The following is a 57,671-nucleotide window of genomic DNA, read 5'->3' on the forward strand; positions in this document are numbered from 1 at the left end:
AAGATTCTTCCGAGCATTATGGGATCTGGAAACGGACAGAGGATGGCTGCGCTTGGATCAAGGCAGCAGAAGGCCGCCGGGCAGGTGGGCTTGGTTATGTTGGGGCAGAGGGCGGAGGGCTAGCAATCGGGATGAAGAATTTCTGGCGTAAGCATCCGGCAGGAATGGAGATTGGTTCCATTGCCACTGACGCGGCAGCGCTTACTGTCTGGTTCTGGTCACCTGATGCGGCAGCTATGGACTTGCGGCATTATGATACGAAAACACATGTGGAATCCTCGTATGAAGGTGCAGAAGAATTACGGGCCACTCCATTTGGTATCGCTAATACTAGCGAGCTAACATTCTGGTGTACGGCGCAGACTCCCGGGCCTGAATTGTTGCAGCGGATGCAGGCAGAAGCTGAAGAACCTTCATTGCTGGTTTGCGAACCAACTTATTATCATGAAGCGGGTGCTTTTGGTTTCTGGAGTTTGCCTGATCGGAGCACGCCAGCCAAGGCATATCTGGAAGAGCGACTGGACGGGATCATCTCCTTTTACCAGGAAGAGATCGAGCAGCGCAAATGGTATGGATTCTGGGACTATGGAGATTTCATGCACAGCTACGATCCGGTCAGACATGTATGGAACTATGATCTTGGCGGCTGCGCCTGGCAGAATTCCGAGCTGGTGCCAAATATGTGGTTGTGGGTAACGTTTCTCCGGTCCGGGAGAGCGGATGTGTTCCGTATGGCCGAAGCTATGACCAGGCATACGAGTGAGGTAGATGTATATCATTTTGGCGAATACGCCGGACTAGGCTCGCGGCATAATGTCATCCACTGGGGCTGCGGCTGCAAAGAGGCTCGTATCGCCATGGCGGGTCTGCATCGCTACTATTATTATCTGACCGGAGACGAGCGGGTCGGCGATATTATGGACAGTGTAAAGGATGCTGATTATTCAACAGTTACTCTGGACCCGATGCGGGCGTATTTTCCGAAGGATGAATTCCCCACTCATGTTAGGGTCGGTCCGGACTGGGCGGCCTTTAGCTCTAATTGGATGACCCGCTGGGAGCGGTTCGAGGATACCGCTTATCGTGACAAGATTATATCAGGCATGGATTGTATCAAAAGGGCAAATTTACGGCTATTATCTGGTCCCACATATGGTTATGATCCGGCAACTGGCCTATTGTCGGGAATGGGCGACGATAACTGGGGGCGTCATCTAGCGATTAGCATGGGAGGTCCGCAGGTGTGGTTCGAGCTGGCGGCAATGCTGGAGGACCCGGACTGGGAAGATATGCTGGCTGAGTTCGGCGTATTTTATAATTTGCCACAAGAAGAGAAGGACGCATTTACAGGAGGGTTGATTTCAGGAAAACTCCGTTTTGAGCATCCTGTACTCAGTGTAGCCATTGCTGCATATGGAGCATATTACCGCAAGGATCCAGCGACGGCAGAGCGGTGCTGGTCGATTTTGCTGGAGAATCCGTTTGGTTGTGTGAATCTACAGGAGGAAGCTGATCAGGTCACTTATATGACTGAGTTAAATGAGATCGATTGGATGAATACAAATGAAGCCTCGCAGTGGTCTTTAAATACGATCATTGCCTTGGAATTAATCGGTAGTGCTTTACCGGAACGCGCGAATTAAAGGCTTCATTGTGGGGAGGAATGTTTTATGGCTAGGCCGATGCAGGACACGGGTATAGGTGGTTTGATCCCTGAAGCATGGAAACCAATCTACCATAATCCCCTCGCTTCAACTAGTGATATCGCTGGATTCCAGATGGAGGGAGCGGGAGCGGTTTCCTTCCCTTTGCAGCGAATGAGACTGGAGAGTACTATCCATGCAAGGGCCGGACAACAAGCAAATGTCGTTCTCTGGTGTCCAGAAGAGTTCCCGGCAGACCTCGCCGTATCTTGGAATTTCCGCCCATTGCGTGAGCCGGGGTTGGCGATTTTGTTTATCGCGGCCAAAGGAGAGGGTGGGAAGGATTTATTTGATTCCACGCTTGCTCGCCGTACGGGTGAATATGATCAATACCATCACGGGCAGATAGATACGTATCATATCTCGTATTTTCGCAGGCGTTGGGTGGAAGAACGTGAATTTCATACCTGTAATTTGCGTAAAAGCTATGGTTTTCATCTGGTTGCGCAGGCAGCTGATCCGCTTCCGGACGTAAGCGACATGACTGAGCCCTACCGGATGTTAGTGGTAAAGCGTGGTCCTATGCTGTCTTTTGCAATCAATGAACTGCCGATTTTTACATGGATAGATGATGGTGAAACCTATGGGCCGCTACTGACAGGCGGGAAAATTGGGTTTCGACAGATGGCACCCCTGATGGCTGAATACTCAAATCTGACGGTTTTTGGACAGTAATGCGAAGGAGGCTTCAGATTGATGTCTATTATTTATTATTGTTACCCTGAGGGCAGACATAAGGCGCTTACAATGAGCTATGATGACGGCAGACGGGCTGACGAAAGATTGGTAGGACTATTTAACCGCCATGGGATTAGAGGAACATTTCATCTCAATTCTGGCCTGCTGGGTGAAGGTGATCGTATTACGGCAGATGAAATAACTGAGCTGTACCAGGGACATGAGGTATCTGTTCATACGCAACACCATCCGACGATGGCCCGTTGTCCGCAGGAGCAAATCATCCATGAGATTATGGAGGATCGAAAGTGTTTTGAGACGCTGCTCCAGGTGCCGATACGGGGAATGTCTTATCCTAACGGTTCCTTTAACAAGGAGATAAAGAAGCTTTTGCCTCATTTAGGCATGGAATATGCCCGTGTGGTACAGACCACTGGCGGCGGCTTTGGGCTGCCGGAGGATTGGCTGGAATGGCGGGGGACTTGCCATCATAATGATCATTTGCTGGAGCATGCGGAGCAGTTCGTGAAGCTGCATAAACGGCAGTATTTATATCTGATGTATGTGTGGGGCCATAGTTATGAATTTGATAACGATAATAACTGGGAGCTGATGGAAAGCTTCTGTGAAGCAGTGGGAGGACTAGAGGAAATCTGGTACGCGACAAATATTGAACTCGTTCATTATATGAAGGCTTGTGAAGCCCTTATTTTCTCCGCTGCTCGGGATTTTGTATATAATCCGGGAGCGCTATCTGTCTGGCTGGAAATCGACGGTTTGATTATAGAAGTAGCAGGCGGACAAACCGTCCGTTTCCCGGAGATCTAATCGAAGAGAGAAGACAGGAGGATTCTAATGAAAACGAAGGACACACAATTAGTCTATCAGCTGGCAAAAGTAGATATTTCCGCTGCCGGTCCACGCTGCAAAATGCTTATTGGCGATCTGAATGGGGATGGACGTGCGGAAATGCTGCTGGTTCAGCCGGATAATCGCCAGGATGTACGTTATATTCCCCATCAGGTGCAATGCCTGACTGCTTTTGATATGGATGGCAAGCTGCTGTGGCAGGTGGGCACACCCGATCCTGACGCTGGCAGCCAAGGCTCGGACTATCCAGCGCAAATTTATGATTTAGATGGTGATGGGGCGCTGGAAGTATTATGTGTAATGGATGGACGGTTTCATATTCTTGAAGGTTCAACAGGAATGGTTAAATCCATATACGACTTACCGGCAGAACATGCACATGATTGCATTATCATTGCCAATCTAACAGGGCAAGAACACGCTTCCGACATTATTCTGAAGGACCGTTATCATCAACTGTGGGCCATGGATCAGGATTTCAATTTATTATGGACGCATAAAGGCAATGTAGGACATTATCCGTGGGTTCACGATCTTCATGGAAATGGACAGGATCAAGTGATGGCAGGTTATGATCTGCTTGATTCTAAAGGTGATTTATTATGGAGCTGCCATGATCTTGACGACCATGCGGACTGTATTTGGGTTGGCGATGTGAATGGAGATGGCTATCCTGAACTGGTTGTCGGCGGAAGCGTAACGGTGATGTATGACCGGGACGGACAAGAGCTTTGGCGTTATGACGGCTCCATCGAGTCACAGCATCTGGCGTTAGGCCGATTCCGGCCTGAACTGCCTGGTCTTCAGGTTGCCGGGCTGGACCGAATGATCCGCGAAGATGACGGCAAAGGGCTGAAGGGCAAGGATGCGTTGTTTCTTCTAGACTGTAATGGCAAGGAACTGTGGAAAGAAGAACGTACAAGCGACGGTTGGCTGACTATAGTTGAAGCCGTGAGTAACTGGCAATTTGGTTCTCCGGATTATATTCTCGCGTACCGCCGGGGAGGCGGAGTATATCCTGCTTTGTACGATGGACATATGCGGGTTGTAGCTGAATTCAAGGAGGAAGGTTATGCCGTTCACGGCGATCTTCTGGGATGTGGCAGGGAACAGGTTGTAATTTATAATGATGAGTCCGCAACGGTATATTCAAGCGAGTGGATAGATATTAGTACCTGTGCCTCTGAGAAATCGTTACCTCACCCTAAAAGATTGTACAACTCGACGCTGTATCCCGGTGGAGAAATAACGGTGTGAAGGAGGATACGCTTAGTGAGTACTTATATTCCAGAATACTTTCCTGATCCTGATTGTATTGCCAAATATAATGGGGGCAAAATCGAAAATGTACTGGCCGCAGTGGCCAGCCGTTTTATCGGTGCCTATCCCCCGCAGCCTCCGGTGTACCGGGTACATTCGCAGAGTGGTTTCAACCGGCTCCGCGACTGCCGTTACGATATGAATCTGGAAGAACGACTGCCGGAGCTAGCGGCAGGACAATTCGTATATGTGTGGGGAAAGCTGTGGAGTGACAATGAGGTAGATGCCCCTTTCTCAGTTAGTTGCTACAGTCCAGTTAAGGTTTACATAAATGGACGGCTGGTGTTTAGCTCCAATCTAAATGATGATGTGTTTCCGGACAGAAGGACGTTTTTTCGGGCGGGCATGGATAAAGGCTGGAACCATCTGGTACTGGAGTATGTTGCAACAGGTACAGGTTGCGGAGGGGTTTTTGGAACGGGCAGTGTCAAAGGTGCACCAGTACACTTTCTTACTCCGACGGCGCAGTTAAGCGGTTGTGAAGGTTGGATTTATAGTGGACCCCAGCAGACATCTTGGGCAGCTTGGCTGGAAGCTGAATTCACTGAAGAGCAAATGACAGCTCGCTGCGTTTGGTTTCCGACACAGCAATGGTCGCCACAGGAACAGGCAACTGGCAACTGTTCACGCATATTTGGGGAAATGCTGGGAGCCAAGGCGTATGCTTGGTGTAAGCTGGAAGTTAACAGCCTACAGAAAGACGACATTCGTCTGCAAGGTAGCTATCGTGGAATGGCTGAAATCTCTATCTATGTGAATGGGAAACTTGTAGCTGAGTATCAGAACGTGAAAGGTATGCTTGATATCCAACTGGAGCTTGGTTATGGACTACATGATCTGGTCGTGGAGTCCATCTGTGGAGAGGGGAATTGGGGATTTGAACTGGACGTACGGTCTGGTGGTGTTCAGAGTAGTCTCGTGCAACCATATCCCGTTGAAGGATTAACTGATCCATGGTTGTACCTTGGATTGTTCACCAAGGAGGCAGCGCCGAAAGTCTTAGAACTGACCTCTATGGATACTTTATTTGGGGAAGCGGATGAAGTAACCTTTTGGCGTGTAGACCAACCGAATAGCTGGGTTAGGCCTTATTTGGAGAGTGTTATGTTTGGGCGCTGGAATTACCCTCTAGGCGTAACCCTGTACGGATTGCTGAGAACAGGAGTAGAGCTTAAGGCCCCCCATTATGCCGAATATGCACAACACCATATTGAGCAATGTACAGGGCTGCATAAATATGCCTTATGGGACCTTGGACGTTATGGCGCTCCGGGCATCAATCATCAGCTGGCGCTGATGGATTCGCTGGACGACTGCGGATCCTTCGGGGCAACGATGCTGGAAGCACATAAGCTTCGTCCACTACAGGGCGCACCGGAAGCTGCTGCTGAAATTGCCAATTACATTACTAAAGTGCAGAGCAGGCTGCCTGACGGAGCTTTGTATCGGACCAGTGGCACAGTTGATTTTATGCAGCAGACGATGTGGTGTGATGATCTGTATATGAGCACGCCATTTCTAAGCAAATATTATGAAATGACCGGAAATGCGGCTTATCTTGATGATGCGGCGGTGCAGTTTTTACATTACAAGGAGCGGCTGTTCCAGCCGGAGCTTGGCATTATGCATCATGTGTATGATTATAAGTTTAATAAACCCAATGGCGTGCCTTGGGGCAGAGGTAATGGTTGGGTGATTTTCTCGCTGACTGAGCTGCTTGAAGTTATGCCTGAGCAACATCCGTTGCGAGCTGATTTGCTTGATTATTTCCGCGAGCTTAGTAAAGGCTATCTTAAGCTGCAAGATGAGCGGGGCCTATGGCATCAAGTGTTGACGGATCCTGAGTCCTACGCGGAGGCTTCTTGTACCTCTATGTTTATTTACGCTTTTGCTAGAGGCGTACGCTGCGGCTGGCTGCTGGAACCAGAGTCATACGTAACCTCTGCAATCAACGGCTGGAGTGGCTTAACCCGTTATTGTATTGACAAACAAGGCAATGTTTACGGTGTCTGCCGCGGTTCGGGTTATTCGTTTAACAAACTGTATTATAAAGATGAATTGACCTGGCAATTAAACGATACACATGGGATTGGCATCGTGCTGCTGGCCGGAATTGAGGTTCACAGGCTCGTACGAGATTTGGAAATGAAATCACATGACGAAGCAAAATGAATGGCATGATGAGGAATGAGACGACCGTATTAATCACAAAATTACAGCGGAGCAGCGATACTCCATTAGTGGGGATCGCTGCTCTTTGTTATGCGTTACAGTGCTGCTTAAACCCCCGAAACCCCGAAACCCCCCCCGGTCCCCCCGGCCCCCCGAAACCGCCGATTACTCCTGCTAGACAAAGTTATGCGGACTCAGATGACGTTATTTGCAGATTTATCGCCTTTTGGGGCCATTTTCGGACTCCAGTGACGTTATTGCTTCGAAAACGGCTAATATAGGTAGCTTTTTATGCCAATAGCGACTATGGGGTCCGATAAAATCCCAAAATAGCGATTATGCTGCGAATAAGGTCCACTGGGTCCGATAGCCTCATGAGCTTTGTTCGCGCGAAAAGGTAATCTAGTGACGAGATATTGTTGTTGCTCAGATGCCCCAGATGCCCCAGATGCTCCAGATGCCCGATGCCAGATGCCAGATGCTCCCGATGCTCCCGATGCTCCCGTCCCAGATGCCCCCATGCCCATGGCAGTTCACATAAGGTACTTTTGATCGACGGAGCGGCTACAAAGAGAACTGGTTGTGATTTCTAGCTGTGGATCAGCGGTTTTGCTTGCGATATTGCAAAGGCGAACGTTTAACGATTTGTTTAAACACACGCCCGAAGTGGGCGATGCTGTCAAAGCCGGTATCCTCGGCGATGTTCGTAACTTTAGCGTTGGTGCTCTGCAAGAGACGTTGGGCTTCCTTGATCCGAATGTAGTTTAGATATTCTACGATGGTGAAGCCAGTTGTCTGCTTGAACACTCGGCAGAGATAGGTGCTGCTGATGAAAAAAGTCTCAGATAGCCGCTCCAATGTAAGCTTTTCAGCATAATGTGTTTGTAAAAAATCAATAATTTCGTAGACTTTTAGCTGCTTCTCACTGCTCTCAGGGGCAATGGGCTCGCGGCTTATTTCCTGTATTCTGTTCATTTCAATAAATAGTTGGATGAGCAGCGTCTGCAGATAGGGGAATTGCTGTGTCCGTGGTTCTGTTTGTTCTTTTAGCATGCTGAAAAGAAGATATTCAATGGCCCCCTGTTCATGTACTCCGGGCCGCAAAAGCAAGCTTTGTGTAGCCATAAATGGAAAATGCAGCTCGAAGTGCGCCAATGTCTTTTGCAGAAAGCTTTCCTCAAAGTTAATTAAGATCCGTTCATGGCTTGCAGAGCCTTTAGACGTGGTACGATGGAGCTCGTTCTTGTTAATAAAAATCAGATCACCTTTACGCAAGGTGTAGATCAGATTGTTAATGTAATAACTGCGTTCCCCGGCGAGTAAATAATAGATTTCATAAGTATCGTGATAATGGTCGGAATCCATGCTGAATGGACCGGCTCTTTTTATTTGCTCAATTATAAAAGGAGGCTGAGGCTCCTGTTCCATGCTAAATCTGCTCCTTTCTGATAATGAGGATAATATATGCAAAGTTTTTGTTATTTCTGCTAAGAATCGCTTAGATTAAGATATATTTTATACTATACACTATAAGAAGAAAACGCTTTTAAATCAATAAGTGATGGAGTGATCCTGATGTCCAACAAGAAATATGCTTTCGTAGGAACCGGCGGCCGAGCGGAGTTTTTTTATGGTGAGATCACCACGAATTATCGTGAAACCTCTGAGATTGTAGGCTTTTGTGATGTGAATGGAGCAAGAATGGATTATGCGAACCGTTTGCTGGAGGAAAAATATAAATATCAAGCGGTTCCTACCTATAAAGCTCATGAGTTTGACCGTATGATTGAGGAAACCAAACCTGACACGGTTATTGTCACGAGTATTGACCGCACGCATCATCGTTACATTATCCGGGCGATGGAGCTTGGCTGCGATGTTATTTCGGAGAAACCGATGACAGTGGATGAAGAGAAATGTCAGGAAATTCTTGAAGCGATTGAGCGGACTGGGAAAAAGCTGCGTGTGACCTTCAATTACCGCTATGCCCCACACAACACCAAAATCCGTGAACTCATTATGGACGGCGCGATTGGAGAAGTGCTTTCCGTCAACTTCGAGTGGCTGCTAAATACGCAGCATGGGGCGGATTACTTCCGCAGATGGCATCGTGATAAACGGAACAGCGGAGGTCTGTTGGTTCATAAATCCACACATCATTTCGATTTGATGAATTTCTGGCTGGGTTCGCGCCCAGATACGGTTTATGCGATGGGTGATCTAAGATTTTATGGCAGAGAAAACGCGGAGAAGCGCGGGGTGACTGAGTTTTATCAGCGTGCTCATGGTAGCAGTGCGGCGGAAAATGATCCGTTTGCCCTGCATCTTAAAGATAATGAGCAGTTAAAGCAGATGTATCTGGATACGGAGCATGAGGATGGCTACCTGCGTGACCAAAGTGTGTTTGGTGATAATATCAGCATTGAGGATACGATGGCGGTTATGGTCAAATACAAAAATAAGACGATTATGAATTATTCACTTAATGCTTATCTGCCTTGGGAGGGTTTCATTGTAGTATTTAATGGGACCAAGGGGCGGATGGAAGTAAAGGTCGTCGAACAGTCTTATGTAAATGCCGGAGGAAACAAGGAAGATGAAGGGGCGTTAAAAGACAAGCGGATCACGGTCTTCCCTCATTTCGCAGCACCTTACGAAGTGGAGATTGAAGAAGGAGTTGGGGGGCACGGAGGCGGGGATCCTGTGATGCTGCGTGATATTTTTGAACGTCCGCTGGAGGATCGCTTTAATCGTGCGGCATCTCATGTGGACGGAGCGTTGTCTATTATGACCGGGATTGCGGCAAATCGTTCAATAGCTACTGGACTTCCAGTTAAGGTAGATCAGTTAATAAAATTGTAGTAGCCCGTTTATGAACAAGCGGCTTTGGGTTCGTAGGGAGCGTTTCTCCAGAATCCCGGAGGGCCCTCCGCTCTGTCCACACGTTAAGCCAACTTCTACTTTTAGATTGAGCTAAAAAAGTGAAAATAAAAGGCTGTCTCCAAAATCATCGTAGATGACTAAGAGACAGCCTTGTTTATTTTAGCTAAAACTCAATTATTGTTTGACGACGTTAAAGCCATCTTTTTGCAATTGGGTCACGATACCATCGTCACCGAGCATATGCAGCGCGCCAACGACGACAAGGTAAGTCGCTTTTTTATCACTATTCAAATATTCTTTTACATGCTTCACCATGTTGACGTTACGATCCGAAACCAGGCCTTTATAATACTCTGGCTCTTGCGCGACCGCTTTTGTCATCGCTACGAGCGACTGCTCATCACCTTGCATCCACATTTGGGATAGTGCATCCAGCGAAGCTGCTGCGGAAGTATTGTCCGTTTGATTGAGGCTGCCGAGTGTGTCGACAAGAAGCTTTTCTTGCAATCCATCTGAGAACTGGTCGAACATATTCAGCTGCAATTGTGTGTTTTCCAGTTCAATAATAGGTTTGTTCAGCTTGCCTGCTTTTTGTAAAAAATATAAATCAATGCCGGTATCCGCCGTATAACTTGTAACTTGCATCTGTAGACTTGAGACACCTTGGGTAACGACCCACGGTTTGAAGGAATCGAATGCATTTTCCGCCAGACCATTTGCTTTTAGCAGCTGAGTTACTTTGTTATAGGTATCTGCAGATACATGATCCTTGAGCTTGGTTCCATCTGTATAGGAGCCTTTTTCCAAAATAAACTTTTGGATCTCAGCTTGATCAATCTTAGAGATATCTACTTCGACACCTAAATATTGCGAGGCTTCAAAAGCAGCTTCAATCTCCGGACGCAGCGGGTACATTTTGTCGTTAGCCACATGGATAGAACCAAGCAGATAGACGGTGTTGCCGTTGTTCTCCACTTTCCATAAGAATCCGGTGCTTCCGGCAGCTTGAGTATCGGCCACAAAAGTGATGGTGCGCAGCGCTGGACTCCACTCCACCTTATAGCCGATCGTTTCTCCTATAAAGCGGACAGGAACATAGGTGACATTGTTGATGGTTTTAGGAGCCACCTCTAGTTTTTTCTTCTCCCCGTTTACCGTTGCGGTTGTGCTACCGATGGTCAGTGAGAGGGCCAGTCCATTTTTGGTCCCTGTTACGGTTTGGGTTTTTTTATTCCAATTAATATTTACATTAAGCTTTTCTAGCAGGGGACGCATAGGAACTAGGGTCGTTCCTTTTTCTACAACAGGGTTAGAATTGCCTAACTTTATTTCGGTTCCATCAATCCATACACCGACAGGCTTTTCAGCAGCATGCGCAGTGGTAAAGACAGACATAACCATGAAAATGGATAAAAATAATGCACCTAGCTTTTTCATTAATAGGACACTCCGTTTCTAAAAAAGAATGAAAGATGTAAGTCACTCTCTGATTTTAACGTATTTTCCCATAAACAGTTATACCTTTTGTTACTATATTGATTTGATGCCTATGATTGGAAAGTAAACTTACAGTACTTCACGTCATTCAAAAGTCAAAATAATGCACATCAAAGCAAAAATCGCCCCTATTAGATCCTGTTCACTCTCCTTATCATGAAACGTAAGAAACGAAGAGCCTGAAGGGAGCAAGGGACTTATGTGGAGCAGTGCGATTGAAGATGCGATAGAGAAGGTACGTAAGAACATAGACCGGTTCGGGGGCAGTTTCCCTCATGTCAGCAGGAATGGAACTTATCAGCTCAATAACAACGACGACTGGACTAACGGATTTTGGAGCGGCATGTTGTGGTTGTGTTATGAATATACGCGGGATGACAGCTTCCGTATTGCGGCATCCCATACCGTAGAAGATTTCCGCCGCCGTTTCGCGGCAAAGACCGTGCTTGATCATCACGACATTGGCTTCCTGTATTCGTTATCCTCTAAAGCCCAGTGGATTATAGATAAAGACGAATCAGCGCGTCAACTGACATTGCAGGCGGCAGACCTGCTGCTGAAGCGCTGGCGTACAGCTGGCGGTTATATTCAGGCTTGGGGACCGGAGGGGGATACTCAGGAAGGCGGGCGGATCATTATTGATTGTCTGTTAAATCTTCCCCTTTTGTATTGGGCAGAAGAACAGACCGGTGATTCCGAATACAGGGAGGTGGCGGTCATGCAGGCGGAGAAAACGAGACGGTATCTGGTACGGGGAGATGACAGCTCTTACCATACGTTTTTCTTCGACCCGAAGAACGGAGAGCCGATTGGCGGCGCCACTCATCAGGGCTTTACTAACGGATCGACCTGGACGCGCGGGCAGGCTTGGGGTGTTTACGGTTTTGCATTATCCTACCGCTATACCAAAAATCCGTTGTATTTGGAAACGTCCAAGCGGATGGCCCGCTATTTTCTGGAGCATTTGCCGCAGGATCATGTCGCTTACTGGGATTTTAATGCTCCGGTATCTCCGGATACTTACCGGGATAGCTCGGCCTCAGCAATAGTAGCAGCCGGACTACAGGAACTGCTGGAGCTAATGGATGGGGAGGATTCTGAGCGGGCTTATTTTCAGCAGGGATTAGTGCAGTCGATGACTTCGCTTGTGCAGAACTATTCCACGCTCGGTGAAGAGGCGGAGGGGCTGCTGAAGCATGGTTCTTACCATGTGCGCGGCGATCTGTCTCCAGATGACTTCATGATCTGGGGAGATTATTTCTATCTCGAAGCATTGATGCGGCTGCAAAAAGGCAACAAGGGGTACTGGTATGAACGCTGATGTCAGACAAATTTCCCCCTATGCCGTCTTTGCGCTGCTCGACCTTGAGTTGCCTGCTTTAGCTCTAGTGAAGAATGCACTCAGCCAAGCGCGTCAGGACGATGCGCTGATTGAATTGCATCGGTATTTGACCCGCCGGAGCACGCCGGGCTGGCGGATAGAGGATAACCGGAAGCAGCAGCTTATTGACTATGTACGGCTTTATTGTGCAGACGAACTGGAAGCAGTAATGAAGACAGCGGATGAAGTTGTGGAGCAGACGTTTCTCTTTCGTTTTCCCTGGGATATGGAGCGCAGCCGCATTCCGGTTACCTTTGAGGAAGAAATTGACTGGCGTCATGTTCCGGACAAGGATGTAGAATGGGCTTATATGCTGAATCGCCACCGCTACTGGGTGGCATTAGGACAAGCGTATGCGATAACAGGTAAAGAGGTTTATGCGAGAGCATTTTGCTGCCAGCTTGAAGATTGGATAGACCGTAACCCCGTTCCAGACAAGCCTACGAATGATACGCTGACATGGCGTACAATTGAAGCGGGCCTTCGTTGTGCTAACTGGATTAAAGCACTGTCTTATATACAGGATAGTCCGCTGCTCACACCGACGCTGCTGGCCAAAGTGATGATATCTCTCCATGAACACGGCCAATATTTAGCTTTATCGTTTACGGGCTGGAAGAAGATCAGCAACTGGGGGGTGCTGGAGACTTGTGGTTTGTTCCAAACTGCGCTCTACTTCCCTGAGTTCACTAGTGCCAATAACTGGCGACAGCTCAGTGAGGAGAGATTGGGAGAGACGGCGCGAATTCAGATTATGGCGGACGGCATCCACTGGGAGCAATCGCCCACCTATCACCATGAGGTTTTGGTATGTTTTCTCGACTTCATCCGCTTAGCCCGATTGAACGGACTGGAGCTTCAGGAAGAATTTCAGCAAAAGGTTCAGCAAATGGCTGTCGCTTCATTGTATTGGGCCAAGCCGAATCACCGGCAGCCGATGCTTGGCGATAGCGATGACAGCGATATCCGTTCGCTTTTGACTTATGCGGGCTGGTTATTTCAGGATGCTGTACTCCGCTTTGGCGGATACGATCAAATGGATTATGACAATGCCTGGTTGTTTGGGATAAATGGAGTTGAGAGCTACGAGCGGCTGACTGCGGAGCTACCGCCAAACTTGTCACACGCCTATGCACATTCCGGCCATTATGTGATGCGAACGGGCTGGGACGAGCAGGATTTGTACCTATATTTTCACTGCGGACCGCTTGGGGGTGGACATGGGCACGCGGATCTGCTACATTTCGATCTGTATGCCTATGGGCGGGATCTGCTTACCGATCTTGGCAGATACAACTATAGTGATCATACACCACTTAGAAAAGCGCTAAAAGAAAGCGCTGCCCATAATACGACCACTGTCGACGGAATTGGATTTACCGAAATCACGGATACATGGTCCTTCTCTCAGATTGCGAAGCCAACGGGCTGCCAATGGATCAGCCATCCGGACTTTGATTATGTAGAGGGCAGCCACGACGGCTACCGTCATTGGGATGATCCGGTCTACCCGTTAAGGAGGATCCTATTTATTAAGCCTTTTTACTGGCTTCTGGTGGACAGCTTCAGTTCCCGGCAGGAGCATACATTTTCCCAGCATTTTCATTTTGCACCCGGAACGGTTCAGATGGAAGATGGAACGCTAATATGCCGTACCAAAAATGAGCGGGAAGCCAATCTTTGTATCCTTCCTGTTCATGTTGATGGTCTTCAGGGCAGGGTTGATGCTGGGGTAATCTCCCGCGAATATAATCTGCTGGAACCCAATCAGTATGCTGTGTACTCCCGAAAGGGGAAAGGAACGGTCTCGATCATGCAGGTGCTGTACCCGCAGTCTGCGGGTGAGTTGTTCTGTCCGCTGGTCGAACAAGTGCCGATTTACCGCCATACGGGTGAACCGGTGGCTGCTGCACAGGCGGAGGCCTGCCGCATCATCCTCCCCGAAAGGAATGAGGAGCATATTATCGTGATCAGCCACGAGATTCCATCCAGTCATTTAGATTCCTATGTAGTGGAAGGCGTACAAATTTTTGGAGAAGTAGTGCTTATGGTTTCTGCAGACGGTCAAAAGAAAGTCACGGTAATCAGATAATGTATGATACTGGACAACGGGCTGATAGAATAAAAGAAAAGAGCATGAGAGAGGCGCGGAGAAAACATGTTCAAATTCACTTACTATAGACGTATCCAGGTTTCATTTCTTTTGCTGATTTTTATCCCGCTGATTGCAGTATCGATCATCTCCTTCGTGCTCATCCGGGATACGATGGTAGAGAAGCTGCAGCTCAGCAACGATAACTTCCTGAACGTTATGATTGACGAACTAAATAAAACTATTGATGATGTGACGTTCGCTTCCCATTTTATTGTAAACGATACCAATTTCCGCGCTAATCTGAAGTCATTTGCGGATACTGAGCGGCTAAATAGCTATCAGGATTACGTACATTTTACGCAAATTCAAGATGTGTTTTCGCTCATCAACTCTAAGCCGTTGAATAATAATATCCGCATGTATTTGGTCAACCGGAAACACTTTGTGATCTCCTCTGGGACGGAGAATTTATCTGTAATCAATGCTAACCTGGACAAGCTGATGAGCCGTGTCAATATCCACGAACCGGAGACCTTGCAATGGCTTGGGATGGCTGACAGCGGTTCCGGTAAAAGCAGCAGCTATTATATTGCCAGAGTAATCTATGACAGCCGGGAGAAACGGCAGGTGTCCGTGCTGCTTATCTCAATTCCTGAATCCTATTTCAATAAATTGCTCGGACCCGTCGAATTTGGCAAGGTTGCGTTATTTGATTCTGGAGGAGGCTTGATCGCTGGGAACTCAGAATTGGCTCCAGAAGGCAAGGAAGCGAGAGGAAGCGTTCGTACAGCCAGAGCTATCGACAAATCCAATTGGCAGCTGATCTATGAAGCTTCGGAGAAAGAATGGTCGGGCCAGATCTCGCGGACGTTTTATAGTGGCATTGGCTTGGTACTCCTCTTATTTATTGTCTTTTCGGCTACCTCCATGCTGATTGCCAAAAGATTGCATAGTCCGATCATGAAGCTGCAGCGCGTTGTGCGCCAGTTCGGGATGGGGAATCTTGATGTCAGGCTGGAGGTCAAGGGCAAGGATGAAATCGCTGAGCTGGGGCAGACGTTGAATACTATGCTGGACCAGCTGCAAGGACTGATTCACGACATCGAGCTGGAGCAGGAACAGAAGCGGGTGATGGAGCTGGAGGCGCTGTTTATGCAGATTCGCCCCCACTTTTTGATCAACACGTTGAATTCGATTAAATGTAGCCTTATTTTGGCCAAAGATAAGCTGCATAGCGGGATCATCGATTCATTAATGAGTCTGCTCCGGGCCTATTTGAAGGTCAATGAACCGGCTACCTTGCGGGAAGAATGCAAACTGCTTGGCCATTATATCGATATTATGAAGATCCGCAACGAAATCCCTCTTGAACTGGAGGTCGATCTGGAAAAGGATACAGAGAAGCTTATCGTCCCTAAGCTAATTTTGCAGCCCCTTGTAGAAAATGCAATCGTTCACGGATTGGTTGACCACCCGGCACCGCGTATTGTCGTTCGCTCGCGAACGGTCCCTGATGGGATCATGATTGAAGTTGAAGATAATGGCTGCGGTGCAGGGGCTGAAGTTCTGGCGGGCCTGAACCGCAGGTTACTGTATAAGGACGATGAACAGGATGAAGCTTATCAAAGGGTCGGGTTAATGAACGTGGTTCAAAGGCTGAGGCTGACCTATGGTCAGGATACCCGCTTGTCGCTGCATAATCTGCCGCAGGGTGGGGTGTCCGTTTCTCTGTATTTGCCGCAAGGCAATCATCAGGTTAATCTGTCAGAGAGAGAGGGATATTGATGTATAAAGTGATGCTCATAGACGATGATGTTCCTATGCTCAAAGTGCTTCAGCAGATGATTGACTGGGAGGCACATAGCTTGCAGATTGTCGGCAGCACCTATTCCAGTGCCAAGGCGTTATTAATGTTTGAGGAAGTGCAGCCTGACATTGTGATCACGGATATTGGTTTGCCGCAAAAGAACGGGATTGAGCTAGCCGATTGCTTCACCCGCATGAAGCCGGAGGTCAGAATTATTTTCCTGACCTGTCATGAGGATTTCCATTATGCTCAGCAAGCGGTAAAGCTGAAAGTGGATGATTATTTAATCAAGGACCAGCTTACAGAAGAGCAACTGGAGAAAAGCCTTGCCAAGTCCGTACACTTGCTTAAGTCGAAGATTGGGTTGATCAGCCATGGGGAGACAGGCTACAACAGCCAGCTCTTCCGGCAGAACCTGCTGCAAAGGGTGATTGGCGGTGCTCCGCCTGAAACCACACTGGCCTATGCGGCGCAAATCGGCATATCCTGGACGTATCCGTGGTTTATGCTGGGCACGGTCAATATTCATTTTTCCAGCTTCGACAAGCGATACAAGCAGAGTGAGTATCCACTTATTCTATATGCTATTTACAATATAGCCTTGGAACTGTCCGAAACATGTGAAGGGATTACGCCTTTCTTGGAGCAAAAGAATATTGTGATTTTATATAATTACCGTGTGAATCTGGCGCAGAATGCCAGTCTTCATTTTCACGATTATTTACAGCGGCTGTGTTCTGAATGCTCCCATCTTCTTAAGATTCAACCGGGCATTATTGCCGTCACAGAGAAAATGGAGCTACAGGCGATTGGCCAGATCCATCGGCAGATTGTTCAGGACAAATGCGAGTTCTATGCAAGTGCGGATTACACGGTTCTGGATACTCTGCAAATCGCTTCTCCACGTTTCCAGCCTGCACCCCAAGGATTTCTGGACAGCTATATCCCGCAGATGGAACGGGCCGTGATTAAAAAAGACCTTGAAGCCATCCGTGGCACTCTACAGGAAATCGCTAGGACTGCAAAAGTTATGTCTATTCATCCTGGCGATTTCGCCCGGGATTTATCCTTTATGCTCCGCGGCATCGAGTTAATGTTTACGAGCCTGATGTTCGATGAGGATCTGTTCGTCTATCTCGTGCAGACCCGCACACTTGAAGATACGATGGAACTGGTGGAGAGAAAGCTTGTACAGATTACAGGCAGCAAGCAGCAGGTGGCAGGAGCTTCTCCGCAGGAGCCCAAGCTGCAGCTTATCCAGCAGTATATCGACCAGCATCTAGGCGATAATATCACTTCAATTGATATGGCACGTTATCTGTTTCTGGATCCAAGCTATTTTTCGCGTTATTTCAAGCGCATGACTGGCCTGACCTTTACGGACTATGTGCATCAGCACAAGATGAAGGTCGCTACCAAAATGCTGAAAATCTCCAGCCAGAACCTGGAGTCGCTGGCCGTCGGCCTGGGATATTCGGACAGAACCTATTTTTCAAAAGTGTTCAAAAAATATGTAGGAACAACGCCAAGCGAATATAAATCCAAACATTCGGTACGCTGAGAAGCACAATTGTTAATGATATGAACAGACGCGCCGCCCCTCTAGGGCGGTTTTTTGTTGTCGGCGGACAAAGGTCAAAATCTTGCACATTCCGGGTCATAATCACTCCTTCTTGCGGAAGGCGGATGTATTACTATAATGACAAATCAAATTGTCGAGGTGATACAACGTGGAGGCTGCAAAACAACCTGTGCCAAAAATTCTGCAAGAGAAGCGGAAATTCTGGACTCCGCAACGGAAAGAGGCTTTAACCGGGTGGCTGTTTTTGGCACCGGAAATTGTTGGGATGCTTTTTCTTAATGTATTTGCGCTTGGATTCTCACTTTATTTGAGCTTCTCGAAATGGGATCTATTGTCGGGAGTCAAAGGAATCGAGTTCATCGGATTGGATAACTATATCAAAATGTTCCATGATCCGAGTATCATTCAAGCTTTGAAGAACAATGCTTTTTATATGATTATGACCGTGCCGATACCGATTGCGATTGCGCTGGTGCTCGCGGCATTGATTCAAAACAGTGTGTTCCTCAAAAATTATTTTAAAGTGGCTTTCTTTATTCCTTATATTTCTTCGATTATTGCGATAGCTGCCGTATGGAGTGCATTGTTCCATCCGTCTCTTGGACCGATCAATCAGTTGCTGATGGAGTTTGGAATCTCCAGCCCTCCGAAATGGCTAGTTGATCCAAAGACCTCACTGTTATCCATTGCTATTATCAGTTCTTGGGCGAGTCTTGGCTACACCATAATTATCTATATGGCTGGCTTGACGAATATTTCCGATGAAATCTACGAAGCCGCCGAAATAGATGGCGCCAGCGCGTTGAAAAAATTCTTTGCCATCACAGTTCCGATGCTGCGTCCGACCACATTTTTCCTGCTTATTACCATGCTGATTGGCTCGTTTAAGGTGTTCGACATCATCGCCTTTTTGACCGAAGGTGGCCCGAATAATTCTTCTACCGTGCTTGTGTTCAGGATCTATGAGGAAGGGTTCAAATACTACAACATGGGCTACGCTTCTGCAATTTCCTGGCTGCTATTCGCTGTCATCGGCTTGATTACCGCAGCCACTTGGAAAATGAGAAATGAAGAATAAAGGGGGGAGATTAACATGCAACTGATTAGAAAAAATATGTCCAGAGTGATCACTACCTGCATCATGGGGGCTTTGTCCATTGTATTTCTTATTCCGCTGATCTGGATGATTTCCGCAGCCTTCAAATATGAAAAAGATGTAATGCGCTTCCCGATCCAATGGATTCCCGAGAAGATCAATGTAGCGTATAATTTCAAGATGGTTTGGATGGGACGGGTACCTTTCTCCCATTTCTATTTAAACTCCTTTAAAGTTGCGATTATTACAACCTGCATCACACTTATCATTTCATCTATGTCGGCGTATGCCTTGACCAAAATCAAGTTTAAAGGACGGAATATGGTCTTTCTGGCGCTGCTGTCATTCATGATTATTCCTGACCAGGCCACGCTGATTCCGCGTTTTCTGCTGATTCGTTGGTTCGGCCTCTATGATACTCATGCTGCTATCGTATTAATGAGTATGTTCTCCATTTACTTCACGTTCTTGCTGCGGCAATTTATGATTGGTATCAGCGACGAATATATTGAAGCGGCGCGAATTGATGGTGCAGGCCATTTGCGGATATTCTGGTCTATCATTGTTCCGCTCTGCAAGCCGGTGCTCGCTACCGTGGCGATCATTAAATTTATCTGGACCTGGAATGACTACCAGAATCCGCTGATCTTCTTGTTAAACAAGAATCTGTACACTATCCCACTCGGTATGACACTGTTCCGAGACGATTATTCGAACAACTATGCGATTATGATGACGGCAGCCGTTTCGGCGATCATCCCATTGGTCATCGTGTTCATTGCCCTGCAAAAGCAAGTCATTAACGGAATCTCCTTGGGAGGGGTAAAGGGCTGACTTGCGGGTATGCAAAAGAGGGTAAAAGTCAAAAATGTGATCCTACTACAGCAAAATTGTGCACTTGGCCTGTACAGCGGGTGCCTATAATAAGAAATGAACAAGGCACTATACTTAAATTTCAGTGCGGGGGGAAGTAAAATGAAAACAAAGGGCAAAAAAAGATTATCCGTTGTACTAGGCTCCATGCTGGCGGTTTCCTTAACGTTAAGCGCTTGTGGAAATTCCGGAAATTCAGAGAAGAATGGCGGTGCTGAAGCCAGTACGAATGCCGGGAACACCAAGGTGGACAAGCAAGTCGCCATCAAATATTACAACTGGGACAATGAAGCCCAATCAGCAGGCACGGATGCCATGCTGCAGGAATTTATGGATCAGAACCCAAATATCAAGGTAGAGCATGTGACACTCGTTCCCGGTGATTCTGTGGAGATGCTGAAGAAACTCGACTTCCTGATTTCATCCGGCGAAGCGATTGACGTTGTTCAGGTACCAAGCCTTGGAGGCGTACTTGAACGGGCGACCCGGGGAGCGCTTGCCCCGCTGAACGAATTCTATGAGAAGGATAACCTCGTTCCTGAGGATGAATATTATGTGAATGCTAAGGTAGACAACAACTATTATGGGATGCAATATACCAAGAGCAGCAACTATGTAATGCTGAACAAAGATGCACTGGATGAAGCGGGTCTGCCTGTACCTACTTTTGGCTGGACATGGGATGACTACCGCGACTATGCCAAAAAACTGACCAAAGGTGAAGGCGTAGACAAACGTTACGGCACATACTTCCACACCTGGGAGTTGTATATGAACGCACCGGCCCAAACGATGATGAAAGATCCATTCGTGTATGATGACGGGACGACCATTTTCGCGGATCCAACCTATAAATACTTCTTCCAGCTGCGCAAAGATATGGAGTCTGCTGATAAATCTGCGAAAACTTATGCAGACGCTTTAGCGGCTAAGCTCAATTACCGCACGGAATTCTTTAATGAAGAAGCCGCTATGATTCTGGCTGGTAACTGGACGATTGCTGATCCGGGCAATACAGAGCAGTATCCGCATGATTTCAAGACAGCTTTTGCTCCGGTACCGGTGCCTCCGGCAGGATCGGAACCGAAAGAATACGAGGGCAAATACTTCACCAGCGGCAATATGCTGGCGATGGGCGCTACTTCGAAGAACAAAGAGGCGTCTTTCCAACTGATGAGATTTATGTCAACGGCTGTTAGTGATAACAGACTGGAATTCTCCGGTTATAAAAAAGCGGATAATGAAGCCTTGCTGACCAAACTGGTAGCTGGCAAAGAGGATATGTATGATATGGATTCACTCAAATATACACTCTTTGACAGTGCAATCCAGTTCCTTGATGGTGCGCAGGTGATGACGACGGCAACGTCCGAATTGACCAAAATAATCGATGACGGCTTCAGCAGATTTATGCTTGGAAATGAATCGATTGATAAGGTGCAGCAATGGATGGTTGATGAAGCAACAAAAATTATCAACGAAAAAGGTGTTATCAAATAAATAGGGAATAAGCAAGTATCACAAGTTGTGGACGGGGCTTTGGAAGGTCATCAACTGGCTTTCCAAAGCCTTATTTATATATTGGGTCTACACAAACATATGGGAGAGTGTAGCAATGATGGAAAGCAGATTTTCACAGAACAAGCCGGAAGAGAAATTGGCGCTGCCTTCTAGGGAACAGCTGGAGTGGCAGGACCTGGAGCTGGGGATGTTTTGCCATTTTGGCATCAATACGTTTTGCGATCAGGAGTGGGGAGAAGGCAATGATTCACCTGCGGTCTTCAATCCGCTTCATTTGGATGCCCACCAATGGGTTAGTACAGCCAAAGAAGCTGGATTCCGTTATTTTATACTGACAGCTAAACATCATGATGGCTTCTGCTTGTGGCCGACTGCGACAAGTACTTATTCTGTGGCTTCTAGCCCATGGAAAGAAGGGCGAGGCGATGTCGTCAAGGAATGCGCGGAGGCTTGCCGTGAACTTGGAGTTGGCTTCGGCATTTATTTGTCTCCGTGGGACAGACATGAGCCCTGTTATGCAGATCCGCAAGCGTATGATGATTTCTATGCCCTGCAATTGCAGGAATTGCTTACGGGCTATGGTCCGCTTACAGAAATTTGGTTCGACGGCGCCGGGTCGGAGGGGCGCAATTACGATTGGCAACGGATTATGGATCTGATCAAGTGCCATCAGCCAGGCGCCATGGTGTTTAATATGGGGGCACCAACGATCCGCTGGGTTGGCAATGAGGATGGTGTTGCTCCTTATCCATGCTGGAACACTGCGAATTCTGCGCGGGGTAGCATGTTCAGTGAAGCTTCATTGAACTGGCTTCCCGGAACGCCGAGCTGGGTGCCTGCGGAATGCGATGTGCCCATCCGTAAAGACCGCTGGTTCTGGCATCCTGAGGAGGAGCATCTGCTGCTGTCTTTGGAGCAGCTAATGGATATTTATTATCGTTCGGTTGGACATGGGGCAACTTTGCTGCTCAATGTAGCCCCTGACAACCGCGGGCTGTTTCCGGAGGCTGATGTGCAGCGGCTGCTGGAATTCGGCAAGGAGATAAGACGCAGATTCGGCAAGGCTCTGGCGGTAACCGCAGGTACTGGAGATTTTGTTGAACTGGAATTGCCTGCAGCTACTGTAATTGATCATGCCGAGATTATGGAGGATATCGCTTACGGCGAAAGAGTAGAAGGATATATGCTGGAAGCGTACAGCAACGGAGCGTGGCTGGAGTTGAAGCGTGGTAGTTCGATTGGCCATAAGAAAATCGACGCCTTCCCTCCGGTTGTCGCAGAGAAAATCCGCTTACGGGTGTCAGAAGCTGCCGCAAGCCCCAAGATCAGACGGCTTGCCGTCTACCACTGCGGGGAATCGTTACAATAAATGTTAATAAAGGAGGTTGTCGATAATGAACCTGCTCACCTGGAACAACGGACACTATTTGCTGGACGGACAGCCTTATCGTATCGTATCGGGAGCCATTCATTATTTTCGGGTCGTGCCTGAATATTGGAAAGACCGGCTGCTGAAATTGAAAGCCTGCGGATTCAATACCGTGGAGACCTACATCGCCTGGAATATACATGAACCTAAAGAAGGGAAGTTCGTATTTGATGGCATGGCCGATGTGGTATCTTTTATCGAACTGGCTGGGGAGCTTGGGCTTCATGTTATTGTCAGACCGAGTCCATTCATCTGTGCGGAGTGGGAGTTCGGAGGCCTGCCGGGCTGGTTGCTAGCTTACGGGGAACTCCAGCTTCGCTGCTGTGACCCTCTTTATTTAAGCAAGGTAGACCGTTATTACGATGAGCTAATTCCTCTGCTGGTTCCGCTGCTCTCCACACATGGCGGACCAATTCTGGCCGTTCAGGTAGAAAATGAATATGGCAGCTATGGTAATGACAGTGGCTACCTGGGCTATATGCGTGATGGACTGGTCAGCAGAGGGATCGATGTGCTGCTCTTTACTTCCGACGGGCCAACCGATGAGATGTTGCTCGGCGGAACACTGGAGGATGTGCATGCAACAGTCAATTTCGGCTCCAGTACAGAGGAATCCTTCCGCAAATATCGGGAATACCGCTCTGAAGAGCCGCTTATGGTGATGGAATACTGGAACGGCTGGTTTGATCACTGGATGGAGGATCATCATGTACGCGATGCCGGGGATGTAGCAGGTGTTCTGGATGAGATCCTGACCCAGGGCTCCTCATTTAATATGTACATGTTCCATGGTGGAACCAATTTTGGTTTCTATAATGGTGCGAATCATATCGTCACCTACGAGCCGACGACTACAAGCTATGACTATGATGCCCCGCTCACGGAATGGGGAGATACGACGGCGAAATTTGAAGCTGTCCGGTCGGTACTCAGCAACCATGGATTTGCCCCGACTTGTCCATTCCCTGAGCCGATTCCGAAGATTTCTTACGGGAAAGTCGCTTTGACGGAAAGAGCGGAACTATTCACGGCTTCCAATCTGGAGAAGTTATCAGAGACGGTGAACAGCGTGTGTGTACAGCCGATGGAGAAGCTCGGACAATCCTATGGTTTTATATTGTACAGCACTTTTGTGCAGGGACCGCGGTCCAGACAGAAGCTTTACATCGAGGGCGTGCGCGATCGAGCGCAGGTCTTCCTGGATGGACAGGTGCTTGGGGTGATTGAGCGCTGGAATCCGCTGCCACTGGAACTTTCCATCCCCGCTGGGGGAGCGCAGCTGGATATCCTTGTCGAGAACATGGGGCGAATCAATTACGGGCCGCTCATTCGCGATCCGAAAGGGATTCTGGACGGGGTTCGGATTGATAACCAGCTGCAATATAACTGGACGATTCGTACTTTGCCGTTTGAACAGGAACAGCTGGCTTCACTAGCGTACAAGAAGCATCCGGTGGAGAAGCAGCAAGCTGCGCCCCTTTCGGGTCTGCCCGGATTCTACCGGGGGAGCTTCGAGGCGGAGGAGATTGGCGATACCTTTCTACGATTCGATGGATGGAATAAAGGGGTCGCCTGGATTAACGGATTTAATCTGGGCCGTTACTGGAACGTTGGACCGCAGCGGGCGCTATATATCCCTGGTCCACTCTTGCGCAAGGGGTGCAATGAGCTGGTTCTTTTGGAGCTGCATGGCCGTGCGGAGACTTGCGAGATTGAGCTTGTGAACCTTCCTGATCTGGGAAGAACTTCGGCCGTCGATGACGCCGTGTTGAATTTTGTGCAGGATGATAACTTGTAGATGCCTTTAGCTTTAACCAATTCTAAGATTGGGGTGAACAAATGCGTAAACCAAGTCTATTTTTAGTATTAGTTCTCATTGTTGATCTTTTTTCTTCCTGTGGGGGAGTTCTTTATCCCTCGCATAGCAGGGCATCTGCGGCTGCATCAAATCTTATGCTTAACGGAAGCTTTGAGAATACAACGACAGCCCTTGACTCAACCTGGACAGGGGTTACAGACGCTGCTCCGGTGGGCTGGAGCTTATGGGTCCCTACAGGTAGCGGGAAAGGCACGAATAAAACAGCGAATATCAAGATAGACGCTGGCACTGCGCATGAAGGAACCCGGTCCATGCTGTTCGATGCCTTTGCCACAAGCAGGATTTCCATCAATCAGGGGGTAACTTCGGTTATCCCCGGTAAATCCTACAGGCTTAAAGTCTGGCTAAAGACGGACAACGTCACTGGACAGGGAGCCTACTTTAGAACACAGTATTACAATACTGCCAAAGTGGGAGATGGACCTTCCTCTCCCAAAATAACAGGCACACAGGACTGGAGTATGCAGCAAGTACTTCTAACTATGCCGGCTAACGCGACGAAGCTAGTCATCGAGCCTTTTTTGGAGACTGGAAAAGGAAAGCTATGGATAGATGATATCGCATTGGAGGAATATGCGGGTCTTACAGGAATTGTGCTAGACCGTACGGCCTTTTCTATGGTCAAAGGGGACACGGTTGCACTTCTGCCGACTTTATCCCCTATAACGGCGGTGGATAAAACGGTAGTGTGGACTTCGAGCAATCCAGAAGCTGCGACTGTGGACGCACTTGGTAATGTAATGGGTACGGGGATCGGTTCTTCGACCATCAAGATCGCCACACCGGATGGTAGCCTTGCAGCTGAATGTCTGGTTACTGTCGAAGCTCCCGACACGATACAGGCCTACAATAAACTGAGGCTGAAATGGTACGACCGATTAAGTGGTGGTCAATACGATGGGAGTGATCCTGATATAGCTGCTAGTATTAGCGCTCAGGCTGCATCGGCTGCTGCACTTTGGGAGAGTATGGATAAATCCTCCGGCCGCACCTCCTTGTGGAGTGATACCGCGAGCACTACAGATTCGCAGTTTATTACAAGCGCTTACAATCGCTTGAAGACTATGGCATTGGCCTATTCTGTGGAGGGATCGGAGCTTTACGGCAACAGCGTTTTGGCGAATGATATTGTAAGCGCAATCAATTGGATGTATACAAACCGCTATAATCCGAGCAAAAGCGCTTATGGGAACTGGTGGGACTGGGAGATTGGCACGCCGCAGATTGTGAATGATCTTATGGTGCTCATGTATGACCATCTAACACCGCAGCAAATCAATCAGTATCTTGCGGCTATTGATGCCTTCTGTCCAGACCCCAAAGTAGGGTCGGTGCTTGGCGTTAAGGGTACGAAGATGACGGGAGCAAATCTACTAGATAAAGCGCTTGTGGTCACGGTAAGAGGCGTGATTGGCAACAACAGTGCAAAGATCATTCAGGGCCGTGATTCCATTGGCTCCGAGTATGTGTACACGACCCATGGTGACGGTGTGTATAAGGATGGTTCCCTCGTTCAGCATAATAATATTGCCTATACGGGAGGATATGGTTCGGTCTGGCTCAAAGGGACGGCGGATATGTCTTATCTGCTGACCGATTCTCCATGGCCAATAACGGACCCGAATGTTCTGAACATTTACGAATGGGTGGCTCAGACTTACGAGCCGGTGATCTACAACGGTCAATTTATGGATTCGGTAAATGGCAGAGGTATATCTAGAAAAGGAAGCGGCAGCGCAAGAGGGTTAATTGTCACCTTGCTGCGGATGGCTGAAACTGCTCCGGAGAATATTGCAGTATCCATTAAGCAAGCGGCGAAAGAATGGATCTCAGCGAATATGACATCCGGCAATTATTATGAAGGGTTGTCGCTTGCCGATATAACGATTGTGAAAAAGCTGATGAATGACGGGAAGATCAATCCAAGAGGAGCTCTCATTAAGAATCAGGTATTCGCCGGCATGGACCGGGTGGTTCATCTACGCGAAGGTTACGGCTTCAGCTTGAGTCTGTTCTCGAATCGCATCTCGGCGTTTGAGAAAGGGAACAACGAGAACCTGAAAGGATGGTATACGGGGATTGGGATGACCTATTTATACAATCAGGATCTGACCCAATACCGCAATGACTTCTGGCCTACCGTCAATTCCTACCGCTTGTCTGGCACGACAACGGATGGATCGGGGCAGGGGATGGTGCCTGTGGAATGGAAAAGTTACATGAATCCGAAAACCTGGGTGGGTGGATCGTCGCTGGAAGGCCTATACGGTGCAGCAGGTATGGATTTCTCACTCTCCCAAGTGACCGGTAGCGATTTGCAAGGCAAGAAATCCTGGTTTATGTTCGATGATGAGATTGTGGCGCTTGGTTCGGGAATTTCTAAATCAACTGCCGGCCCGCAGTCTGTTGAGACGATTATCGATAACCGGATGCTTAACGAAGTGGGAAACAACAAACTTCTAATCAACGGAGCTGTAGAACCGTCACAGTCCGGATGGTCAGCGACGTTAAAGAACGTTCAATGGGCCCATCTGGAGGGTAATGTGCCAGGTGCCGACGTGGGCTACTATTTCCCTGAAGCTCCAAGTATACTGGCGCAACGTGAAGCCAGAACCGGCAGTTGGAAAGAGATTAATGCCACTCAATCCGATGTTCCCATTACACGCAACTATTTAAGCCTGGCAGTTGAGCATGGAGATACGCCTACGAATGGCTCATACTCCTATGTTCTGTTGCCTAATCGTGACATTTCAGGTACTGAGGATTACAGTGGCAACCCGGATATCGAAGTGCTGCGCAATACAGAGGATGTGCATGCGGTCAGAGAGAAGAAGCTGGGTATAACCGCCGCTAATTTCTGGAATCCAGGAACAGTAGATTCCATCAAGGCACTCAATCCAGCTTCCGTGATGATTCGGCAGATCGATCAGGAGCTTGTCGTTTCGGTGTCTGATCCTACTCAGTCGCAAAACCTATTGTCCCTGGAACTGGATATACCGGGGTTGACACTGCTCAGCAAAGATAGCAAGACGGATGTAGTGCAAGCTTCGGGAAATACAGTTATAACGGTGGATGTGAAGAATTCTATAGGGGCAACGCATGTATTGAAATTTAATATTACTGAAGGAGAGACTCCAAAAGACGAATATGACGAGCTTCGTGGAAGATGGGTGGAGTATTTGACCGGAGGGCAATCCTTCGACCCGAATAACCCGGACATTGCCAAGTCTATAAAGACTTTATCCGATAAGATCAGTAATCAGGAGCGAACTGGATTCTGGGATACGATGAACAAGCAAATGAACCGTACTTATTTATGGAGCGATAAGCCGGGCAGCACAGCGGATGCTTTTGATACGGCAGCCTCTTATAACCGGTTGAAGGATATGGCTATTGCCTTTTCGACATCCGGCTCACCATTGTACGAGAATATGCAGTTGAAATCAGATATTCTGGATGGTTTAGATTTCTTATACGACAATTGGTATAACGAAACTAAACTGGAGAAAGGCAATTGGTTCGAATGGGAGATCGGCATTCCGCTTGCATTGGGAGATACGATGGCCTTAATGTTCGAGTATTTGTCAGCCGATCAGATTACCAAATATACCAAAGCCATTGATAAATTCTGCCCGGACCCAACCAAACGGACCAATCAACCCTCGTTGATGGAAACCGGCGCGAATCGGCTGGATAAAGCACTGGCAGTGGTCTTGAGGGGCATTCATAATCGTGACAGCGCGAAGATCAAACAAGGGCGGGATGCAGTTAGCCAAGTATTACCCTATGTGACCCGCGGAGACGGATTTTATGAGGACGGCTCCTTTATCCAGCATAATAATATTGCTTATACCGGCAGTTATGGGGCTGTATTGCTTGGCGATATGATGAAAATGATGACTTTGCTGACAGGGTCCTCTTGGCCGCTGACTGATGCCAATATGAAGAATGTATACAACTGGGTAACGGATTCTTATGAACCTCTTGTCTACAGAAAATTAATGATGGATATGGTGTTCGGTAGATCGATAGCCCGGGGAAACCGGCAGCTCGTGCCTTGGTCGCATATTTTGCGGCTGGCTTCTTCCGCGCCACCGGAGCAAGCGGCCCGATTTAAATCGATGGTGAAGTATTGGTTCGAAGCCGATACGGTAGTAGAAAGTTATTACGACGGTCTAAGAGTAGCCGATATTGTTCTGCTCCAGACGCTTATGGACGATCCAGAGGTGCAGCCATCAGGAGACCTTACTGTGCATAAGCAGTTTTCGGCTATGGACCGGATTGTCCACCATCGGCCTGGATATGCCTTTGGGATCAGCATGTCTTCGGCCCGAATTGCCAACTATGAAGCGGGCACAGAGAATCTGAAGGGCTGGTATACAGGCGAAGGCATGACCTATCTGTATAATCAGGATCTGGATCAATATGCAGATGCATTCTGGCCGACCGTGAACGCTTATCGTCTGCCTGGGGTTACATCGGATGGGGCAAGTCGCGGTGCAGCCAAGACTACATCTAAAACATGGGTGGGAGGATCATCCATAGACGGCCTTTATGGAGCGGCCGGCATGGATCTGGATCCGGATAACAGCACATTGTCCGGTAAAAAGTCCTGGTTCATGTTCGATGATGAAATCGTAGCACTTGGGGCAGGCATTACAAGCACGGATAACCGCAAGGTGGAGACCATCGTAGATAACCGTAAGCTCAAGGCGAGCGGAGACAATGTACTTACGGTCAACGGAGAGGCCAAGCCATCCGCGCTGGGTTGGTCTGAGTCAATGAATCAGGTGCATTGGGCACATCTGGAAGGCAATGTTCCCGGCTCGGGAATCGGTTATTATTTCCCTGATGCCCCAACGATAGACGGTCTGCGTGAGTCTCGGACTGGCGCATGGAAGGATATTAATCAAGGGGGATCAACGGAGCCGATTACGAGAAATTATGCCAGCCTGTCGATTGCTCAAGGAACGAATCCGGTGAATCAATCGTATTCGTATGTGCTTCTGCCGAATCAGGATGAAACGGCGACAGCGCGCTACAGCAGTAGTCCTGACATCGAAATTATAGCCAACACGGATAGTGTGCAAGCCGTCAAGGAACAGAAGCTGGGACTTACGGCTATGAACTTCTGGGTACCGGGAATGATCGAATCCGTGCGCGCCAATCATCCAGCCTCCATTATTATCAAGGAGTCTGGAGATGAACTGACGATAGCCATTTCGGATCCGACACAGTCTCAATCTGTGGTGAATGTGGATGTCGGCAGAACCGCGCTGGAAGAGCTGATGAAAGATCCAACCGTAACGGTACTGCAGACCTCACCGAGGATTGAACTCGCAATTCATACCAGCGGGTCCAAAGGAAAAAGCCATGTTGTCAAGTTCAGAATTGATCCGAATGCCGAGCCTTCTGAGCCTTCCGATTCGGAACCAGACGAAGCGGCAATAACGAAGCTGTATGTTTCTGAAGATGCGTATGTCAATGGAGGATCGAAAGCTGCAGTCAATTATAGTTCGGTCAATTACTTGCAGATCAGAAATGGCAGCGGGGACACAGACAGAAGGGTTTATCTAAAATTCGATCTGAGTCCATTTCTCGGTGAAGTTGGTTCTGTGAAGCTGAATGTGTTCGGAAAGACAAATGACGGGGCAGGCACTTTGTCCGATATCGGTGTATTTGGAGTCCAAGATGATGATTGGACGGAGGCAACGCTAAATTACAATAATGCTCCAAAAATCGGTACTCAAGCTGCGCTGCAGACTTTTTCCGGACCGGAGCAGTGGCGGCAGTTCGATATTACCTCATGGGTTGGCACGGAGTTCCCTTCCGATCCGGTGATAAGTCTGGCTCTTAGGCAGGTAGGCTATAATCTCGCCACAGACATAAGAAGCCGTAAGAATGAGAATGGCAAATATGCCGCGTATCTGGAAATTTTGCCGAAAGATACAACACCTCCAGTCACGAAGGCTACCATACTTGGAGAAACAGGAGAAGGGGGCGCATATAAGGGCAAAGTCAATATCACTTTTGATGTCACCGACCAATCCAATGGGGGAGCTGTCGGCTGGGGAGTCAAGCGGACAGAATACCGGCTCAATGGTGGTTCATGGAGTACGGTTACTCAGAGCGTATATATCGAGAACCCCGGAACCTTCGGGATCGATTATCGTTCGGTGGATAAGGCTGGAAATGTAGAGCCTTTCCGACAGCTTCAGGTGACAGTCATGGAGCCTACAGAAAGAGTCTCAACGGCAATTAGCGGCCCGGAAAGCATGGGTGTCGGGGAGACCGGAACGGCGGTTACTTCGGTAGTGTACAGCGATGGCAGCCGTTATATAGTAACCGAAGGTATAGTCTATGAGAGCAGCGATCCTAACGTGACAAGTATAGGCAAAGATGGCCATATTGAAGCTAAAGGACCGGGCGTTTCGGTTATTTCATCCGTATATGACAACATGACCGCTTCCTATTTATTAAAGGTGTATGGACAACTGCCGGAGCTCGTCTCTATTTCGTTAAGCGGTCCGACATCCTTGGAAATAGGGCAGAGCGGTAAGGTGGTCACAACGGCGGTATATAGTGATGATAGCCACCTTACGGTAACCGAGGGTGTGATCTACGAGAGCAGTAACAGGAAGGTAGCCACAGTAACGGCAACGGGGCAGCTGCAAGCACTTGATCCGGGCATGACTGTGATTACTGCAAGTTACGGAGGACGGCAGAGTAGTCTGAGGCTTCAGATTCTACAAGCGGAAGAGACTACTTCAACTGTTCCGAGTCCGCAACCACAAGTGCCTTCCGTACCGGAGGTAACGGCGGGGCGGCTGCAACTAAACGCAGCTTCGTTGAACGATCTTTCGGAAGCCGTTGTCTACGAGGGTAAATTGAGAATGCTAGTATTGCCGGGGATGGCAGCAGACATGCTCAAACAGAAGCCGCTTCGGGTAGAGGCTTCTAACTTTAATGTGACCCTTCCGGCAGCGGTGCTTCAACAATTGCGGGGTTTGATTCCTGCGGAGCAATTGGCCGGCAGCCAGATCTTTCTGGAGGCTTCTGAGGTGAATGGGGAAGCGGCGCAGAGAATACTAGCTAGCGCAGAGAAGAAATCTGGTGCAGTGCTAAACCAGGTAGGAGAGTTCCTTCTCTTTAACCTGTATATTGTTGCTGGTGACGGTACAAGAAGCATACTTTCCAAATTTGTTGAGCCCGTTACATTAGAGCTTAACGCCTACCCTGAGGCCAAAAGGAATTTGCTCGGCGGCTATTATTTTCCGGATTCCGGAAATATAGAGTATGCGGGCGGTTCCTGGCTGAAGGGCAAGGTGGCTCTGCGCACCGAACACTTAGGCACATATGCCGTGCTGGAATACAACAAATCTTATGACGATGTTCCTTCTGGACATTGGGCGGCGGCGGTTGTACAAGAGCTAACGGCCAAACATCTGATTCAAGGAGTCGGACTTCGGAATTTCGAGCCGAACCGCTCTGTGACCCGTGCAGAATTTACAGCTATGCTGATCCGCTTGCTGGGACTTGAAGGGAAATCATCTACAGCATTTGCGGATGTATCTGCGGATGAGTGGTATGCGGAGGAAGTGGCGCAGGCTGTAGAGGCGGGGATAGTCCATGGGGTGAGTGAGACTCGCTTCGCTCCAGAAGCCTCTATTTCCCGCCAAGAGATGGCGGTCATGGTGATGCGAGCCTACGAATATGTCAGCGGGAAAAAGGTGGAACCGAAGCCTGTAATCCAATTCGGTGACTTGCGTGCGGCTGCCTCATGGGCCCGTGAATCGATCATTGCTGCCCAAGCCCTTGGACTTATCCAGGGTCGAAGTGACCAGCAATTCGCTCCGGGAGGCTCAGCAACTCGAGCTGAGAGCGCAATGGTTCTATACAATCTTTTAGCAATTAAGACTGAAAAGTAAGAATTTGAAGCCAGGGCTTTGGGTAGGTTCAGTAGAACCATTCCAGAGCCCTTTTGGCGTTTAGAGAAATCGGCAGATTTGGATGGGCAGAGCTTTCGTTGAGGTTTCATTTCTACTCGGTTTGTGAATAATGGAGGATTGAATAGGAAGGGAGCATTAGAGATGCAGGTGTATATGGACATTGTGCTTAGGGCCTTTGTTGCTATGATCATGCTTTTGCTGATCGCCAAAATATTGGGAAAACAAACGTTATCTAACTTGACCTTCCACGATTTCGTGACGGGTATTATATTGGGCTCAATAGCCGCGAACTTGGCGTTTAATAAACAGCTGCATTCTTCCTACATGATCCTGGCGCTTATAGTCGTTACCGTTACATCTTTTTTACTATCTATCATCGCTTTAAAAAGTCGTAAAATGAGAAGCTGGATTTCAGGTTCACCCACTGTACTTATTGAGGATGGGAAAATTCTTGAGCAAAATATGAAAAAGGTAAGGTATTCGTTGGATTCTTTGGATCAGGCCTTGAGAGAAAAGGAAATTTTTAATCTAGAGGTAGTAGAATACGCTGTGCTGGAAGATAACGGAATGGTGTCTGTATTAAAGAAACAAGAGTACCAATATGTTACCCGAAAAGATCTAAAGCTGTTGTCCGTTCCTCAGAGCTTTCCCGTTGAATTGATTATGGATGGAATAGTGCTTGCAGATAATCTTAAGGATAATGGCCTGACCCAAGAGTGGCTGGAGAACGAGTTAAGGCGTAAGGGAAAACAAATTTCTGATGTGTTTTACGGGGTAAGAGGAACGCAGCAGCAGCTGATTTTTGACTATTATGAAGACGGGATAAAGAAACCTATTGATAAAGAATAGCTTTTGTTCATATTGGAGATTGACGGATACCTAAGCAGCGTCTTATAATGTTTATATAATTATTAATTAGTTAATAAAAATATAAACGTTGAGAGGCGGTATTTAACCATGGCAGAACGTGCGATCCTTAATACTGACATTCGCAAAGGGACGATTAACAGAAATATTTACGGACATTTTTCTGAGCATCTTGGCCGTTGCATTTATGAAGGGATTTGGGTTGGAGAAGATTCAACTATTCCTAACACCAACGGTATTCGTAATGATGTCGTGAAAGCGCTTAAGGAAATTAAAATTCCTGTACTACGCTGGCCAGGTGGCTGTTTCGCGGATGAATATCACTGGAAAGATGGTATCGGAGCCCGTGAAGGTCGTAAACGTATGATTAACACTCACTGGGGCGGAACGGTTGAGAACAACCATTTTGGTACGCATGAATTCATGGAATTATGTGAGATGCTGGAATGTGAGCCTTACATTAACGGTAATGTGGGCAGTGGTACCGTTCAAGAGATGTCCGAATGGGTGGAGTATTTAACCTTTGGAGGCGTATCTCCAATGTCCGAGCTTCGCCAGCAGAATGGTCATCAAGAGCCTTGGGCTGTGACTTATTTTGGCGTGGGGAATGAGAACTGGGGCTGCGGCGGGAATATGCGTCCAGAATATTATGCAGATCTTTATCGCCAATATCAGACGTATGTACGAAATTACGGGGACAATCGTATTCACCGGATTGCTTGTGGTCCTAACGTGGATGATTATCACTGGATGGAGGTTCTGATGCGTGAGGCAACACGCTTTATGGACTCGATTACCCTGCATTATTATACAATTCCTGGTCCAGCATGGGAGAATAAAGGTGCAGCTACAGGCTTTGAAACGAGTGAATGGTTTAGTACATTAGAGAAAGCCCTTCGCATGGATGAGCTGATCACCAGACATGGCGTTATTATGGATAAATATGATCCGGATAAAAGAGTAGGTCTTATCGTAGATGAGTGGGGAACTTGGTATGATGTAGAGCCGGGGACGAATCCAGGATTCCTGTATCAACAAAATTCAATTCGGGATGCTCTTGTAGCAGGCGTGACCTTGAATATTTTCCATAAACATAGTGACCGGGTACGGATGGCAAATATTGCGCAGACGATTAACGTACTTCAGGCAGTTATATTGACCGAAGGGGAAAAGATGGTGCTGACCCCAACGTATCATGTATTTAATATGTTTAAAGTCCATCAGGATGCGGAGTTGCTGGATTTAGCACTGGAAAGTGGCACTTACAGCTTTGAAGGCCGTAAGATTCCTGAAGTATCTGCTTCGGCTTCCGTAACTGCTTCTGGAATCATCCATGTCAGTCTTTGCAACTTGAACCATGCTGCTTCTGCTGCTGTTCCACTTGAGCTTCGTGGTCTTTCCGGGAAGAAGGTTGAAGTGACAGGCACAACACTTGCCGGTGATAAAATTGATGCTCACAATACCTTCAGCCAACCGGAGGCGGTAGTGCCGCAAGCCTTCACTGCCTTCACTCTGGAGGGCGATCTTCTTAATGTTGAACTGCCTCCAATGTCAGTAACTGTGCTGGAGATTACGCCGAAGGCTTAAGGTGGTGTTACCATGTCAACAACATCAACATGCAAGGGATGCAGAGAGGATTATAAAGTTACGCCAACGCAGATTAATCGGATCTTGTCTTCTTCCATGTTTAAGCCAGAGTTTTGTGTTCCGGATGAAGTTTACGCTGAACGGGTTGCCCTTTGTGGGACTTGCCCTAAGCTGCACGAAGGGGTAACTTGCGTCGCTTGCGGCTGCATCATCCCCGTAGTAGCCAAGCTTAAGGAACGTAGTTGTCCATTGCCGGGGGGTGGCTTGTGGGGTCCCTATCGAAAAGAATTAAGCTAAAATAAGAGCCGCATTCGACTCTCCAATGGGAGGTGAATGCGGCTTTATTCTTGGTTATCCGTATAGAACAACTCAACGATTAGATCTTCATTATAATTTCCAAAACCTTTGCCAAAAAGAGTAATCCCGCCAATATGCTCGGCATCTTCATCTACGGAAAGCTTGAAAGACCACTGTTTGTCACGGATATTCACTTGATCAAGGGTAACTTCTGAGAGCTTCAAACCATCCATAAATGTACCTTTTGCTGTAATGCGCAGCTGCTTGAGCAAGCCGTATTGGTTCGTGAGTGCTGGCCACCAGGCCGGTGTATATTTACCACGGCTATCCCCGTAGTCACCGGGACTTGTCCAGAATCCAAGCTTCACTCCGTTCAGAGTGAATGTGATATCCGAAGGCCAATTATTATTAATGGAAGGTGCTTCGGAAGCAATTTCCATGGTTATAATCAGTTCCTCAGGATGCTGGCTGGAGAGGAGGAAATTAGGGATTTTATATTCGATAAATCCTTTGCCGAACCAAAGAATCCCCGCATTCATACGCTCAAGATCCCAGAAATAGCGGGGATCATCAAAACTGCCGATCACTTTCTCAGTAGTTGCAAGACCACAGGTTGGCTCGATCAGGAAGTCGGAGTAATGTCCAACCGGAATTTCCTTGCGATAACTTTTGCGCTCATTGATCTGTCTGCCTGGGAAGGTGATTTCTGCTCCTTCAGCAGCTAGAGTACAGATCTTTTGCAGACCACTTCGACCAGGTGCCATATGCGTCTGGATCAGTCCGGCAGCTTCCAGCTTACGCACATGCATAGTCATAATGGCGCTGCTCAAATTTACTGCTGCGGCCAATTCCTTAACATTCATAGGATTTTCGGCAAGCAAACGCAACATATGCAGGCGTACTGAGCTGGCTAAAGCTTCATAGACGGGAAGGGATTCTTCCGACAGGTCAAGTTTCATAAATGGCCTCCAATTAAAATTTATGGGCTAATCGCCGATGATTAAGAAATTTATTAATAACAATATAAAAATCGACGTTTATTTCGGATGTATAGTTAATGATTATATTAGTTAAATACTTTTTTTACAATATGGGACTTTAAAAAAAGAACGGAGCCTGTGGCTCCGCTCTCTTTTCAAATCAAATCTTGCTTAATCTACGTTCGAGCTATACTCTGCCTGTACTTCATCTGACTTGAGCGCTCTGCTGTAAATCTTCAGTTCATCAATCATACCCTTAAATGGTGCATCCCAATAGTTGACGCCTAGAGCGAAAACGCCGTTCTTGTTCTTAAAGACATTCGGGAAGCCCTCACCAGAGAACTGCTCTACTCCGTTGAGGTAAACTTTTACGGTACCATTGCTGACCGTAAACGCAACATGTGTCCATGTATTTACTGGAATCTTCATGGCAGAAATAGCATCATACCAAGCTTCTCCGGACCATAACAACGTTTTACCGCCACCGTTCTGAGGAACGAAGCTAATCCAGCTATTTTTAGTGGCAGCGCCGAAGAAAGTAGTTGTTGCATCTGTAAGTTGTTCAGGATTTAGCCACATAGATACGGTGTAGGTATTGCTGTCAATTAATCCATCAGGCAAACGGATACCGGAGGTACCGTTGAATATTGCAGCTTGGCCGAGGACACCGTTACCGTATGTGATATTGCCTACTGTTGGGCTATCTACTTTTGCTCCTGTAACTTCGCCTTTTCCGTTCAATTGGAAGGAGTCATCCAGGTCGCCATCAAAAGCATAATGAGCTACTTTTCCATCAGTTACATTTACTGTGTAGCTGGCTGAAACTTCGCTTCCATCAGTCGCTGTTGCAGTAATTACAGCTTGGCCACCGACAGTTAGTGCTGTTACTATTCCGCTCGCTGCGTCAACAGCCACTACGCTGGAATCGCTAGAGCTCCAAGTTAGCGCCTTATTTCCGGCATTGGTTGGAAGCACACTTACTTGAGGGGTGAAAGTATTTCCTACAGCTACTGATTTAACAGCTTCACTGAATGAAATATTACTTACTTTAATGTTCGTATCAGGCTCACCGTTTACAAGCCAGCCCACAGCTTCCGCAGACAATGCTCTATCATACACGCGGAATTTATCAACCAAACCTTTGTATGGTGCATCCCAGTAGTTCACACCAAGAGCAAATACACCGTTTTCTGTATCAAAAATATCTGTGAATCCTTTTCCGGAGGATTTCAATATACCATTTACGTACATATTGACTGTTCCAGCATTGTAAGTGAAGGCAATATGCGTCCACTGGTTAACTGGAATTTGTAAGCCTGTATCAGCATCTAGCCAAGTATCGCTACCGAACCAGAGTCTGGTGGTTGCTCCACCGTTTCCATATGGCAGGAGACTGAACCAGTTCGTTTCGGTTTTAGCACCGAAGAATACAGGAGTAAAAGCTTTTAATTCGGATGGGTTCAGCCACATCCCTACCGAATATGCGCTACTTTGAATTAATCCGTCAGGTAGACGAACACCGGATTTACCATCAAACTTGGCTGCCTGACCGTCTTTACCAGCCTCAAAAGTGATGTCTCCATCCTCAGTGTTGTTGATCAGATTTCCGGTGACTATGCCGTCAGCTGTGCGATCCCCATTTTCTGCAAGGTCGCCATCAAAGTCAAAGGCAGCTACTAAGCCGTCTTCCAATTGCGTGCTCTTTTTTTCCATAACAACGGCGGTGAAGGTCTTAGTTACTGCGACTTCACCTAGCTTAATTGTAGCAGTCAGTTCAACTGTAGCGTTTCCAAGTCCAAGTTCAGGACGAGTAACCTTACCATTGTTAGCAATTACAGCCTCATTGGAAGAGGACCATGAAATTTCTGCTCCGCGCAAGCCTTCCGTAGGAAGGGTGATGTCATCGTATATTTTTCTTGTGTCACCAATACTCAAGCCTGCAGCAATATTGTTCAAAATCTGCTCAACGCTCATCGATTCCATCTGGCTGCCCCAGATAGTGATCCCTTGATCTGACATTGCGGTGAACGTCATAACATGCTGTTGGCGTGAGGAATCCCATTGCTTCACAAATACACCTTTGTAGAGATGTTGTACGGTGCTTCCATTTTCCGTTTCGTTAATGAGCAAATGAGCGAAGTACTCATCCTTCAATTCCCAAGTTCCGGTTAACGATCCAACGATCGTTCCGTCACTTTTTAGCTCGATATCTACTGTAGGTTTGATAATGCCTGAAACATCCTTGCCGTGGTTAACGAACTGATAAGAGCCGACAACATTATCCCGTGCTACAGCCCCAATAGTTTCACCCGTGTAACGATGTACGGCAGTTACTGGCCAGCCATCTTCGTTAGTGAACATTTGATGCACACGAAGTTCATGGGTTTCACCACGGAGTGGGAAACGAGTGTGGAAGAAGTTAAATATTTTACCCGTTTCATCATCATATTGTACCGAGTTATGTCCTGAGGACACATAACCATACGTTTGGAAATTCGGGTCTGCATTTTGATTTGTAAACATGAAGTTTCCTAATAGCTTATTACCATATGGTGTGTTGTCACCATCGGTAGTTAGAACAGCATTCTGTCCTGCTGCATCCGTATAAGGGCCGTCCGGATTTGTTGAACGGAACTGCCGCATGCTGTAACCGCCTTTGGAGTCAAGTCCACCGTAAGTTACATACAAGAAGTAGTAACCAGTCTCCTTGTCGTAAACGATATACGGACCTTCACCCGATTTGGTCATTCCGCCAGAAATATGGGTTCCGAAATAGCGGTCGATAATACGTCCATCAGCGGTCTTTCCATCTTTGCCTGGATATTTAGGTTCTCCGGTAGCTGGATCAATCTCCAGAATGAATATACCACCTGACCATGAACCATAAGTCATCCAAAGCTTGTTGTCTTTGTCGTAGAAAATAGTTGGGTCAATTGCATTTGTATAGGTTTTGTTTTGATACAAACCACCTGCATTAAACCAATCTGGATTGACACCTTCCAACGTTCCATTGTCGATAAGGTCCTTGATATTTGTATTGTCCCATTTCTTATTTACTTTACTGTCACTGTCATAAGCCTCTTCCTTGGTGAAACCGGAATAAATTACGGTATTTCCATAAGTATAAGGCCCTTCGATATTTTGCGAAGTGGCGTAGCCAATCGCCGAACGGATATAAGTAGAAGAAGCGCTGTAATACATCATATAAGCGCCAGTTGTTCCATCAGCGTTCTTATAATCGTTATTCCAGAATACGTCCGGTGCCCAGATGGAGAATCCGCCTTTACTGTCCGAATCGTTCTCGCCAGCCCATTTAAAGGATTCTGCCAGATTCTTGGACAGATCACCAAAAATCACGTTGCCCGGTGTTGTATAACCATTAGTGAACTGTGTCCAGTTCATCAGATCATCTGATTTGGCCGCATCGATATGGGAGCCAAATACATAATAAGTTCCATTATCCACTACCACCGATGGATCATGTACCGAGACATTGGTGAGTGCTGGTGCAGTTGCTCCCGGACTAGGTGTAGCCGTCGGACTAGGTGTAGCCGTCGGACTAGGTGTAGCCGTCGGATTTGGTGTAGCTGTTGGATTTGGTGTAGCCGTTGGATCTGGTGAAGCCGTTGGAGCCGGAGTAGCTGTAACTTCCGGAGCCGAAGTAGCAACAGAACCGCCGTTAGATCCACCGGTACCAGTGGTTGCCGTAGCCGTTGGAGTTGGTGTTTCAAAATGGATTAACTGACTGTACTTACTATCAAAGATAACCTTACCCGTGCCTTGAATGGTTAGGATATCGTTGAAACCAAGGATTAAATTCTTGATTTCTGTACCTGCCTCTACACGCAGCTTGGCTTTTTGCTTCAGTGTAACTTCAGCAATACTGCCTGCTGTCAGATGGAGTGTAGGCTCTCCCAACGCTTGAAGCTCAACGGAATCAAAGCTTCCTTTCAGCTTGAGGATGGAATCCTTAGGCAGCGTATTCTCAACAATAACCCGGCTGAAACCTGCCCCCGTTAGTGCATCTTCCTCTAGTATTGCGCCGGAATGTACACGTACGTTTGGTACGGCACTTGTGCCTCTAGTAACGACTCGCAGCTTGCCGTTATGCTTATCTACTACCATTTCAGCAGCATTGGAGTCGCTTAGTACGACACTGTTTTCACCGCCACCAGAAACGAATACTTTTCCCTTAACAGTGACATTATTCAGTGTGACATCGCCCTCAGCAATACCTTCGGTAAGGTAGAGATTCCCTGAGATTGTGGAGTTTTTCAACTCTACGCCTGGGCTGCTGATAACCATATTCCGAGTGTTAATCCCCGAATAGCTTCCGCTCTTAGGCGTGATTTCTCCGCTAAGCTTCTCAATCATGCGCAGTGCTTCCGCTCTTGTTACAGCCTGAGTTCCTTTAAAGCTGCCGTCAGTGTAGCCTTGCAGATAACCTTCACCAAGTAAAGACAATACTGCTTCTTGGCTCCATTCTGGCAAATCAGCAGCATCCTTTGGTGCAGAAGTGCCAACAGATGAGTTGAGTTGGAACAGTCTAAATAACATTACTGCAGCTTCTTGCCGACTTACTTGCTGTGCGGGTCGGAAGGTGCCATCGCTGTATCCTGTTACATATCCTGCAGCGGTTGCTTTTTGGATATCTCCGTAATAAGCACCTGTCGTGGAAACATCCGTGAAGCCTATATCGGCTTTTTCCTGCAAATTAAAGACCCGATTAACCAGAGTAACCCACTCTGCACGGTTGATTTCTTGATTTGGCTTATATATTCCGTTTCCGTAACCCAGAATCAAGCCCTTATCTACCCAGGTTTGAAAATCTTTTTGTGCCCAGTGGCCGGAATAATCGGCAGTTTGTTGCTGAGTGGATAATGCGACTGCTTTGGAATCGCTTGCAGAAGCAGCAGAAATTAATGGAGCAGGCACTAATAGAGTGAGGGCAAGCAGGGAAGCGGTTAGTTTACCAGTAGTTTTTCTCAAATGTATGATCCTCCGATTCTAGTGATGTAGAGCTTGTACACGCGTATTTTTCCAATTCCTCCCTTCTTTACTGAAAAAAATGTAAAACGCTTACATAATTAGCTACTAAAAAAACGCTTTCGAATATGAAAATGGTTTTACTTTATGTATTACTAAACCATAATACGGAAAACGTTTTATAATGCTCTCATTTTAAGCATGATATCAGCAAATAGTCAAACAGAAATTTAACGATTTATGAATCTTTTTATATTTTTATAAATTATAAATTCAAAATAGAGGCAAATGATTTAACTACTGGTGATTACTGCTGAAGTGGATAAGAGTGAAATACAGTGAATGGATGACTAGGCGGGATATATCAGCAAGATAAAGAGAGGGGATAGGGCATAACAGGTGGGGGGGAGCTAAAGAAGAATAGCTAATTAGTTGTTCACCCCCGCAAAAAAACCAGTTTTGCTTAGATCATAAATGAAAAATTTACAGATAGTACAACTTGAAAATGATATCTTGATCATGGTTTCCGAATTTTTTTCCGAAAATCGTTGCTCCTCCTACGTGTTTTGCATCTTCCTTCACTTCGATCCGAAAGGTCCAACGATCACAATTCGTATCTAAATCCTCAATCGAAACCTGAGACAGCGGGTCACCGTCAATGTAAGTTCCATTGTGGTTTGTAATTCTAATCGTTTTTAGCAATCCGTATTGATTGATATTGTGTGGCCACCATTCCGGTGTGAATTTACCTCTAGCATCAGCGAAATCTCCGGGGCTCGTCCAAGTCCCTAATTCCAAGCCATTCAAAGAAAAGGTGATGTCTGAAGGCCATACGTCATTAGCAAAGGGGAATTCGGAAGAAAGCTCTAAGCTAATCTCAAATTGCTGTAGGGTTTCCTCTTTTTTTAGGAAATTAGCGATATTATATTGCACATAACCTTGCGTGAACCAGAGAATCTCTGCGTCCACTCTTTTAGAATCCATGAAATACTTAGGTTCGTCTACTCTGCCGATAAACTCCTTATCCGTAGCAAGTCCGCAAGTAGGTTTCAGATCATAATCGGTATAATGACCAATCGGCACTGATGTCTCGTAGGAGGCAAAAGAGTGAAAGATTTTTTTCGGGAAGTTAATCTCAATATGATCCACCCTAAGGATTGAGATTTTTTGCATTCCTGATTTACCAGGCACCTTTTCAGTTTTTATGAGCCCTGCATCTTCTAGTTTTTTTATGTGTTTGGTAACGATAGGACTGCTTATTTTAAGTTCTTCTGCCAAATCTTTGATGTTCATCTTATTTTTGGAGAGCAACTGAATAATTTTGATGCGTACTTCACTCGCTAAAGCTTCGTAAACAACAAGAGAGGATTTGTCGATTTCCAACTGCATTTTACCCACTTCTTTCAAAGTTATTTCATATACTATAAAGTTTATTAATCTATATATAAAGTAACATGAAAGGTAACCGAAGTAAATATAATATCGCTTTCATCTCCGAGAGATGAATCAAAAGGTTAATTAAACGAAAAAAAATTCTGTTAAGTTTATTTAAATGTTATTGACTACGCTTTCACAATGAATGTATACTAATCTCAAGTTAATCGTTTTCAAAGAAAGTGAACATGAATGGTTATCTTAACATTACAGCTGCAGGGGGAGAGAGTAATGAAAAAGAAATTTGGAGTTTTATTAGCAACGGTTCTAACATTATCGACAGTTTTGGCAGGATGCGGTGGTAAAGATGATAGTAAGACGATTACGTTCTGGACACCGCTGACCGGTGATGACGGTGCTTATATGGATCAAATTGTTAAAAACTACAATGCAACGAATCCCGAAATCAAAGTAAAACATGTTATTACGGCTGATATGTACACAAAAATTTCTACAGTTTTGGCATCTAGCAAAGGTGTTCCTGATTTAGCAATTATCCACGCTGACCGTGTTCCTGGGTTTGTTAAACAAGGTGTACTGGAATCCATGCAAGATACCGTTTTGCCAGCACAACCTGAACTGAAAGCTGAAAATTACTTACCACAAGCTTGGAACACTGGTAATATCGATGGAACTCAATACACAGTTCCTCTTGATATTCATAGTAACGTAATGTATTACAATAAAGATTTGCTGAAAAAATATAACGCTGAATCCTTCTTGGATGATAACGTTGTTACTATTGATGAAATGCTTTCCTTACAAGGTAAATTGGATGAAGGCGATTACGTAGTTAATGATGCCTTGCTGGGCTGGGTTATCTTGGCTCAAATTCAAGATTTGGGCGGGGATATCCAAGTCGATGGAAAACCTGCTGTTAATACCCCTGTATTTAAACAAGCGTTTGAAAATGTTAAGAAAATCGCTGATGCTGGCCTGATGACTCCATTTGGTGAAGACGGTTACTTGATGTTCCAATCTCAAAATGTACTTTTCTCGACAGACGGAACTTGGAGTTCTACAGCACATGCTGGGGTTGAAGGCTTGAACTTTGGCGTGACCAATGTTTATTCTCCTACTCCTGATAAATTCACCAACAGATCTTCTTCTCACTTGTTCGCTATGTTGAAAAATGATAAGAGAACAGACGAAAAAGAAGTGGGTATTGCTAACTTCTTGGAATATGTTCGTACGAATTCGATGGAATGGGCAAAAGCTGGACAAAACGTAGCAAGTAACGTAGTTAACCAAAGCCCTGAGTACAAAGACTTTATGCAATCCTTCTTTACATCTGATGAAAAAGAAATCGAATCCCTATACATTTACACCTATGAATACTACCCATACATTGCGGAAGCTGTAGATACTTACTGTGCGGATATCGTGCGTGGCAACGTTGATATTGATGAGACTTTGGCAACGATGCAAAAATTTGTTGAAGATAAAATTGCGGAAAGCAGCAGTGCAGCAAAATAAAGCAAAATAGAATAGATTGTACGAAGTAATGTGCCATGTTATGGTGCATTACTTTGTGCAAAAGGAGAAATGAATTCCTATGAAAAAGAAAATCAATTGGGCACCTGCTTTCTTTGTAGGTCCGCATGTCATTTTGTTTGCTGTCTTCATTTTATTGCCAACGATTTATGGGATTTATGCTTCATTTACAAAATGGAATTTAATGAGTGATCCGGTATGGGTAGGCTTTGATAACTATAAGGCTATTCTTTTTGACAACAGTTCAACCTTTCATACTCAATTTTTCAGAGGCCTAAAAAATACATTGATTTTCGTTGCTATGTCTGTTCCGTTGCTGATTATTATTCCATTAATGGTCGCGGTGGCGTTGGAACATAAAAAAGTTAAAATGAAGAGCTTAATTCAATCTATTCTTTATATTCCTGGCTTGATTTCAATTTCTGCGGCAGCACTGATTTGGCTGTTGATCTTTAATAAGCAACTTGGGATCACTGGTAATCTATTTGGATCACAAATTGCTTGGCCTGCAAATCAACCCTATGCGTGGATTATTATCATTGTAATTACTTTATGGGGTGGTATTGGGGGCAACATGATTATCTATCGTGCTTCCTTAAGTGGCGTTTCTCAAGAGTTATATGAATCGGCGGAGCTCGATGGTGCGGGTTCTATTAAAAAATTCACTAGTATTACCTTGCCATCTATTCGTTTTCCATTAATTTATACCTTTGTTATGACAACTGCGGGTGCCTTTAATGTATTCGGCCAACCGTTAATGATGACCGATGGCGGACCTCGACAAAGTACACACGTTCTAATGATGTATATTCGTCAATTAGCTTTCGGTAACGGTGAGTCCATCGCCGGGATGGCATCCGCTATGGCAGTTTTACTGGGATTAGTTATTTTGGTGATCTCAGCGCTGCAATATTTTGTAATGAACCGAAATGCTTCATAGGTTCGCAGAAACTAATTGACTAACAAGGAAATGGAAAAGGTAGGTGTACTAAAATGTCAAACCAGGCAGTAAATCCAGTTGTAAATACAACAGGCAAAATAAAAGGCTCCTCCAGTGTAAGTATTTCAAAATATATTTCCTATATATTTCTAGGTATCCTATGTGTGATTTGGATCATTCCTGTTATATTCGGGATTTCCACCTCATTTAGATCACAAACGGAAGTAGTATCCTCGGGCTTCAGACTATTTCCTAAAGAGTGGGTCTTTGAGAACTACGTTACAATCCTAAACAATACCTCTACAGCTCCAATTCTACGTTGGTTAGGTAACTCATTGTTTATTGCCACATCTCACACCATTCTGGTGGTTATTGTTATTTCGATTACAGGTTTTGGTTACACCCGTATTAAGTTTAAAGGAAGAGACACATTGTTCTTCACTTTGTTGGGGATCTCCTTCTTTCCGGGTGTTGTTAACTTGATTCCTTCTTATAAAATCATTGACTCCTTTGGTTGGGTGAATACTTCCTGGGCTATGATTATCCCTGGTCTTGCGGGTATGGGTAATATCTTCTTGGTCAGACAGTTTATGAACGGTATCCCAAAAGAATTAGATGAATCGGCTAAAGTTGATGGTGCTAGTGACTTTAGAATTTTCGCGCAAATTATATTGCCGTTAGTTAAACCAATATTGATTGTTTGCGGATTGTTCTCCTTTACTGGATCTTGGAATGACTTCCTCTGGCCGGTTATTGTGTACACAGATGTAGATAAAATGCCAATTACCGCTGGTTTGCTCTTATTGCAAGACATCTACGGAAACTATCGTATGATCGGACAATTAATGGGCTCGGCAATCATGGCGATTATTCCAACATTGCTGCTATTCGTTTTTGCACAAAAATACTTCGTTCAATCCATCAACCTGAATTCGGGTATCAAAGGTTAGATCGAATGAACTTAAACTTAAATACACCTTGACTTCTTATAAGGAAGGGTGTGTTTTGGTGACCTGCAAATATAAAAAAAGAGATAAATATAGGAGTTGTCATTGTGAGAGAATTTAATGTGAAAAATCCACTAGTTGAGCAACGAGCAGATCCTTGGATCTATAAACATACTGACGGGTACTACTATTTCATAGCTTCAGTTCCGGAGTTCGATAGAATTGAGCTTCGCCGTTCTGAATCTATTCAAGGATTGGCTGAGGCTGATGGAAAGACCATTTGGGTTAAGCATGAAACGGGTTTGATGAGTGCTAATATCTGGGCGCCAGAGATTCATTATATTGATGGAAAATGGTACGTGTATTATGCAGCTGCACATACCTCTGATACGAAAGATGGTTTATTTGATCATCGCATGTTTGCACTAGAAAACTCATCCGCAAATCCTTTAGAGGGTGAATGGGTGGAAAAGGGTCAAATAAAAACAAAATGGGAATCTTTTGCCTTGGATGCAACAACTTTTGAGCATAAAGGAGTTAGATATTACGTTTGGGCACAAAAAGATCCTGCTATCCCTGGCAATTCAAATATTTATATTTCCGAAATGGAGAATCCTTGGACACTAAAAGGCGAGCAGGTGTGCATCACCACTCCTGAATACGATTGGGAAAAAATCGGATTTTTGGTGAATGAAGGCGCGGCAATCCTTAAGCGTAATGGACGCATTTTCATGACTTTCTCAGCTAGTGCAACAGATCACAACTATTGTATGGGATTGTTGACTGCTGATGAGAATAGTGATTTGATGGATCCAAAATCATGGGTCAAGACACCTGAACCTGTGTTTACGACTTCTGAGGAAAACGGCCAATATGGTCCGGGACATAATAGCTTCACTGTCTCTGAGGATGGCACACAGGATATCCTTGTTTTCCATGCTAGAAGCTATAAGGAAATTGTCGGTGATCCGCTTTACGATCCGAATCGTCACGCACGTGTGCAAGTAATCCAGTGGAATGAAGACGGAACGCCAAACTTTGGTGTACCTAGACCGGATACGAAATAAAAAGGGATTTGTCGCATAAAACAACAGAGCAATGATTCTCCCAGAGGTGGAGAAACACTGCTCTGTTGTTTTTTATAAGAGTCATAGTTATAACCCTCCTGAGGCTTAAGGACTCAGCTGACGCTATTTGCAAATTTTTGGACATTTGAGCAAGGTTGCGGACCCCAGTGCAGCTATTCCTTTAGAAAAGGTTCATTTTTGCTGTTCTTCAAGCCAATAACGACTTTAGGGTCCGTTAGGTACACAAATTTGTGATAAAGTTGCATTTAAGGTCAACGGTGTCCGATAGTTGCTTCGGGAATGCGTAAAAGCGAGTTTATCAAATGAGGTACTCTTATAATGGAAGCTCCCGTCTTCTGAACAGCTCTACTCCCAAGGAAAAGGTGAACACTCCGATCAACAGCAGCCAACTGGAGGCCTGAATAATCTCCACGTTGCCCTGAACGATTTCCCCGGGTTGATAGAAGGAGAATAAGGTTAGGAAACGCAGTCCTTCCAGTTTGTCGCTTATTTTACCGAGTAGATCCAGAGTGAAAAATCCGAAGGCGATGGCGCCGGAAATTCCGAGCGCTTTTTTCTCGTCATTACATACAGAGGACACGAGAAAGGTAAGGCCGCCTACCGCAAAAAATAATAAAAACGCCACGGTATTCAGCTGAGCGAAGCGACCACTGTTAAAGTCATATTCACTGCCAAGGAACCATGCTTTACCTAATAATCCGGCGAGGGTGGTTACACCCATAATTAAGAGTAATGCTGTAGTGAGAACAAGTGCCTGCGTGGTAGCGACTTTTCTCCGTGTAGTTGGGGCTATGAGCAGATAGGCCATGGAACCGCGATCCACGAGTCGAGCCATAAGCTGCGTTGACATTTGCACACAAACTATGGAAAGAATCAGAACTAGTATAAGTCCATAATATTCTCCGGAGATAAAAGCTTCTGCACTAGTAAAACCGCTATTTAGCCCAAAGGCTTTACCCACACCCTCTGGCATCGCCTTAATAAGGTCATCAATTGCTTGTGTGCTCCCCGCAATCCCAGGATAAAGCCAGATCATAAACAGAATATAGAAGGCAGAACCAAAGGCGTAATTCAATATTCCTTTCAGGTTCACTCGCATCATTTCCTTATAGAGCGGAAGATTCATTGCACTGCCCCCTCGCGGTCATAATAGTCCATGAAGATGTCCTCCAGATTCTGCGTGAATACGTCGATGCTGCGGACATTGTATTTTCCAGTTTCCCGGATGAATCGGTCATAATTGCCCTGCACAGCTATGCGGACCCTATTTCCCTCGTGAGCTTCCACTTGTAGGCCGGAGGCGGCAAAATTCACTGCATCTTCACTATTCGCAAAAATGACCTCAAACAGCTTCCGTTGCATCGATTGCAGTTCATGAATATTTTTTACGGTGATAATCCGTCCGTCTTTAATAATTGCGGCGCGGTCACAGGTGCGTTCAATTTCTTGAAAGCTGTGTGAGGACATGAGAAAGGTGGTTCCGGCTGATTTTTCCTCCAGTACCAGATCAATAAATACCTTTTGCATGAGCGGGTCGAGACCCGAGGTAGGTTCATCCAGAATAATAACGTCAGGACTGTGCATAAAAGCAGCGACGATTCCGACCTTTTGCTTCATTCCCTTTGACATTTTTCGGATCGGAGTGGTGGCATCAAATTGCAAACGTTCAATCAGCTGCTCGCGTTTGGTAGTATTTTTGATTCCCTGCATGGCTGAGATAAATTTAAGGAAAGAAAGACCCGTCATCCCATCAAAAAAGTTGATTTCACCGGGTAAGTAGCCAATATGCTTCTGGACTGTCCCTTGTGCCTTCCATACATCAAGCCCATGGATACTCGCATGCCCTTGATCTGGTTTCATAAAACCCATGATATGCCGTATGGTCGTCGATTTACCCGCACCGTTAGGACCCAGAAATCCAAAAACCTCGCCTTTATTTACGGTAAATGTTACATCTTCGATTCCTTTGCCATTCGAAAATCGTTTAGTTAAGCCTTCTACTACCAGCATGCTGCCACCCCCGCCGTAAAAATAATGAACTATTATGAATCAAATATTTCATATGTTATATTATTCCTAGTGGTTAATGAAGTCAATAAAATTATGAAATAATTGAAATGGAATATTTCATTAAATTTGAATATGCTTACTTAATAACGAAGTTAGGGTGGAAGCTATGAATGGATTTGAGAAGAGAGCAGCACAGATTAAACTCAAAATTATGAAAACTACCATGGAGATGCTCAAGAACTGGGAACCGAAACGTCTACGGATCGCTGATATTGCGAAAGAAGCAGGGGTCTCTCAGGTGACGATTTATAATTATTTTGGCAGTAAGGAAGCGCTGCTTAGTGAGTCTTTTAAGGACTTTGTTCAGAAGGAAATTCAGGAGTTTGAAGATTACATTTATCAAGAGCATTCTCTAAAGGAGATTATTGGTTACATTCTAACCATGGAGAGGGAAACTTACAGCGGCTTATCTCCCGCAACTGTGAAGGAGCTTATGGTTGAGGATCAAGAAATGTTCCATTATATTGAGGAACGATATGCGAATGACATTTTGCCGGTGCTGGTGAAGATGGTCGAAGATGGGAAAGCGCGGGGAGAAATCTCAAATAAAGTATCCACCAAAGGGATACTTTCACTAATGGGGATGTATATGCGTAATGCAGGTGAACTTCTAGACGAAGCTAGCAAACAGGAAGATATGGATGCCTTCATCGAGGAAGCCATCCATATTTTCTTCTATGGCATTTGCGGGAAAGAGTAAGGGGAGCTTGAGCTGCGAGAGCATCACCCTTAATTGATCAGGTGAACAGCGGATTTCCAGTCATGCCGACCCAAAGAGCGGATTGTTCAAGCTGGGCAGCAAGCTGAAGCAATAAATCTTCACGGCCTTTGTTCGCCATGACTTGAACGCCTAGCGGCAGGCCATTTGCTGACTTATGGACGGGCACACTCATTGCAGGCTGGCCTGTCAGATTTGCGAGCTGGGTGAACGGTGTATAGGTTAGGCTTGGCTCAAACATCTCGTAAATTAAGTGGCTCTGTTCTTCTTTTGGCAATTCGTTTACGTGCAGCAGCTTTGCTATCTCTGCAGGTTTATGCGTTAATTCACCAATTTTGGGAGCAGAGTTTGCATTCGTAGGTGTTATATATAAGTCGTAATGATTAAACAGTTCCGCCATTTGGGCGGCTGCAACGTCCCATTCATCCAGACTATGTACGAATTCGGCCGCTGAAACATTTTTTCCGGTCTCACCAAGGACCCACGTAATGATATCGACATCGTAAGCAGTTATGGAACGTCCCATATTTCTCTCCAGGGAGACGAACATCGCTGCTACCTCTCCGGCATTCATCGTATAGTAGTTCTCCATCAGTCTTGTGCCATTCACAGGACTTTCTATTTCTTCAACCGCATGTCCTTCAGCTTCGAGCCATTTCACGGTTTTGAGAACAGCATTTACGGCCTCTTCAGAGACAGGCGTACCTACTGGGGAAGCCGTTGTAAATCCAATTCGTAGTTTACGTTGCGTAGGCTTAAACAGATCATCCAGATATACGCCCGGGTATAACGGAGTCTGGAAGGCGGCTTCCGGCTGCACAACCTGCAGCAGATCTAACATAGCAGCGCTATCGCGAACGGACCGGGTTAAGGCAAAATCAATAGAAGCCCCTTGCCATTGACGGCCGACTCCGGGTCCTACTGGTGTGCGCCCGCGCGTGGGTTTAAGTCCGAATAGGCCTGTGAATGAGGCGGGAATACGGATGGAGCCACCACCATCACTGGCTCCCGCTACTGGAACGATACCAGAAGCTACAGCCGCCGCGGCTCCGCCACTTGAACCTCCAGGAGAATATTCGAGATTCCAAGGATTACGAGCAGGGCCGTGGAGGACATTCTCTGTAATGTTTTTTAAGCCGAACTCGGGTGTATTCGTATGGCCAAGTGGAATAAAGCCGGCTTTCCTAATTCGTGCAACATAATTTGAATCCCACCGTGCGACATTGTTCTTCATCAGCATAGCCCCACAAGTGATGGGCTCGCCAGCGATAGATTGGGAAATATCTTTTAATAGAAACGGAACGCCAGCAAACGGCCGAGTGTTATCCTGAACAGGCATCTCGTCGGCTTCTCTAAGAGCAGCTTCACGACGGGTGCGCACCACCGCATTTATGACCGGATTGACCTCATCTAACCGAGCAAAGGCGGCTTCGACCAGCTCACCAGGTGAAATTTCACGTGCTTTGACAAGTGAAGCAAGTCCTAGAGCGTCATAGGTAGAGTAAGAAAAGGACAAATTAGATACCCACTTTCAATTTAGGATGATTATTATATTATACATCCCATTAGTTATTTTTTGAAAATGGGTAATCTGACATCTATCAATTCTTTTTTACGTCATATTAGGCTATACTTAGTGTTAAATGATTTTATGGGGTGTACTGATGAACGAAGAGAAATATCAGAATGTGGATGGATTAATGGAGGCTTTCCAACAATTCGCTAGAATGAATTGGCGTAAAACCACGATTTGGGGCTTGAAGCCAAGTGAGGTCCGGATGTTGGTTTCTTTAAAGCTTGGTAAAGAACGGGAAGGGAAGAAGGGACAGACGGTTTCGGAAATTAGCAAGTTTCTGAAAGTCACCTCTCCTACGGTTACCCAAATGCTCAATAGTCTGATTGCACAAGGATATGTGGTGCGTACTTCTGATGCACAGGATCGCCGAGTTAGCGAGATCACGCTTACGGAAAAAGGGGAGCATCTGGCTGAGATGGCTGTAACGAAATCCCGGAATACCTTTAAAGGTATGATTGATTACATGGGCAAAGAACAGACGGATACGTTAATGGAGCTGTTAAACGGAGTCTATGTTTACTTCGAAGAATTGAACGATCAACCAAACGAATCCTAGCCCTTCTTAAAAAAAAAGAGATGCCGCACAGCCTAAGCTGTTTACGGACATCTCTAATGTAAGGTTATTTGTGATTAATGTGCAGCAGGCACAGATTTTTCGAGTTTTTTACTCCCGTTTTTATCCTCTGCGTGTGTCTCCATTTTTTTCTCTCCACTACGTAATGGAATCTCTTTAAGGAACAGAACGAGCAGTGCTGCGATAACTAACAGCGCCGTACCACTTAAGAACACAACTGTCAGGGAATCGCTTAGTGCGTTCCGCAGCATCTCAATCAATTGATTGAAGAGCGGCTGGATTTGCTCTGGCAGTGTTGCATGCAATTCTTTAAGCTTAGGCTGATCTAGCAGCATTTGAGGATTCATAAAGGCAGAAAGCTGTTTAGCGGATTCAGGATCAAGTTTGGATAAATCCGGACCTTTGCCAGAGGACACCGCTGCCTCTAATTTTTTCGTTAATGAGGAGTTCATAATGGTACCCATGATGGCAATACCTATGGTTCCACCTAAATTACGGAATAAAGTATTTGTAGCAGTAGCAACACCTAGCATTGAAGGCGCTACAGCATTTTGTACGGTTAGAGTAAATACAGGCATTGATAGTCCTAACCCAACCCCGAAGATAATCATGCTGACTACAGCCGTAGCAATGTTACTCATAAAGGCCATTAATATCATGGCTACAACCATGAATGGCATCCCCATTAGAGCATAACGTTTATATTTTCCTGTTTTGGAGATCCATCTTCCCACTAAAGTACTTAGTACAATCATAGTAAGTGACATTGGCATATTGATGAAACCAGATTTAGTTGGGGAGACGCCCTCTACCCCTTGCACGAAGAAAGGCAGGTAGATCATTGCGCCCATCATACCGGCATTCATCAGGAAGCCGACAATCATTGAGATGGATACGATGGAATTTTTAAATAAGGATAATGGCAATACTGGGCTTTTAGCTTTACGTTCAATCAGAATCAGGATAATCAGACCCAGAATGGAAGCCCCAAACAAGCCGAGAATCTCCGGAGAACCCCAGTCATATTTTGTTCCTGCCCATGAAAAGCCGAGCAAGAGCGCAACAATGGTCAGGGAAAGGAAAATGGAGCCTAAGTAGTCGATGGACTCAGATGTAGAACGCGTGGTTTTAGGGAACATTTTCAAAATCATAAAGAAGGCCACGATCCCGAAAGGTAAGAAGATCCAGAAGATCCATTTCCAAGCCATGTGATCTACCATGAATCCGCCAAGGGTAGGACCAATTACACTGGAGAAACCAAATATCGCCATCATAATTCCAGTCCACTTGGCTCTCTCTCTTGGAGCGAACAAATCACCTACAGCGGTTACGGTAGCCGACATTAGAATCCCGCCGCCTAGACCTTGAATCCCGCGATAAGTGATCATTTGAAAAATGTTGGTCGACAATCCGGATAGGAAAGCACCTATAATAAAAATGACAATCCCTGATAACAGGAAGGGCTTTCTTCCGTAAATATCGGATAACTTACCGACAAGTACGGTAGCGATGGTTGAGGTGAGCATATAGATGGTAATTACCCAGGTATAATGTTCAATACCTCCAAGCATCGCAATAATTCGGGGCATTGCTGTGCCCACAATCGTCTGGTTGATTGCTGCGAAAAACATAGCCGCCATTAAAGCAATCATAATTGTAACTTTCTTTTTCTGAGTGAGATGCTCCAGAGCAGTTCCTCTCCTTTAACTTCTATATATTGTAGTTTGGGAATTCATGTCGTAATAATTAGGTAGCCAAACTATCATTTATGTATAATACACAAATTCATCAATTAGCACAACAGGTTAATTATTAAATTTTAATTTAAAGAGAATTTGAATTTGACTTGATTTTTTGGGAATAGGTAAGTAATCTAATTAGATTGAGGTATATTGGAGGTGCCCTATGGATACCCATGACAATCAAGAGCAGAAGCTGATCATAGCCCTTGAAAATATAAAGCGTCTGACTGCTCGCCCCTACTCGATTGATGTAGTATCGTATAGAGAGTTTGTTATGATGTACGTCATTCACACTGTTATGAAGCAAAAGAAAGCGGCTGAAGGTGACAAACAGCACCGGGGAGTTATGATTTCTAAATTAAGTGACCTGCTCCAGATAAGTAGACCTACTGCCACGCAAATGGCAAATACGTTGGAGGAAAAAGGTTACGTAGTGCGTACAACATCCGATACAGATCGTCGGGTCGTATATATCTGTCTGAGTGAGCTTGGAGAGCAGATTTATAGCAGGCAGATGGCATCCTATTCCGGCATTTTGAGTGAAATCACACAAAAGGTCGGTAAGGAAGAGATCGACCAGCTGATCTTTTTGTGCGATCGTTTTCAAGAAGCGGTGCATGAGGTCAGAAGCCGTCATTTTTTTCCACAGTCGGATGAGGAGCCATTAGTTATAGATTCAGTATAGAAAGCCCAACATCAAAAGATATTCCTGCAGACCTGCGGGAACATCTTTTTTTGCATCTTAGAGCAAGGAGTGATTATCATCAGAATATTAGCAATTAGTGACATTCACGGAAGTTATGTAGAATTCAATGCCCTATTATCAAAAGTGAATTATCGCCCGGCGGAGGATAAGCTTATTTTAATGGGAGATTATGTGGATAGAGGTCTGGACAGTAAAGGAATTGTGGAGCAAGTGATGACTCTGCAGCAAGAATGTGGAGCGATAGTTCTCAAAGGAAATCACGATAAAATGGCTTGCGATGCGCTCACCAGCGAAGATGATAAATTGGATACCCATTGGCTAACTAACGGCGGATTTCATACACTGATGAGTTATTGCGAGGCGGGCTACGAAGGTTTGCAGAAGGATTTTGGCTGGAAGGATTATATGCAGCTAAAAGAAAAAATTAGGCGGGACTATAGACATCATATAGACTTTCTGAGCACATTGCCGCTTTATCATGAGACGGAAGAACATATTTTTGTTCATGCAGGCATTAATCCATTAATAGAGGATTGGAAGCAGCAAGACCCTTATGATTTTATCTGGATTAGAGAACCCTTTTATAAGAATCCGGTAGTTAGCACTAACAAAACGGTTGTTTTCGGTCATACTTCGACGATGGATCTGCATGATTCAGAAGAAATCTGGTTTAGTCCACTGGGAGATAAAATTGGCATAGATGGCGGCTGTGCATATGGCCAACGACTAAATTGCTTGGAGATTTCCGCAGGGAAATACATAACGCATTTTGTTCGGAATGGTGAGACGCTTTGAGCGTTCTCCCATTTTTTTTAGAATAGTAATGAATTAAACGTTAACTATGTATAAAATAAAGATAGGAGGGGTGCAAATAGGTGAATGCGAACAACAAATATCATATCCTCATGCAAGGGGCCATCAGCAAGAATGTGAGCGAAACCTGTAAGGAGTTTGGCATTTCCCGGACGATCTATTATAAGTGGTCTAAAGCTTATCAACAACATGGAATGGATGGACTTGGGGAGAAGAAAAGAAAGCCGGTAATGCCTAATAAAGTAGATAAGAGAACGGAAAGATTGATCTTGGAGTACGTCGCCAGATTTCCTGAGGATGGGCCTAAACGCATCTTTTATGAACTGCAAGATGAAGGTATGCAAATCGGGGAATCGGGTATTTATAATGTACTACGTCGAAACGGACTAAATAAACGAATAGAACGTGAAGCTTACGCCAATCAAATCAAAGCAAAGAAGAGGAACGGCGCACAATCCACTCACACTAAAGGATTTAAAGAGAAACGGAAAATACTAGATTATAAGATGAAGAATCCGATAAATGCTCATCCCGGGTATATGTGTCAGCAGAGTATTAGCTATTTGGGAGTTTTCCCGAGGGTCGGAAAGGTATATCAATATGTAATTTATGATGCCTACTCCAGACTAGGTCTAGTTAAGCTATACAATCGGAAATCTACCATTCATTTTATAGATTTTATGCATCTGAAAGTTCTCCCATTGATGAAGACATTAGATTTTCATATCGATAATCTGGTTACGAACAAAAGCCGTGAATTCATTACGAACTGGGACAGAGGAAAACATAAATATAGTGAATTTTTACATAAGAACAATATTAATCAAGTCGCTATAACGGTAGACCAAACAGAGATATTTCAGCCCTTGCAGCAATTTGCGGCGGTGTTGACCAAAGAATTCTACCAGCAGGCTTGGGTAGATGATACGATAGATTCCTTTGAAATTTTAGAAAAGCGCTTACATGAATACTTGAGAACCTACAACTTCAACAGGCAAATTACAGACGGACCTAATCAAGGTAAAATACCATCGGATGTCGCACTTGCCTATACGGGACAACGAGAAACTTTGCCATTATGGTTATTTACAAGGAGATAACGGATGATGACAAACACAAAGAATAAAGACCGAATTGGAATCATCGGTGCAGGGATTTCTGGGGTTACGGCTGCTTATGAATTAGCGAAAAAAGGATATACCAACATTACCCTCATGGAGAAGTCGGATAGAGTAGGAGGAAAGTGTCATTCTATTGAGTACAAAGGAAAAAGTTATGAAATGGGGACGCTAATCGGCCTGCCTACCTATAAACATACGATGGATTTTATGAGAGATTTTGATCTTATGGATAGGGGACCATTGTTAGAACGTGGATTTTTTGATAATAATGGGAGAAAAACTTCACAAATTCCCATGGAGCAGATAGAGGCGTTTACACAAGAATTCAAACGATTACCGGATATTCTAAAACGCTATGAGTCTCTCCAAGAACCGGGTTTTCTCCACTTACCGCCAGATTTATGTCAGCCATTTTCGCAGTGGTGTGTAGAGAATAAGCTGTCTGTCCTTGAGCAGGTCTACATGCATTATTTTAATACTTTTGGATTCGGTGGTATCCATAATGTGCCCGCTGCATATGTGCTGAAATTTCTAAGCTATGATAATCTGTTGTCGTTTATTGAAATTACTCATATGATAACCTGGCCTAAGGGTGTTACTGAGCTGATTAGACGAATGGCCGACCAAGTAAACGATCTACGCCTGACTTGTGAAGTGCTTTTTATGGAGCAAGAACAAGATGGGCAGGTTCGAGTAGAGACGAGTCAGGACATCTTTTATTTTGACAAGGTCATTTATACAGCAGCTTTAGAGCAAATGGGCGATACAGTTAGCCTGTCAAGTGAGGACAAAACTTTATTAGCGAATATAACCTATGAATGGTTTAGGGTATATGCGTATAGAGTGAAGGGGTTGCCGGAGCTTTCTGGCTATATCCCCCGGAATATGTACCCTGAACGTAAAGGGCATATGATGGCATGGTACTATCGGTGGGCAGATATGGGAACTACGGATCTAGTTACGGTTTATGTAGCAGAGAATGAAGCTATGACTGAT

Annotated in this window: 38 protein-coding genes (2 of these 38 only partly in view); 29 read left to right on the top strand and 9 right to left on the bottom strand. The window is 45.8% G+C overall.

The features are described 5' to 3' along the window. The 5 genes in view from MHI32_RS07890 to MHI32_RS07910 are tightly spaced (at most 27 nt apart) and all read left to right on the top strand, a layout consistent with a single transcriptional unit that may run on beyond the window. On the top strand, positions 1 to 1,643 hold the 3' portion of the coding sequence (locus tag MHI32_RS07890; protein WP_340012122.1) for a hypothetical protein. Its footprint begins 994 nt before the window's first position; only the last 1,643 of its 2,637 coding nucleotides appear in the window; its start codon lies beyond the left edge, outside the window; its stop codon occupies positions 1,641 to 1,643. Positions 1,644 to 1,670: 27 nt separating this feature from the next. Further along, complete coding sequence (locus MHI32_RS07895) at positions 1,671 to 2,378, top strand: DUF1961 family protein (protein WP_340012123.1); 708 nt, start codon at positions 1,671 to 1,673, stop codon at positions 2,376 to 2,378. A gap of 21 nt (positions 2,379 to 2,399) precedes the next feature. After that, entirely contained in the window at positions 2,400 to 3,209 is an 810-nt protein-coding gene (locus tag MHI32_RS07900; protein ID WP_076277107.1) for a polysaccharide deacetylase family protein, read from the top strand. Positions 3,210 to 3,236: 27 nt separating this feature from the next. Continuing rightward, positions 3,237 to 4,508: a hypothetical protein gene (locus MHI32_RS07905; RefSeq protein WP_340012124.1), complete on the top strand. Its 1,272-nt coding sequence runs from the start codon at positions 3,237 to 3,239 to the stop codon at positions 4,506 to 4,508. Positions 4,509 to 4,523: 15 nt separating this feature from the next. Further along, complete coding sequence (locus MHI32_RS07910) at positions 4,524 to 6,743, top strand: glycoside hydrolase family 88 protein (protein WP_340012125.1); 2,220 nt, start codon at positions 4,524 to 4,526, stop codon at positions 6,741 to 6,743. 600 nt (positions 6,744 to 7,343) lie between these two features. On the opposite strand, the gene MHI32_RS07915 is transcribed toward MHI32_RS07910, so the two are convergent. Next, positions 7,344 to 8,171: an AraC family transcriptional regulator gene (locus MHI32_RS07915; protein ID WP_340012126.1), complete on the bottom strand. Its 828-nt coding sequence runs from the start codon at positions 8,169 to 8,171 to the stop codon at positions 7,344 to 7,346. A 147-nt stretch (positions 8,172 to 8,318) separates the two neighbouring features. Between MHI32_RS07915 and MHI32_RS07920 the strand changes: the two genes are divergently transcribed. Next, complete coding sequence (locus MHI32_RS07920) at positions 8,319 to 9,605, top strand: Gfo/Idh/MocA family oxidoreductase (RefSeq protein WP_076100559.1); 1,287 nt, start codon at positions 8,319 to 8,321, stop codon at positions 9,603 to 9,605. Between the two features lie 195 nt (positions 9,606 to 9,800). On the opposite strand, the gene MHI32_RS07925 is transcribed toward MHI32_RS07920, so the two are convergent. Beyond that, positions 9,801 to 11,063, bottom strand: a complete 1,263-nt coding sequence (locus MHI32_RS07925; RefSeq protein WP_036675660.1) for a TraB/GumN family protein — start codon at positions 11,061 to 11,063, stop codon at positions 9,801 to 9,803. 259 nt (positions 11,064 to 11,322) lie between these two features. On the opposite strand from MHI32_RS07925, the gene MHI32_RS07930 reads away from it, so the two are divergent. The 13 genes from MHI32_RS07930 (at position 11,323) to MHI32_RS07990 (ending at position 35,486) form a co-directional block, all read left to right on the top strand. Then, positions 11,323 to 12,444 (top strand): glycoside hydrolase family 88 protein, encoded by a 1,122-nt coding sequence (locus tag MHI32_RS07930; RefSeq protein ID WP_340012127.1) that lies wholly within the window; start codon positions 11,323 to 11,325, stop codon positions 12,442 to 12,444. Further along, entirely contained in the window at positions 12,434 to 14,596 is a 2,163-nt protein-coding gene (locus tag MHI32_RS07935) for an alginate lyase family protein (RefSeq protein WP_340012128.1), read from the top strand. Before MHI32_RS07930 ends, MHI32_RS07935 begins: the two co-directional genes overlap by 11 nt. A gap of 66 nt (positions 14,597 to 14,662) precedes the next feature. Beyond that, positions 14,663 to 16,384 carry a histidine kinase gene (locus tag MHI32_RS07940; protein WP_076126253.1) on the top strand — a complete coding sequence of 574 codons (1,722 nt, stop codon included), beginning with the start codon at positions 14,663 to 14,665 and terminating at the stop codon, positions 16,382 to 16,384. Continuing rightward, the gene (locus tag MHI32_RS07945) at positions 16,384 to 17,967 is read left to right on the top strand and encodes a response regulator (RefSeq protein WP_340012129.1); all 1,584 of its coding nucleotides are present in this window, start codon (positions 16,384 to 16,386) and stop codon (positions 17,965 to 17,967) included. Before MHI32_RS07940 ends, MHI32_RS07945 begins: the two co-directional genes overlap by 1 nt. Before the next feature lie 169 nt (positions 17,968 to 18,136). Then, the gene (locus tag MHI32_RS07950; RefSeq protein WP_051490863.1) at positions 18,137 to 19,066 is read left to right on the top strand and encodes a sugar ABC transporter permease; all 930 of its coding nucleotides are present in this window, start codon (positions 18,137 to 18,139) and stop codon (positions 19,064 to 19,066) included. A 15-nt stretch (positions 19,067 to 19,081) separates the two neighbouring features. Further along, positions 19,082 to 19,918, top strand: a complete 837-nt coding sequence (locus tag MHI32_RS07955) for a carbohydrate ABC transporter permease (protein ID WP_036675652.1) — start codon at positions 19,082 to 19,084, stop codon at positions 19,916 to 19,918. A 141-nt stretch (positions 19,919 to 20,059) separates the two neighbouring features. Continuing rightward, positions 20,060 to 21,457 carry an extracellular solute-binding protein gene (locus MHI32_RS07960; protein WP_076100552.1) on the top strand — a complete coding sequence of 466 codons (1,398 nt, stop codon included), beginning with the start codon at positions 20,060 to 20,062 and terminating at the stop codon, positions 21,455 to 21,457. A gap of 115 nt (positions 21,458 to 21,572) precedes the next feature. After that, positions 21,573 to 22,847 (top strand): alpha-L-fucosidase, encoded by a 1,275-nt coding sequence (locus MHI32_RS07965; RefSeq protein ID WP_340012130.1) that lies wholly within the window; start codon positions 21,573 to 21,575, stop codon positions 22,845 to 22,847. A 25-nt stretch (positions 22,848 to 22,872) separates the two neighbouring features. Continuing rightward, complete coding sequence (locus tag MHI32_RS07970) at positions 22,873 to 24,705, top strand: beta-galactosidase family protein (protein WP_340012131.1); 1,833 nt, start codon at positions 22,873 to 22,875, stop codon at positions 24,703 to 24,705. A gap of 41 nt (positions 24,706 to 24,746) precedes the next feature. Further along, the gene (locus MHI32_RS07975; protein WP_340012132.1) at positions 24,747 to 32,714 is read left to right on the top strand and encodes a polysaccharide lyase family 8 super-sandwich domain-containing protein; all 7,968 of its coding nucleotides are present in this window, start codon (positions 24,747 to 24,749) and stop codon (positions 32,712 to 32,714) included. 162 nt (positions 32,715 to 32,876) lie between these two features. Continuing rightward, positions 32,877 to 33,584, top strand: coding sequence for a DUF421 domain-containing protein (locus MHI32_RS07980; RefSeq protein WP_076184726.1), 708 nt, complete (start codon positions 32,877 to 32,879; stop codon positions 33,582 to 33,584). 108 nt (positions 33,585 to 33,692) lie between these two features. Then, positions 33,693 to 35,189, top strand: coding sequence for an alpha-N-arabinofuranosidase (locus MHI32_RS07985; RefSeq protein WP_340012133.1), 1,497 nt, complete (start codon positions 33,693 to 33,695; stop codon positions 35,187 to 35,189). A 12-nt stretch (positions 35,190 to 35,201) separates the two neighbouring features. After that, complete coding sequence (locus tag MHI32_RS07990) at positions 35,202 to 35,486, top strand: DUF6171 family protein (RefSeq protein WP_340012134.1); 285 nt, start codon at positions 35,202 to 35,204, stop codon at positions 35,484 to 35,486. A gap of 44 nt (positions 35,487 to 35,530) precedes the next feature. On the opposite strand, the gene MHI32_RS07995 is transcribed toward MHI32_RS07990, so the two are convergent. The 3 genes from MHI32_RS07995 to MHI32_RS08005 form a co-directional block, all read right to left on the bottom strand. Continuing rightward, on the bottom strand, positions 35,531 to 36,445 hold the full coding sequence (locus MHI32_RS07995; protein WP_076100540.1) for an ArsR family transcriptional regulator: 915 nt from the start codon (positions 36,443 to 36,445) through the stop codon (positions 35,531 to 35,533). A 192-nt stretch (positions 36,446 to 36,637) separates the two neighbouring features. After that, entirely contained in the window at positions 36,638 to 41,455 is a 4,818-nt protein-coding gene (locus MHI32_RS08000; RefSeq protein ID WP_340012135.1) for a LamG-like jellyroll fold domain-containing protein, read from the bottom strand. 480 nt (positions 41,456 to 41,935) lie between these two features. Next, positions 41,936 to 42,841 carry an ArsR family transcriptional regulator gene (locus MHI32_RS08005; RefSeq protein ID WP_076126270.1) on the bottom strand — a complete coding sequence of 302 codons (906 nt, stop codon included), beginning with the start codon at positions 42,839 to 42,841 and terminating at the stop codon, positions 41,936 to 41,938. Positions 42,842 to 43,117: 276 nt separating this feature from the next. Between MHI32_RS08005 and MHI32_RS08010 the strand changes: the two genes are divergently transcribed. From MHI32_RS08010 to MHI32_RS08025, 4 genes are all read left to right on the top strand, one after another. After that, positions 43,118 to 44,362, top strand: coding sequence for an extracellular solute-binding protein (locus MHI32_RS08010; RefSeq protein WP_076101554.1), 1,245 nt, complete (start codon positions 43,118 to 43,120; stop codon positions 44,360 to 44,362). Positions 44,363 to 44,441: 79 nt separating this feature from the next. Further along, positions 44,442 to 45,320, top strand: coding sequence for a sugar ABC transporter permease (locus MHI32_RS08015; protein ID WP_076138280.1), 879 nt, complete (start codon positions 44,442 to 44,444; stop codon positions 45,318 to 45,320). Between the two features lie 53 nt (positions 45,321 to 45,373). Further along, entirely contained in the window at positions 45,374 to 46,270 is an 897-nt protein-coding gene (locus MHI32_RS08020) for a carbohydrate ABC transporter permease (RefSeq protein ID WP_036675639.1), read from the top strand. A gap of 104 nt (positions 46,271 to 46,374) precedes the next feature. Next, positions 46,375 to 47,334, top strand: a complete 960-nt coding sequence (locus tag MHI32_RS08025) for a family 43 glycosylhydrolase (protein WP_076126274.1) — start codon at positions 46,375 to 46,377, stop codon at positions 47,332 to 47,334. A 334-nt stretch (positions 47,335 to 47,668) separates the two neighbouring features. Here the strand turns inward: MHI32_RS08025 and MHI32_RS08030 are convergent, their stop codons facing one another. Both MHI32_RS08030 and MHI32_RS08035 read right to left on the bottom strand, forming a co-directional pair. Beyond that, complete coding sequence (locus MHI32_RS08030; protein ID WP_340012136.1) at positions 47,669 to 48,481, bottom strand: ABC transporter permease subunit; 813 nt, start codon at positions 48,479 to 48,481, stop codon at positions 47,669 to 47,671. Further along, positions 48,478 to 49,365 carry an ABC transporter ATP-binding protein gene (locus MHI32_RS08035; RefSeq protein ID WP_076184722.1) on the bottom strand — a complete coding sequence of 296 codons (888 nt, stop codon included), beginning with the start codon at positions 49,363 to 49,365 and terminating at the stop codon, positions 48,478 to 48,480. The genes MHI32_RS08030 and MHI32_RS08035 overlap by 4 nt, the downstream gene beginning before the upstream one ends. A gap of 166 nt (positions 49,366 to 49,531) precedes the next feature. Between MHI32_RS08035 and MHI32_RS08040 the strand changes: the two genes are divergently transcribed. Next, positions 49,532 to 50,125, top strand: a complete 594-nt coding sequence (locus tag MHI32_RS08040; protein WP_076126280.1) for a TetR/AcrR family transcriptional regulator — start codon at positions 49,532 to 49,534, stop codon at positions 50,123 to 50,125. Positions 50,126 to 50,162: 37 nt separating this feature from the next. Here MHI32_RS08040 and MHI32_RS08045 read toward each other — a convergent pair whose 3' ends face one another. Continuing rightward, positions 50,163 to 51,659: an amidase gene (locus MHI32_RS08045; RefSeq protein ID WP_340012137.1), complete on the bottom strand. Its 1,497-nt coding sequence runs from the start codon at positions 51,657 to 51,659 to the stop codon at positions 50,163 to 50,165. Between the two features lie 148 nt (positions 51,660 to 51,807). Between MHI32_RS08045 and MHI32_RS08050 the strand changes: the two genes are divergently transcribed. Next, positions 51,808 to 52,275: a MarR family transcriptional regulator gene (locus tag MHI32_RS08050; RefSeq protein ID WP_076126284.1), complete on the top strand. Its 468-nt coding sequence runs from the start codon at positions 51,808 to 51,810 to the stop codon at positions 52,273 to 52,275. A 74-nt stretch (positions 52,276 to 52,349) separates the two neighbouring features. Here the strand turns inward: MHI32_RS08050 and MHI32_RS08055 are convergent, their stop codons facing one another. Further along, positions 52,350 to 53,981 (bottom strand): MDR family MFS transporter, encoded by a 1,632-nt coding sequence (locus tag MHI32_RS08055; RefSeq protein WP_076192880.1) that lies wholly within the window; start codon positions 53,979 to 53,981, stop codon positions 52,350 to 52,352. Between the two features lie 217 nt (positions 53,982 to 54,198). Between MHI32_RS08055 and MHI32_RS08060 the strand changes: the two genes are divergently transcribed. The 4 genes from MHI32_RS08060 to MHI32_RS08075 all read left to right on the top strand — a co-directional run. Next, the gene (locus MHI32_RS08060) at positions 54,199 to 54,720 is read left to right on the top strand and encodes a MarR family transcriptional regulator (RefSeq protein WP_076134039.1); all 522 of its coding nucleotides are present in this window, start codon (positions 54,199 to 54,201) and stop codon (positions 54,718 to 54,720) included. A gap of 69 nt (positions 54,721 to 54,789) precedes the next feature. After that, complete coding sequence (locus MHI32_RS08065) at positions 54,790 to 55,536, top strand: metallophosphoesterase family protein (protein ID WP_305953954.1); 747 nt, start codon at positions 54,790 to 54,792, stop codon at positions 55,534 to 55,536. Between the two features lie 80 nt (positions 55,537 to 55,616). Then, positions 55,617 to 56,654, top strand: coding sequence for a helix-turn-helix domain-containing protein (locus MHI32_RS08070; RefSeq protein ID WP_076126290.1), 1,038 nt, complete (start codon positions 55,617 to 55,619; stop codon positions 56,652 to 56,654). 3 nt (positions 56,655 to 56,657) lie between these two features. Continuing rightward, positions 56,658 to 57,671 carry the 5' portion of an FAD-dependent oxidoreductase gene (locus tag MHI32_RS08075; protein ID WP_076184718.1) on the top strand. It continues 249 nt past the right edge of the window, so 1,014 of the gene's 1,263 nt are visible here — the first part of the coding sequence; its start codon is at positions 56,658 to 56,660; its stop codon lies off the right edge, out of view.

This window comes from Paenibacillus sp. FSL H7-0690 (assembly GCF_037980415.1).
GTDB classification, from domain to species: Bacteria; Bacillota; Bacilli; order Paenibacillales; family Paenibacillaceae; genus Paenibacillus_AQ; species Paenibacillus_AQ odorifer.

Bases quoted from the DNA above. Each gene is read 5' to 3' on its own strand.
- MHI32_RS08020 (WP_036675639.1), top strand. From the start codon at position 45,374: ATGTCAAACCAGGCAGTAAATCCAGTTGTAAATACAACAGGCAAAATA.
- MHI32_RS07955 (WP_036675652.1), top strand. From the start codon at position 19,082: ATGCAACTGATTAGAAAAAATATGTCCAGAGTGATCACTACCTGCATC.
- MHI32_RS07935 (WP_340012128.1), top strand. From the start codon at position 12,434: ATGAACGCTGATGTCAGACAAATTTCCCCCTATGCCGTCTTTGCGCTG.
- MHI32_RS08005 (WP_076126270.1), bottom strand. From the start codon at position 42,841: ATGCAGTTGGAAATCGACAAATCCTCTCTTGTTGTTTACGAAGCTTTA.
- MHI32_RS07985 (WP_340012133.1), top strand. From the start codon at position 33,693: ATGGCAGAACGTGCGATCCTTAATACTGACATTCGCAAAGGGACGATT.
- MHI32_RS07930 (WP_340012127.1), top strand. From the start codon at position 11,323: ATGTGGAGCAGTGCGATTGAAGATGCGATAGAGAAGGTACGTAAGAAC.
- MHI32_RS08050 (WP_076126284.1), top strand. From the start codon at position 51,808: ATGAACGAAGAGAAATATCAGAATGTGGATGGATTAATGGAGGCTTTC.
- MHI32_RS07925 (WP_036675660.1), bottom strand. From the start codon at position 11,063: ATGAAAAAGCTAGGTGCATTATTTTTATCCATTTTCATGGTTATGTCT.
- MHI32_RS08060 (WP_076134039.1), top strand. From the start codon at position 54,199: ATGGATACCCATGACAATCAAGAGCAGAAGCTGATCATAGCCCTTGAA.
- MHI32_RS07970 (WP_340012131.1), top strand. From the start codon at position 22,873: ATGAACCTGCTCACCTGGAACAACGGACACTATTTGCTGGACGGACAG.
- MHI32_RS07920 (WP_076100559.1), top strand. From the start codon at position 8,319: ATGTCCAACAAGAAATATGCTTTCGTAGGAACCGGCGGCCGAGCGGAG.
- MHI32_RS07975 (WP_340012132.1), top strand. From the start codon at position 24,747: ATGCGTAAACCAAGTCTATTTTTAGTATTAGTTCTCATTGTTGATCTT.
- MHI32_RS07995 (WP_076100540.1), bottom strand. From the start codon at position 36,445: ATGAAACTTGACCTGTCGGAAGAATCCCTTCCCGTCTATGAAGCTTTA.
- MHI32_RS07965 (WP_340012130.1), top strand. From the start codon at position 21,573: ATGATGGAAAGCAGATTTTCACAGAACAAGCCGGAAGAGAAATTGGCG.
- MHI32_RS07895 (WP_340012123.1), top strand. From the start codon at position 1,671: ATGGCTAGGCCGATGCAGGACACGGGTATAGGTGGTTTGATCCCTGAA.
- MHI32_RS07905 (WP_340012124.1), top strand. From the start codon at position 3,237: ATGAAAACGAAGGACACACAATTAGTCTATCAGCTGGCAAAAGTAGAT.
- MHI32_RS08035 (WP_076184722.1), bottom strand. From the start codon at position 49,365: ATGCTGGTAGTAGAAGGCTTAACTAAACGATTTTCGAATGGCAAAGGA.
- MHI32_RS08040 (WP_076126280.1), top strand. From the start codon at position 49,532: ATGAATGGATTTGAGAAGAGAGCAGCACAGATTAAACTCAAAATTATG.
- MHI32_RS08010 (WP_076101554.1), top strand. From the start codon at position 43,118: ATGAAAAAGAAATTTGGAGTTTTATTAGCAACGGTTCTAACATTATCG.
- MHI32_RS08015 (WP_076138280.1), top strand. From the start codon at position 44,442: ATGAAAAAGAAAATCAATTGGGCACCTGCTTTCTTTGTAGGTCCGCAT.
- MHI32_RS07915 (WP_340012126.1), bottom strand. From the start codon at position 8,171: ATGGAACAGGAGCCTCAGCCTCCTTTTATAATTGAGCAAATAAAAAGA.
- MHI32_RS08030 (WP_340012136.1), bottom strand. From the start codon at position 48,481: ATGAATCTTCCGCTCTATAAGGAAATGATGCGAGTGAACCTGAAAGGA.
- MHI32_RS07980 (WP_076184726.1), top strand. From the start codon at position 32,877: ATGCAGGTGTATATGGACATTGTGCTTAGGGCCTTTGTTGCTATGATC.
- MHI32_RS07940 (WP_076126253.1), top strand. From the start codon at position 14,663: ATGTTCAAATTCACTTACTATAGACGTATCCAGGTTTCATTTCTTTTG.
- MHI32_RS07960 (WP_076100552.1), top strand. From the start codon at position 20,060: ATGAAAACAAAGGGCAAAAAAAGATTATCCGTTGTACTAGGCTCCATG.
- MHI32_RS07900 (WP_076277107.1), top strand. From the start codon at position 2,400: ATGTCTATTATTTATTATTGTTACCCTGAGGGCAGACATAAGGCGCTT.
- MHI32_RS07990 (WP_340012134.1), top strand. From the start codon at position 35,202: ATGTCAACAACATCAACATGCAAGGGATGCAGAGAGGATTATAAAGTT.
- MHI32_RS07945 (WP_340012129.1), top strand. From the start codon at position 16,384: ATGTATAAAGTGATGCTCATAGACGATGATGTTCCTATGCTCAAAGTG.